Origin of the sequence: Halomonas llamarensis, from assembly GCF_023555005.1 — a bacterium.
Classification (GTDB): domain Bacteria; phylum Pseudomonadota; class Gammaproteobacteria; order Pseudomonadales; family Halomonadaceae; genus Vreelandella; species Vreelandella llamarensis.
The window spans coordinates 1-50004 of the sequence record NZ_JAMJPJ010000027.1 but is presented as its reverse complement, the minus strand read 5'-3'; the positions used below and the strand labels follow the sequence as shown (position 1 = coordinate 50004).

The window sequence follows — 50004 nt, the reverse complement described above, 5'->3', positions numbered from 1 at the left end:
AGCGGGGTTCAACAAACTGGAACTGGTCGTGAATAACGTGAAATTCCAGGATGGGGAGCCCTTAACAGATCAGTCAGATAGGACCGCCGCCTAAACGGTCATACACAAAATTTGACAATAACTCAAAGACACCACCCCTCAGAAGGTCGACCTTGGCGTAGGGGTCTACCGCGACGCTCAGGGCAAAACACCGATTATGCTTGCAGTTAAGAAAGCTGAGGCTCTGGTGCTCAAGAACAAAACCACTAAGTCCTACATCGGGTCTCACGGTGATCTTCGCTATAATGACGCCATACTCCCGCTAATACTCGGCGAGAATTCCCCCGTACTTAATGCCAATCGTGCAAGTGCCAGCCAGTCTCCCGGCGGTACTGGCGCTTTGCGCCTGGCAGCAGATTTCATCGCCGCTCAATTGCCGGGCAAGGATATCTGGGTCAGCGACCCGACCTGGCCCAACCACCTAGGCATCTTCCCAGCGGCAGGCATCACTCTGAGGAAGTATCCCTACGTGGATGCTGGCAACCGCCTGGACTTCGATGGCATGCTCGCTGCCTTAAAAAAGATTCCCAAAGGCGACGTAGTGGTGCTGCACGGCTGCTGCCACAACCCGACCGGTTTCGACCTGTCCCACGGACAGTGGAACCAAGTACTCGAAGTGGTTAAGGAGCGCAGCTTGCTGCCGCTGGTAGACTTTGCTTATCAAGGCTTCGGTGAGGGTCTCGATGAAGATGCCTATGGTGTTCGACTGCTGGCCGAGAGCCTCGACGAGGTGATAATCACCAGTTCTTGCTCTAAGAACTTCGGCATTTACTGCGAGCGCACCGGTTGTTTGATCATGGTAGCCAAGAATAGAGAGCAGATGGAGAACGTCCGTTCCCGGGTAGCCATCGTCGCCCGCGAGAACTACTCCAACCCGCCAGCCCATGGTGGTTCCATCATAGCCGAAATTTTACACTCCGGAGAGCTGGCCAGCATTTGGCGTAATGAGCTCAACGAAATGCGCGACCGCATTAACACTCTACGTCGCGAGTTTGTCGAGGCTCTCAAGCCCTATGATCTGGATCAGAAGTACGCCTGCGTGGCCGAACAGCGCGGCATGTTCTCATACACTGGACTTATGCCAGAACAAGTGGACCGCCTGCGTGATGAATTTGGCATCTACATGGTCCGTTCCGGGCGCGCCAATGTGGCTGGCTTCTCTCATGAGAACCTACCCTATATCGCAGGTGCCATCGCCGCAGTCAACTGAGCCTCATTTACCGATTCAGACGCACTTCGCCCGGGACATATGGCCCGGGTGACTTGCGCCCTGCTCACTCAACGCGACGAGATCTTCAGCCACCACATCCCATGCTTCCTCGGCTTCTAAATCATTGCGCTGTTGCAGGCCATATTCTGTGCGCCGGGGTATGAAAGCCGTTTTCATCCCCAATGCACGGGCAGCACGCAGGTCAGAATTATGCGCCGCACATAGCATCACCTCTTCAGGCGGCAGGCGCAGCAGGTGGCATGCCCCTAAATAGACTTCCGGATCAGGCTTGTAGTGCTGGAATAATTCGGCGGAAAACACCATATCCCACGGCAGTTCAGCATAACGGGCAACATCCACCATCAGTGAGATATTACCGTTGGTCAGCGTTGCGATGATGTATTGCTCTTTCAAGCGCTGAAGGCCACGTTGCACGTCCGGCCATGGCGTTAACCGATGCCAGAAGAGGTTAATGCGATCAATGGTCGCCTCGTCCAGCGCAATCCCATGTTGATTGAGTAGTTTGACCAGGCTTTCTCGATGCAGATCATCTAATACCGTCCAGGGGAGTTCGCCTTGACGTACCCTGTCCATTGAAGGCGCATAAAGCTGTCGCCATTGATCCGTCAGCGCTTCACAGGGCAGCTCAAGCCCCAACTCTTTCTCTAGCTCATTGAATTGATGAATCAAACTGGAACGCCAATCGACAATAGTGCCAAATACGTCAAACACGATGGCTTTCATTCACGTCTCCTTCCCGTTGGATAGTCATTAGCAACCCCAATATTGTCATGGCGATCAGCAGACACCAGCCGAAGCCAAAAAACCCCAGCCAGGCCATCAAGCAGCCGAGCATGAACATTGAATGTAGCGGTAGCCCAAGCCCCGCCCAGCGGCAAGCCCGCCTGACGAATGCCCATGGCAAAGCCGCGCTGGGATTTATCAAACCAAGCCGCTACCGATTTGCTGCCGCCAGGCTGAGCGGTACTGTAACCCGCCCCTACGATGACCAAAAAAAGCAGCATGGCCCAGTAACTCTCGGCCAGCACAGCAGCGCTAAGCGCGATGCCGACTACGAGAGTGCCTACCCCCACCACCAAACGCTCACTGAACCTGTCCAGCAACTCCCCGGCAACCAACAGCCCGGCCACAGGCACCAACTGAGCCGCCGAGACCAGCGCCCCAATCTGAAATGCAGAGAGCCCCATATCTGCCTGTATATACACACTTATGGCGCCGATGCCCTGAACGAAGAAACACGCCGCTGCTTGGGCAAGGGTGGCTATCAGCAAAATGATCCAGCGGTGGTTTTGAGCAGACGTCATCGGCAGCGTGGTTGCCATATGGAGACCTTTAGTATGTTGAGTTAGGGCCTGTTGACGTTTCACATTGGGAGCCATAAAAAACCGCACGCCAAAGCCACCATGCTTTCGTAGTTTCGCTTCAGTTTATCGTAGCGCGTCGCTATGGCGTGATACGATTTTAAACGGGCAAAGGCATTCTCGACGAGATGCCGATAGCGATATAAACCTCTATCCAGACTGGCATTTCCCTTTTTCGAGTTGCGCCTACGTGGAATCACGGCCTCCATGCCTTTCGCCTCAACCTGCTCACGGATACGCTCGCTGTCATAGCCCTTGTCAGCCACTAGCGCCTCCCCCGTCGGCAAGTCGTCAATCAATGCCTGGGCTTCTGTGCTGTCGTGTACCTCACCGCCCGTTATCCTGAAGGAATTGGGAAGGCCATAAGCGTCAACGGCCAGATGAATTTTGCTGGTGTTGCCTGCACGACTTTTGCCAATGGCTTCTGACTCTTCTGTGGCAGCCCCTGTACTGTCCTGGTGCGCCTTGACGTAAGAGCCATCAATGAATAGCCACTCGACATCCGGATCCTCGACCAGCATGTTGAAAACCGCCATCAGCTTTCCAGCCGATGACCAGGCGTTGAAGCGCTTGTAGACCGTATTCCAGGACCCAAACGCCTCTGGCAGGTCCCGCCACTGGCAGCCAGTGCGCATCCGGTAAAGGATGCCTTCCACAGTGATGCGCAGGTTGGCCTTGTCATAGATACCTTGTTGAAGCAGGATAGGTTTCAGCTTCGACCAGTGTTCATCCGTGAGCATTTGTCGGGGCATCGCAAGCTCGCAGTTTGTTGGCGTGAGAACCTCTATTCTGCGAGCTTGCCCCTATCCTGCCAAATCATCTTCGATCAAACGTCAACACGCCCTAGTACACCAACTACCTCGTAACATTAGCAAAGGGGTATCAAGATCGTTCTAAGCCAAGTGCATGGCAGGTAAGCATTGTTCTTACTTTAGCTAAAAATCATCCATAGGAAATAGCGTTAAGGCAACTTCCTGGGCTTACCTATCAATAGGCAAAAAGTGACGTTTTGCGAGAACGCGTTCTACCTCTTCCACGACCAAAAGATTCGTGAGGTCTGGTCGGTCATCGATAAGGCTGCGATCGAGGCTCAGCTTGGTTAAATTGCCTCTCAAACCAGGCAGGTTTCGCCATGGTCTGCCATAGTGAAAGCCACCAGTGACAACTCTCAAGGAGGAGAGAAGATGGCCCGTACTACCCGTAAAGAACCTATTAGCGAAGAGCAAGCTGAAGCCATCATCATTACGGGATGGCGTGTTATAGACGTTACCCCGCCCAGCGCTCCAAAAGAAATCACGCGTCATGATCACGAGCCCGATGCGATCGAGGTTGCGCGGCGCTTCGAGACCAAGCCACCCAATGAACCAGGGTCTGTTCCAGACGGCACTCAGGACGACGATGCCTCGCAGACGAACATGGGCAACGTTGACGAATAGCCCTTCCAGTCTTTATTGCACCAACCAGGCAGGGCGCTCGTGAAGCGCCCGACGCTCCACAAGTTGAAGTGATTCCGTCTCCAAACACATAGCCGTCAATGGCCATTGTGCGGGAGTGCATGTATGAGACTCTCACTGGATAACGCTTTCGTTGAAATAGCCAACACCCTCAGCTTAACGCAAGCGCTTCAACAACGGCTTTAACTCTTTCACGGGCCTCACCTTGCAGCGTATTCAGCGGCTGGGGCAGGCAGGGTTGGCTTACTCTACCGGTGATTTCGGCGATGGTGGCGGCGACCCGGAGGCTGCCGCCGTAGTCACGGTAAAGTGCCCATAGCGGCTCAAGCGCTTGAGAGCGGGCGGTCGCTTGCTCGGCATCCCCTGCCTGGGCGGCGCGGGTGAGCGCCAGCGCCATGTCCGGGTAGAGCCCCCCGATTACCGAGTACCAGGCATCGCACCCGGCGAGTAACCCTGTGGCGGCGGCCGGGTCGCCGCTGATGCCGATGGTCACGTCGCTGGGGATTAACGCGCGAAGCCCTGTAACGCGCGCTTTGGCAGCGGCCAGGTCGTTCTGCACCGGGGGGATTTTGATGGAGCGCACCTGGGGCAGTTGGGCGATGCGCCCGTGCAGTTCGTCGCTGAAGTTGAAGTGCGTGGTGCCGGGGTTGTCGTACACGCAGAGCGGCACGCTTAGCGAGCGGCAGACCGTCTCGTACAGGCTGAACACTTCGTCATCGGTGAGTTTTTGATACGAGACCGGCGCCAGCAGCACACCACTCGCGCCTGCTTGCTGGGCATTGTCAGCGTTGACGAGCACATCGCGGGTGCGCAGCGCGCCAATACCGGCGATGACGGGCACTTTGGCGGCGCTTTCCACACTTAGCTTGGCCACGCGGGCGCGCTCGTCACTGCTCAAGTAGGCGTAATTGCCGGATCAACGCGGCCCGTGCGGCGCTGGACCAGGGTGCGCCGCTCAATGAGGTGGCGTTGCGGTTTGGGTTTGCCGACCTTAGCCATTTCAGTCGCCGCTTTAAGCGCATTTACGGCATGACGCCCCATCAGTACCAGTGCGATATCGCGCGTTAACTCCCAACCTTCACGCATAGAGGTCTCACCATGTTAGCAATCGTCGCCTACGCCCTAGGCGCCATGTATTCGCCTGGGCCAGTGAATCTGCTTGGTTTGAACATTGGCATTAATGGCCAAGCCAAACAGTCGGTCGGGTTTTGCCTGGGCGTGGGAATGGCGATGCTTGTTTACTTGCTGGTGTTGGGCTGGGTGGGGGCTGCCTGGATCAGCGGTAGCGCCCTGATCGTGGTGAGTGCGCTGGGCTGTAGCTACATTGTGTACCTGGCCGTCAAAATTGCCCGCGCCAACGCTGATTTTGGCGAGCCTGACCATACACCGCGCCTGCTGAGCTTTCGCGATGGGCTGGTGATGCAACTGCTCAACCCAAAAGCCATTATCGCGACCCTGCCCATCGCCACCCTTCAGTTTCCGGCGGCGGGTATTCAGGGCGTCAGCTTGGCGGTGTGGGCGCTAGGGCTGTCCGCCATGGCGGCGGGCGCCCCCGGCAGCTATGTGGTCATCGGCAGTCTGGTGGGGGATCGCATTAAAAGCACGCGGGTCGTGAAAGGCTTCAACTGGCTGATGGCGGGGTTGCTGGTCGCCGTGGCGCTTTCGATTGGTGTTGAGCACGTCTGGGTGCCGCTTGTGTCCTAAACGCCTCGCATCACTACAGCGATGACATGATCCAACAGCTCATCACCTTATAGCCCCCATATTAGATTTTTTATTTAATAGCCATGGGCTTCCACTTCCCGCAGTGCCGTCACCGCTTTCCGTCTACCTACGACACGCCCTGACGCTTTCCGCCAGCTCGCTGACCAAGCCGTGCACCCGCTCAACGGCTTCATCAGGCGTGTTGGCGTGTTCGATGCAGTCGACTAGCGCGGAGCCAACCACGACGGCATCGCTGTAGCGGCCAATGGTGGCGGCCTGCTCGGCGGTGCGAATACCAAAGCCCACCGCAATAGGCAGGTCGGTATGTTCGCGCAGGTGGGCAACCGAGCTTTCCAGCCTTTCCGGCGTGGGGGCATTGCCGCCGGTCACGCCCGCTACGGAGACGTAGTAGATAAACCCGGAGGCATTCGCCAGCACCCTGGGCAAGCGCTTGGCGTCGGTGGTCGGGGTGGCCAGGCGGATAAAGTCGATACCGTGCTGAAACGCTGGCTGGTATAGCTCTTCGTCGTGTTCAGGGGGCAGGTCTACCACAATCAGGCCATCTACCCCGGCGCGGGCCGCATCAGCCAGAAAACGTTCAACGCCGTAGCAGTAAATGGGGTTGTAGTAGCCCATCAGCACAATCGGCGTGGTGCTGTCTTCTTCGCGGAAGCGGCGCACCATCTCCAGCGTTTTGGCCTGGGTTTGGCCGTTTTGCAGGGCGCGCTGCGCGGCTTTTTGAATGGCGGGACCATCGGCCATGGGGTCGCTGAACGGCATGCCGAGTTCGATGATATCCACCCCGGCCGCGGGAAGCCCGTGCAGCAGGCGGCGGGAGGTGTCGGCATCCGGGTCGCCCGCGGTCAGGTAGCTGACCAGCGCCGGGCGGTTTTGCTGCTTGAGGGCGCTAAAGCAGTGTTCAAGACGCGTGGATTTAGTCATTTTAGTCTCCTGATTCGCGCTCATTGGGATGTCTCGCCTAGATGATGGGCGACGCTCGTCATGTCCTTGTCGCCACGGCCGCTCAGGTTGATCACCATCAGGTGCTCGCGGGGAAGCTGGGGCGCGCGCTTGGCGACTTCGGCCAGGGCATGGGCGGTTTCCAGGGCGGGAATAATGCCTTCCTTGCGGCAGCACATCTGGAAGGCTTCCAGCGCTTCGTCATCGGTGGCGGAGACGTACTCAACCCGTTTCTGCTCATGCAACCAGGCGTGCTCGGGCCCGATGCCGGGGTAATCCAGCCCCGCAGAAATCGAGTGGGCGTCGGTAATCTGGCCGTCTTCGTCTTGCAGCAAGTAGGTGCGGTTGCCGTGCAAGACCCCAGGCGTGCCGCCGTTCAGGCTGGCGGCATGCAGGCCGCTTTTCACGCCCTTGCCGCCCGCTTCCACGCCGATCATTTGGACGTCCGGGTCATCTAGGAATGGGTAAAACAGCCCAATGGCGTTTGAGCCGCCGCCCACACAGGCCACCAGCGAATCCGGCAGTCGGCCCTGCTTTTCGAGCATCTGGGTGCGGGTTTCATGGCCGATGACGGCCTGGAAGTCGCGCACCATGGCCGGGTACGGATGCGGCCCGGCGACGGTGCCGATGATGTAGAAAGTGTCGTCGACATTGGTGACCCAGTCGCGCAGCGCTTCGTTCATGGCGTCCTTGAGGGTGCCGGTGCCGGAGGTAACGGGGACGATTTCCGCGCCGAGCAGCTTCATGCGGAACACGTTGGTCTGCTGGCGTTCGATATCGGTGGTACCCATGTAGATCACACAGGGCAGACCAAAACGCGCCGCCACCGTGGCGGTCGCCACACCGTGCATGCCCGCGCCGGTTTCGGCGATGATGCGCTTCTTGCCCATCTGCTTGGCCAGCAGCACCTGGCCGATGCAGTTATTGATCTTGTGCGCGCCGGTGTGGTTGAGCTCTTCACGCTTGAAGTAAATACTCGCCCCACCAAAGTGCTCGGTCAGCCGTTCGGCGAAGTAGAGCGGGCTTGGCCGCCCCACGTAGTCGCCCTGGAAGTAGGCCAGTTGGCGCTGGAATTCCGGGTCGTTTTTGGCGGTGGTGTATTCGTCTTGCAGCTCCAGAATCAGCGGCATCAGGGTTTCGGCGACAAAGCGGCCGCCGAAGCTGCCAAACAGCCCGTTGGCGTCGGGCAGGCTCTGGGATACGTCTATAGGTTGATTCATCACGACCTCGTCATGCGAGTTAAGTATGTGATGACGTTAAGGCAAGCGCGTGAAGATAAAAATCGATAAGATGTCAGCTATATGTGAGCTGGAGTCACGCATTTATGCAGAATAGCATGCCGCCACTTAGCGCATTGCGCGCCTTTGAAGCCACTGCCCGGTTAGGCAGTGTGACCGCCGCTGCCGAGGAGCTAAGCGTCACCCACGGTGCCGTCAGCCGCCAGTTGAAAAGCCTGGATGAGCATTTTGGCGTGGCCCTGTTTAGCAAAGCGGGCCGTGGCATTGTGCTTACCCCGCACGGCGAGAAACTACAAAGCGGCCTAAGCGAGGCGTTTAGCAAGCTGCGCGATAGTTGCGCCGCGCTCAAACGTGATGTGGAAGAAGCCCCTTTCACCCTCGCCTGCCCTGGCAGCCTGTTGGCCCGCTGGTTGATTCCCAGGTTGGACCGCCTGCACCGTGAACTGCCCGAACTCAAGCTGAAAGTGGTGGTGAGTGACACCGAGCAGCCCGGCAAACAAACGGACGCCAGCGCCACCCTGGCGTTTTCCGAGCCACCCTGGCCCGCGGATGTAGACGTCATTGAGCTTATCCCCGAGCAGATATGCGCGGTGGCCAGCCCACAACTGGCAGCGCAGCTTGATCCGGCTGATCCACAGACGCTGTTTTCTACCCAATTGCTGTACACCGCCTCCCGCCCCCAAGCGTGGCCGCAGTGGGCCAGTGCGCAAGGGCTTGAACAGGCACAACTGGAAGCGGCGCTAAGCGAAGGCCAGGGGTTCGAGCATCTTTACTACTTGATGGAAGCGGCGGTGGCGGGGTTGGGTGTCGCGATTGCGCCCACGCTGTTGGTGGAAGATGACCTGAAGAGCGGGCGGCTGGTGGCGCCCTGGGGCAGCATCGAAACATCCGCCCGGCTCTGTTTATGGTTACCTAACCAAACCAACAACCACCGTAGCGAGCCACTGGCAAAATGGCTTAAGAGCGAGCTTAAAACGGCATCATGAAAAACGTCGGGGCGTTACGGTCAAGCCCTTACGGGTGACCAACGGCTAAGTGTAAGTAGGTAAATGCATTTTGTTACGGCAGGGTCTAGGACCCTGCCGTCATGATTGGCCATCCGTGCTATTAAAGCCCTTGTGCTCCTCGGCGCAGCCAGTCATGTACAAAGGCAAGCTTGCGCATCGCGACATCGGACAACACGAAGGGGTAAAGGTCCGCCAGCCCCATCGAGCGGTTGACATGGTTGACGCCAGCCACCAGTGATGCCGCGATATGAATCAATCGCTCGGCATCCGGTTCGGCGTAGGCATCCCAGCCGTAGCTATACGGTAGCGCAGGCGAGGTCATGCCAGACGATACAAAGCTATCGGTGATATCCGTTAAGTGCAGCAGGTGCGACGCGGTTTCGGCAAAGTCTTCATGTGGGTGCGCAGAGGCATAGGTGGTTAAGAATCGCTGGCGCCAATCTGGCGGGGGGCCATCTTGGTAATGCCGCTGTAGCGCCGCCGGATAGTCCTCACGTTCATCGCCGAACATCTCACGAAAGGCATCTAAAAAGTCATCTCGCAGGCTCAATCGCCACCACAGCATGTGCGAAATTTCATGACGCATATGCCCAATCATGGTGCGATAAGGCTCTTCCAGCGCCTCGCGGCGAGTCGTGCTTAGCACCGGGTCGGCCTCGGCCACGCTGATGGTCACCACGCCGCCCACATGCCCCATGGGAACCGGCGTTGCCCCTTCGGCAAGCATATGAAACACCGGTGGAGCACCTGGGTCTTCAGGCCGAAACCAGTTCCAGCGGCCTAGGTTGTCGATGACCCAGCGTTTGGCGGCTTCTGTTTGCGTCCAGTTGGGAATGGCATTTGGAATCGAGGGATCGGGAGCCAACGCTGTCATGGCACAAGAGCGGCAAAAAGCGCCCTGCTTGGGTGCGATCCAGTTACACCCGATCACCTCACGGTTGGCACAGAAAGGTGGCATGGGCAAAAAAGCCCGCGCCTGGGGGTCGTAAGCAACCGGGATACCATCAGCGGTGACCAGGTTATCAAACCAGAGTGAACCGGAGCCGACAGGATTGGAAAAAACGCGCATGAGCTAGGTCCTCCAAGGGAGATATCATTTCAGTGTGGGTGAACCTGCCATGCAAAGTCTAGGAGTTTAGGCGGTGCTAAACTGATCACTCACCTCAGCAAGGTAAACATGTCAAAATGCTGGGAATATGTAATTAGGCCCTTGTTCGCCATCAACGGTAGCTGAAAATCATCATGGAACGTTAATGCTGCCGTGTTTACATCGATCTTTTCGACTTTTAGTAGCCAAAAAGTGAGGATAACCTTATGGGACACCATCACGGTCACCACCACATTGACCCTGCCTCCGGTGATCGACGCGTGACCATCTCCATCTGGGCCAACGGGTTATTGACCGTCGCCCAGATTATCGGCGGTATTTTAGCAGGGAGCCTCTCGCTCATCGCGGATGCGCTGCATAATTTTTCCGACATGGCCGCGCTTGTCATTGCGTTTGCGGCCCGCAAGATAGCGAGGCGACCGGCAGACGCCCAGATGACGTTTGGCTATGGCCGAATCGAGATAGTAGCGGCATTGGTTAACTACACTACCCTCATTCTCGTCGGTGTCTATCTGATTTATGAAGGTGCCATGCGGATGATTGAGCCACCCGAAATTCAGGGCTGGATGATCGTGATTATCGGCGGCGTTGCCCTTGCAGTCGATACCCTCACAGCGCTACTCACGTGGTCAATGCAAAAAAATAGCGTCAATATCCGCGCCCTGTTCCTGCACAACCTATCCGATGCATTTGCCTCTGTCGCGGTCATCATTGGCGGTTCGCTTATCCTTTTATACGACATGCGCTGGGTAGACCCTGCAATTACGATCGGCATCGCCGTCTATATTCTCTATCTCGCCTTTTCTGAGATTGGCGGCCCGATTCGTACACTGATGCTGGGCTCACCGCCCGATATTGACGGGCAAGCCGTCATTAACGCGATGCGTGACGCTGAAGGCGTTATAGAGGTGCATCACGTTCATTTATGGCAAATGCAAGAAAATGCCGTCGCGCTTGACTGCCACGTGGTTGTCGCGGAATCCGGCTGGCCGCAGCTTGAAACGATCAAGGCCGATATAAAAACGCGACTTAAAGAGAACTTCGGTATTTCCCACTCAAGTTTAGAATTCGAGCATATTGACCACGTTCACAAAGACGCCAGCCTCTATGGGCATGGATCGGTTTGGTGAGTATCAATGTAGTTTGGACAGTAGCGCCCGTTATACCCAACAGGCCTGCGAGGCATCGCTGCGGCGGCTGTGCTACCTTGAAGAAAATACAGCAGCAGCATCTATTATCCTGACTGCCGATGAGCAGCAACAGCTTGAAGCGGCCACCGAGCACCTTCCGGTGACCGGTGAACGCTACACACCGAAAGGCATGAAGGGTGTTAATACTTAAACGCTTGCGGCCCTCCTTGAGGAAGTATTACTGAATAATCTCGTCAATTGAGCGCTTGCCATCCAACAGCACGTACTCTGTATTGGTAACGCTAGTCTGCAGCGCGTAGTGCAATGCATAAGCGACATTGGCGCGGGAGATTTGATTGTCACCGGCCTCGTCGACTGAGCTGGCAAACTGTTGGCTGGCGGCGCCATCCGTCAAACGCCCTGGTTTGAGAATTACGTAGGGCACGCCGCTGCTGCGCAAGTGGGCATCGGCGGCGAATTTCGCGGCCATGTAGGGGCGCAGCTTTTCGGGTGCTTCCATGGGGTTTTCAGCTCGTATCGCGCTAATCATCAGGTAGCGGGAGATATCTTTCTGCTTGGCGATATCGGCGGCACGAATAGCCCCGTAAAGATCAATCAACAGGGTCTTGTCCGGCCCAGTGTGCGGTCCTGAGCCGGCGGTGAACACCACTTGGTCACAGCCTTCAAAGGCGTGTGAAAAGTCGTCCTCCAAATCGGCAATGACAGTATTGATGCCTCTTTCCCTAAACCATGGCACCTGCTCTTCGTTGCGAATCATTGCCTTGATCGGCGTGCCCGCCTGTTGCGCCAGCTCGCAAAACTGTTTGCCTATCTGTCCGTTCGCACCAATCACTAACGTTGTCATAACGCCTCCTAGTGAGTTGCCTGTATAGCCTAGATGCTGGCAAAAAGATGACATTCAACCCTCGCGCCTTACACGTCCATCTTATCTTCACGCTTTGCTTGTTCAGTTTGTTATCGGCCGCAGTGCTTTCCTTTCGGGCTGTCGGTCTTATAAATAGGGCCTCAGATCAGGCGTTGGCGTGGTGTGCTCACAGTGCAGTAATGCAGATACGCGTATATTATGCTGGCGTTCCAAGCGCTCCAATTCTGGCTTTGATAGTAGTCCATTGGTGACAATTACGGCTTTTTGCTGAACGGGTAAGGCGCTGGTTGAACGCCAATAGGCTACTAGGGTCTGATACTCTGGCCGCTGATGCCGCACATAGCCAAGCTGTGCAAAAGCCTTTGGTATGTCTCCGGCGCCTTTTAATTCTATCAGGACTGCTGTGCTACGGTTGTGGCTTTTCCAGAGGTAAAGGCCATCGCATTTAGGTAAGTTATCCTGCATGACACAACGATCTAACACGATAGCAAGCGCCTGCTCTCCCTGCTTAAGCGATAAATGAAGCCGTTTACCTTGTTCTCCCAGGGTCAACTGCCCTTGGCACAGTGCGTGGGTATTTCCCATGCGCTGGCAAGTACAGGCGTGATAGGGGTTAACTATCATCCCTGACGTTGCTCCCATTCAATATCACGCATTTTGTCATAGAGCAGATTGATCGCGTTGAAGTGCTGCAACAGTTGATCATCTAATAGACCGCTTTCACTATCGATTAATGAGCTCGCTTGCCCTGGAAATACAGCATAGGCAGCCACATCGCTGCTGGATAAAGGCATCAGCGCTTCGATTTCAGGATCAGTCATTGGCAAGTTTTTAACTTGCCACTTTTTAAGATGATTATTCAGCGCCTCGACAATAAAGGGGCTGTGAGTCGTCACAATAAATTGAGCATTTGGAAAGGTATACAGTAAATCCCCCAGCACGCGGCGCTGCCATTCAGGGTGAAGGTGTAAATCCACTTCATCAATCATAACGACCGCTTCTGATTCCAGCGGGTTATTTAGATGCGGATTGGCGAGCGCCGTTCTTGCGCTAAGGTCAATCACTAACCCCAATAATGTTTGGTAGCCGTCACTGAGCTGGGCAAGGTCTAACCATTCATCCCCTTGCCTCACCACAAAGCGCAGTGGGTTGAGCTCAATATGCGGCTCGGAAAGGTCAGGAAATAATGCGACGATGGCACGCCTTACTGCATCTAGTTCCGGTAGAGTAACATCAAAGCTTTTTTGCTGTTTCTGCAGCCTGTGTTCTTCGTTTTCTTTGTTATAAAACCAAACAAAAGCAGACTTGAAACGGGTGTTTGCCGTAAGCGCATCCGTTAATGCCTCAAAGCGCTCGTGAGATTTGGGAAATCCTTTGCGGCTTTGCGGCAAATCCAGCAGCGCCCTGCTAACGCCGTAATAGGCAAACACAGGCAAGGTAAAGGGTTCGCCATTGACCCAGCGCTCAATCACTTCCTTGTCTAGGTGTTGCTTTAATGCTTTAACACCTAAGCCTTGGGGTATCTGGCTTGCTGTTTTCTTACTGTTATCGCGGCGCTTAAGCCGGTCCCACATTAGACCCTGCTTTGTTTCCAAGGTGATACGAGTATAGGGAGCCAGTTGATTAAGCTGTTGATGAATATCTCCTTGCTTTTTAAACGTAATACCTGAAACGCTTGGCAAATACGTCAGCACTTCCCCTAGCCCAATCGCTACCGCATCAAGCAACGTGGTTTTTCCGCTACCATTCTCTCCCATCAATAACGTCAGACGTTCAGCTAGGGCAAGCGTTAAGGCAGGTTTGGAGCGAAAATTTTCCAGGGTAAGACGCTTTAGCTTCATTCAGAGCTTCTCATTTCTCAAGAGCCAGATAATAAGGATTAGTTTGGCATGATTGCATTATCAGGTCGAATGGTCGGCACTTGCATTTATTAGATTCATCCATTGATATGTCGCCCGTCGCTCATTTGGAATAATCTCTAAAAGCAGATAGGGTTATTAACCGAACATTCAATCAAGGAAAACACTTATGCAACATCTTCCGCTAGTGACCGCTGTATCGATGGGCCTTTTCGCTGGTGCTGCCACCACCCAGGCGATGGCAGACCCATCGCCTTTAGAGCAGCAACTAAAAGACCTGCAATCGTTTCAAGTCATCGCTCACCGCGGTGCCAGCGGCCACGCGCCGGAAAGCACCATGGCCGCCTATGAACTTGCTCACGAGTGGGGCGCCGATTACCTGGAACTGGACGTACAAATCACCGCCGACGGTGAGCTAGTGGTGTTCCACGATGACACCATTGATCGCACCAGCGACGGTAAAGGCGAAATCAACGATTACACTCTCGAAGAACTCAAAGCGCTAGATACCGGCACCTGGTTTAACGAGGAAAATCCCGACAGCGCCGACACGGCCTTTGAAGGCGCGCAGATACTTACGCTGGATGAGCTCTTCGATCACTTTGGCCACGATGCCCGTTACTACATTGAAACCAAGTCGCCCCAACTGAACCCTGGTCTGGAAGAAGCCTTGGTAGAGACGCTGGAAGAATACGATATGGTCGAGAGCGGCCGCGTGCTGGTGCAGTCCTTCGAGCAAGACAGTCTGTTGAAAGTGCAGGAATTAAATGACGACGTGCCGCTGATTCAGCTGGTGTGGTACTACCCCAGTGAAGAAGACGACTCGCACCTACTGGAGTGGACGAACGTTACCCCGGGGCCGAGTGAGATCACCGATGCGGACTTCCAAGCGGTTGCCGATTACGCGGCCGGTATCGGTACCAATGTCACTTACGATGGCGAAGACGTGAGTGATGCCGACTTTATCCGCCAAGCGCAGGAAAACGGCCTCCCGGTACACGTATATACCATCAATGAGCGCGAGGAAATGCAGCGCCTACTGGATTGGGGCGTTAACGGTATTTTCACCAACCACCCCGACCGCTTGCTGGAATTAGTGGAATAACTTCAGCCGCCTACCCCAAAGCTCATTGAGGTTGACCGATACACCGATATTGGGCGCTTATCGGTACCGTTGGCAGAAGGCATCGGTAATCGCCCATAAACCCGGCGTTAGGCGGTGTTTAACCTCGGTGTACAGGGTATCCGGCACGCCGTAAAACGCTTCAGCAATTCCCCCTGCGATACAGGCTTGGGTGTCGCTATCGCCACCGAGCGATACTGCATTGCGTAAGGCGTCTTCGTAAGAGTTCGCCTCTAAAAACGCGATAATGGCTTCCGGCACACTGCCCTGGCAGGAAACGTCAAAGCGATAGCGTGGGCGAATATCCGCTAGCGTGCGCGCAAGGTCGTAATCAAACCGCTGGGTAAGGGTCTCGCGAATGGTGGCTTTATCCGCGCCGGTTCGCGCCCAGAACACCGCAAGCGCCGTGGCTTGGGCGCCTTTTATCCCTTCAGGGTGATTATGGGTGATTTCAGCGGTGGCTTTGGCCTGGGCGAGCACGTCGGCTTCCGTGGCGTAGGCAAAGCCGACGGGGCTAACGCGCATGGCGGCTCCATTACCCCAGCTGTAATACGGCCCCGCGTTGGGACCAGTCAGCCATTGGATAAACGAACCGCCATACCCGGCGTTGGGGTACTGCCGCCCTATTTGCCGGACAGCTTCAGCATAGGGCGTATCATTAAGAATGGCACTAGCAACCGCCACGGTGAGCACGCTGTCATCGGTGAAGCACGAGCGTGGCGAAAACAGCGGAAAGTCTTTGGTTTTGATCGGCTGGTGCTCATACATCGAACCGACCATGTCACCTGTTATTGCACCAATCATCAGTTCCTCCGCTCGTCGGTACGCGGCGCGGCAGAACAGCATGCTCTGCCCGGCTGTTCACATCCAGCTAGGTAGCTGGCCGCTGAAAATCGTTAACTGAGATACTGGCAAGTTTTTCCAGAAAAAACACGAGCGATTCAGGATGGCGGAAGCGCTGACTAAAGGCTTCCTGACCTTCTGGCGAGTGTCGGGTAATACTGGCCTCATACTCATTACCTACTTTGCATATATTGGCGCGGTTCTCACGCCCGCCTTCTTGGTGGATAGCAGTGAGCGCAGTTTGCTGCTGGAGCATGGTGCGCAGCCGACTGGCGGCGCTTTGCTCTTCTTCCGTGGCCCATAACGGCTGATCACGGTTACCGTACTGGTAGAGCATCATAGCCAGTAATAGGGCAAAAATGCTGCTGATCAACATCCAAGTGAGGGCCACGTTCGATACTGGCACCAATATAATGGCTATCAGCTGTACACCGCTGGCCACCGCCAAGGCGATGGCCAGCGGACGCCACATACGCGGGCTCATGACACTACGCTGAAGACTTACCCCCCAAAGCCCCAGCGCAGCAAAAAAACCGATGACCAGATACACTGCCGCCAGCGGCGTACCGCCACCCATTAGCACCGCGACAATGCCGATTACCAGCAATAAGCTATAAAACGCTGCCAGAAGGCAGTAGGCACGCTTGAGGGTCATAGGGTTCTCCTGAATATCGCTGTTGTTATGTAAACGGCTTGTTATGCGAAGTATAGCCAATTCACTCAAGCATGCCCGTAGGCCTTAGGCTTGCGCTTAACGACGAAATGGCAGCAAGCGTGCCGGTGACATTTTGTTGATCCCAATAGCGTCGCGCACGTGCCAACGCAAAAGTAATACGCTTTTGCTTCTTTTAGCACGATACCAATAGGCGAGCTTTCCGGCACGACAGGTTGGCTCATTGCTAATGTCCTTTGGCTTAAATAGCACGGTCTTATAGGGCTAAGTAAGGCTAATCACGCGTTTTATTTCCAGCCTAGCAGTTAAGCATTAAGACAAACAAAACGCTGTCATAGCGATTGCCTATCATCTCTTTCTCAAAGCATGGAGGCGCTTAGCCTCCGTGAGGTTTCGGGTACGGTGTGATCGCACTATACTGGAGGGATTAACCACCATTACCGCGCTGGTCGCGCCAAGGGACCCCCATGACACTATCTTCTCAAGCCACGTACGGCCAAGAGGCGCTTGACCTGTTGGCCCCTCAATCCGGCGAGCGTATTTTGATGTTGGGCTGCGGCGATGGTGTACTGATCGAGCAATTAGCCAAGCGCGGGGTTGAGGTCGTGGGGGTCGATACCGCAAAAGAGCGGGTTGCCGTTGCACAAGAGCTCGTCGTGGATGCCCGCGTGATGGATGCCTATCAAATGACCTTCGATCATGATTTTGATGCGGTATTTAGTTACGGCTTTCTGCACTGGATGCTTGACCCGCAAGCGGTATTGGCCGGCGTCAAGCGGGCGCTAAAACCTAACGGGCGTTTTGTGGCCGAGTTTGGTGGACATGGCAATACGGCAGCGATCTGCACGGCACTGATCGCTGCGCTGCAGTTTCGTGGCATTAGCACTTATGGGCGCTACCCGTGGTATTTCCCCACGCCGGATGAGTATCGGCATGTATTGGAAACCGTAGGATTTAAGGTCAAGAGCATTGCACTAGAGCCTGCCCCGAAGATTTTGCCCCCGGGGATGGAACGTTGGCTGACGCAGTTTGCCAAGCCGTTTTTGCACGGCCTTGATGAAGATCTGCGCTTTACGATTATCGATAACGCACTCCTGACCTTGGGCTACACGCTACACGATGGCTATAACAACTGGACGGCGGATTACGTCTATCTCAGAGTTAGCGCATACCTTTAAAGTTTGTGACTAAAGCTCCCAAGTAAAGACGCCACCGCGGGCATTCCCCCGGTGGCAGGTTTTGTGGCATCTACCTCGTCGCTACGCGTTTTTCAGCGACTTCATATCGATAACAAAACGGTAGTGCACGTCGCCTTTTTTCATACGTTCAAACGCCTCATTGATGTTCTGCATATCAATCATTTCCACATCACAGGTGATGTTGTGCTCGGCGCAGAAATCTAAAAGCTCTTGCGTCTCGGCGATACCGCCAATCAGTGAACCGGCCAAGACACGGCGCTTAAAGATCAGATTGGCCCCTTGAACAGCCGGTTCGATGGGGTCCATTAACCCGACCATGATGTGGGTGCCATCGTATTTGAGCGTTGCAAGGTAAGGGTTGACATCGTGCTGTACCGGCACGGTATCGAGCATGAAATCGTAAGTTTCCGCCACCGCTTGCATTTGCGCCTCATCGGATGAGACCACGACGTGATCCGCCCCATGGCGCTTGGCTTCTTCGACTTTGGCGTCAGAACGGGTAAATACCGTAACTTCTGCACCGAGCGCTTTGGCCAATTTTACGCCCATGTGGCCAAGGCCGCCCATGCCGATAACGCCCACTTTATGGCCTTTTTTCACGCCATAGTGGCGAAGCGGCGAATACGTGGTGATACCAGCACAAAGGATCGGTGCGGCAGAAGGCAGATCAATGCCTTCCGGCATGGTAAGCACAAAGCGTTCGCTGACCACGATCGATTCCGCATAGCCGCCTTGGGTCATCGTGCCGTCTTGGCGATCATCGCTACCATAGGTCATGGTGAAACCGTTTAAGCAATATTGCTCGACATCATCCTGGCAGGCTGAGCAGGTGCGGCAAGAGTCGACCATACAGCCGACGCCAACGACATCGCCAGCCTTAAAGCGCGTGACATCATTACCTACGCTGGTCACTCGACCCACGATCTCATGACCGGGCACGATCGGGTAGCGCGTCAACCCCCAATCATTTTTGGCAAAGTGCAGATCGCTGTGGCATACGCCGCAGTAAAGAATCTCGATCGCGACATCATCGGGGCGCGGAGCGCGGCGATCAATCGTTAACGGTTCAAGCGGCTGATCGTCGGCGTAGGCTGCATAGGCGTTAGCTTGGCTCATCGAATAAAGCTCCTTTTTCAGTGATCCCCCTCAATAACGGGGATGGACACCCATTATTAACCTAATGAGCCTCGATAGCGATAAACGAAGCTACGAAACTTTTGCATTATCCTCCATATAATGGCTATAAAATAACAAAAATTGGGACAAAACCTGTCACAATTAACGTATCTACTGGAAGTTTAATGATGAGGCAACTATGTCGGGCGACGTCTTCAACCCTAGCATGTGTATAGATGGCGTGAACCGTACACTGGCGGAGTTGATTACCCCGCTAGTGGAACGACAAGGTATAACCCCTACCGCCCTTGGCGGTGTTACTCTGCTGAGCCTTGACCACCACCGGGCTCGAACGCCACTGCTTTACCAACCTAGCTTAATTATCATCGCCCAGGGGCGGAAGATAGGCTATTTGGGCGATAGGGAAATTTACTACGACCCCGGCCACTATTTGGTACAAACCTTGCCGATGCCGTTTGAGTGTGAAACCTATGGTTCCCCAGAAGCCCCTTTACTGGGAGTTTCCATACAATTAGAGCCAGCACTGCTAAGCGAAATGGTGACCACGATGGGGGATGCGCCCGGCGATCATCTCACTACGATACCCATGGCATCCGTTGCAATGAATAGCGGCATGCACGCTGCGGTGGGGCGACTCGTGAGCGCACTCCACCATCCGACTGAACGTGCTGCGATGGGTAAGGCACGCATTCGCGATGTCGTATTTGAGGCATTAAAAGGAGATCAAGGCCCAGCACTCAGAGCCCTGGTGCGAGGCCACGGTCACTATGCGCGTATTGTGCAGGTATTGTCGTCGCTGCATCGCCACTTCGCCAACGATTACAGCGTTGAGCAGCTAGCCCAGCAGGCCCACATGAGCTCTTCGACGTTTCATCAGCACTTTAAACAAATCACTCGCGCATCGCCGGCGCAATACATCAAGCAGCTGCGGCTGATTAAAGCGCAGCAATTGCTGCTACAAAATGATCATAACGTCAGCCAAGCGGCGCAAGCGGTAGGCTACCGCAACGTGCCGCAATTCAGTCGCGACTATAAGCGCTATTTTGGCGACACGCCGTTGCAGCATCGTCGTCAAGAACAGGCCATTCGATATTAAACCCCATCACACTCTGATATTGCCTACCAACAGAACCTGTCAAAAGCACCTGTAAACAGCACCTTTCAATAATACCTGTCAATAGCACCACCCATTAGTACCTATACTTAAGCGCCCGCTCACGCTCCTCAATATATAACATTTTATGTTGGCAGGTATCGGCGGGGAAACGGCCCAGGGCGACCGCCCGTTCGAAAAAACCGGCGGCAGGCAGATCATCACCTCGGCGGCTCACCACCAGCGCGGCGATCATCGGTCGCTCGGCGGCAACATCCTCCGCCATGAGCTGTTCAAGCGCCTGGGCAACGCGCTGAATAGTGCGCGGTGGCGCAAGCCCAAGCGCTTGGGCCACTTGCTGATAGGTCATGGGCAATGCATCATCCGGGCTCTTCGCCAATAGCGCGCGCACCTGGGTGGCAATATCCGGGATCGTGTCGCCTTGCGTCATTGTGGTTACGTTCTCATATAAAGAAAATAGGCATCAACGCACTCTGATATGGAACGGTTGCTTGACCGTCTAAGTGAGCGGCTAGAATAGCCAGTCAGTGTACCTGTTTGGCATGCGTAGTGGTTTCTTTGCAAAGGATGTGCTCGGCATCTAACGGCCCAATCGGTACATCGACGCTGAGCGGTATGTCACCGCTTAGCTGTAAGGCTTGGTAGCGAAGCGCACACACGCGTAAAAACGACGTGAAGTTGCCCAAATCGTGCCCGGCATCGATAGATTCATGATATAGCCGGGTAATCATTTGGGCGGTATTCATACCGTCACGCTGCGCAATCTCTTCCAGCAGACGCCAAAAGTAATTTTCCATGCGCACGCTAGTCACCATTCCATCAATACGCAGTGAATGCGTAGCGCTACGCCACAGTTCCGGGTCGGCTTGAATAAAGAGTTTACACATGGGCGTTATCTCTTGACGTTGACCTAGTAATGCCTACAAGAACTATTAGCTCGCAGCAATTACCAGCATAGCGGACATGATCGCGGTACGCCCAGCGAGTGCTGGGCGCGAGGGTCGTCATTAATGCGGAGGGAATTACTTCTCAAGCAGCACCATAAACTGCGCAAGCCAGGCAGGATGCGCCGGCCACGCAGGGGCGGTGACCAAGTTACCGTCGGTTACCGCATCGGTCACTTCCAAGTTGGCGAAGCGGCCCCCGGCAAGTTCTACCTCGGGCTGGCAGGCCGGATAAGCGGAGCACTGCTTGCCTTCCAGCACTTTTGCGGCGGCTAATAGCTGTGCGCCGTGACAGATCGCCGCCACGGGCTTGTTGGTCTCGAAAAAGTGCTGAACCAGGGTTAGCACTTCTTTGTTTAAGCGAAGATACTCAGGCGCACGGCCACCGGGCACCACCAACGCATCGTAATCCGCCGGGTTTATCTCGGCAAATATCGCGTTGAGGGCAAACCGATGCCCAGGTTTTTCAGTGTAAGTTTGGTCGCCCTCAAAATCATGGATCGCCGTCGCCACACTGTCGCCCGCCTGCTTATCAGGGCATACCGCGTCTACTTGGTGACCCACCGCCATCAGCGCCTGAAAAGGCACCATGGTTTCGTAATCTTCGGTGAAGTCGCCGGTAATCATTAAAATGCGCTTGCTGCTCATCTCGAGTCTCCTTGTTATTGTACCAACAACAATTGATTGCCCACGCTGACTGCGTGTGAACTAAGCGTAGCAAGTGCTAACAAAAGACGGGTAGTAGGCGATTACTACACCCGCCACGACATTTGCGTGGTGGCGGGTGCACTCGCCGACTAGCTAAGTCGCGGTGCGGCTTTTTGCTCCGGTAACGCCAGATGGCGCTGACCGGCGTCTTCGCCGACCGTAAAACGGCTTACCAGCAAGTTCATATCGCTGGCACGCTCGTCGAGGGTCTGACTCTCGGTGGAAGCTTCCTGCACCAGATGCGCGTTTTGGTGTGTGACCTGATCCAGTTGGGCGATCGCTTGGTTGATTTGCTCAATACCTGAGGACTGTTCGTGGGTCGCCTGGGCGATTTCCGTCACGTAACGCGTGACTTCGGTCAGACTGTCCACGATTTCTTGCAGATGCGTACTTGAAGCATTCACCAAGTGCTCACCTTCGCTCACTTTGGCTACGCTGTCGTCCACTAAGTGTCGAATTTGCTCGGCTTCTTCCGCACTCCTGCCTGCTAGTTTACGTACTTCCTGGGCAACCACAGCAAAACCACGGCCCTGCTCACCGGCTCGCGCGGCTTCCACCGATGCATTGAGCGCTAGCAAGTTGGTTTGGAAAGCAATGTCGTCAATGGCTTTAACAATGCTGGTAATTTTCACGCTGGCTTCGCGTATATCACCCATGGCTTGCGTGGTGCGTTGGGCTACATCCCCCGCTGAACGGGCACGCTGGTCAACGCTGCTACTCGCGCCTTTGGCATGGTCAGCGTAGTCGGCGGTTTGCTTCACAGTGGCGGTTATCTGCTCAAGGCTTGAGGCAGTTTCCGCCAGTGAAGACGCCTGCTGGTCGGTACGCTGGGAAAGGTTTTCGTTACCCGATGCAATTTGACGGCTGCTAGCGTCAATCGCCTCGGCGCTTTGACGAATTTGCGCTACCATGCCTTCAAAGGTATCCATCATTCGATTAAACGCCTGGGCGGTTTGACCGACTTCGTCATTACGCTGCAGGTCAATGCGCATCGATAAGTCGGCATTTTCGCCGCCGGCACCGCTGATACTTTCCATTTGTTGACGCATCGTCAGTAGCGGCCCTAATACCCGCACCATGGTGCGCCAGCCAAAGACCGCCAACAGCGCAACGACCACCAGTGTTACTACAATCAATAGCGTGCGGCCTGCATTTGCCAGCATTTCGGCCTGTTCAGCCGCGCCATCAGCCTGTGCAACGGCATACGCTTCTACATCGGTTAAAGCATCGCCCATTCGCGACATCGCCTGACTTACGTTTGCCAGTTCGCCCAGAACTTGAGCCTGGCGATCCAACTGCTGCTGGCGCAAGGTATAGACCGAGTTATCATCGGTGATCATTAACCCTTCCAGTTCAACGATGATATCGTCCAGCCCGTTAACCAGCGCTAACCGCTCGGTATCGGTGCTTCGCGAACGCGTAATCCCCGCCAGCGACTGACGCGCTAGGGCGTGTTGACGTTTGATCGAAGATGATTTGGCAGGATAGGGGCAAGCTCGCAGAATAGAGGTTCTCACGCCAACAAACTGCGAGCTTGCGATGCCCCGACAAATGCTCACGGATGAACACTGGTCGAAGCTGAAACCTATCCTGCTTCAACAAGGTATCTATGACAAGGCCAACCTGCGCATCACTGTGGAAGGCATCCTTTACCGGATGCGCACTGGCTGCCAGTGGCGGGACCTGCCAGAGGCGTTTGGGTCCTGGAATACGGTCTACAAGCGCTTCAACGCCTGGTCATCGGCTGGAAAGCTGATGGCGGTTTTCAACATGCTGGTCGAGGATCCGGATGTCGAGTGGCTATTCATTGATGGCTCTTACGTCAAGGCGCACCAGGACAGTACAGGGGCTGCCACAGAAGAGTCAGAAGCCATTGGCAAAAGTCGTGCAGGCAACACCAGCAAAATTCATCTGGCCGTTGACGCTTATGGCCTTCCCAATTCCTTCAGGATAACGGGCGGTGAGGTACACGACAGCACAGAAGCCCAGGCATTGATTGACGACTTGCCGACGGGGGAGGCGCTAGTGGCTGACAAGGGCTATGACAGCGAGCGTATCCGTGAGCAGGTTGAGGCGAAAGGCATGGAGGCCGTAATTCCACGTAGGCGCAACTCGAAAAAGGGAAATGCCAGTCTGGACAGAGGTTTATATCGCTATCGGCATCTCGTCGAGAATGCCTTTGCCCGTTTAAAATCGTATCGCGCCATAGCGACGCGCTACGATAAACTGAAGCGAAACTACGAAAGCATGGTGGCTTTGGCGTGCGGTTTTTTATGGCTCCCAATGTGAAACGTCAACAGGCCCTAAGCTAATTTGCTGGGAAATTTGGTTATGACGTAAGTTAACCAGCTGATCATCGCTTTCCACCTGCATTAGGCGACGACCCAGGTCGGCTAACATCGCCACCGCCGTGCGTACTTCACTGCTGAGCCGGGTGATATCCGCGTCATTACTAAACACGCTATCCAACAGCCCGGTCGGCAAGGTAGTCATGCCGTCTTCACGCCAGGCAGTGATTTGGTCTTCAAGCGCGCGTTGCTCGCGTACTTGAACCAGTGCCGTTCGCCCGGCGATATCCCCAGCACTGCGCATTACTTCGCTGATCAACGCTTGCATGTCAGCCAACCGCTCTGTCATGCGAGCCTGCAGCGCTAGCTCTTCCTGGCGAACGTTTTCCAAAGCAGTGTCGCTATCGAGTAGAGTTTGATAGTGCCCGTCCAGGGCCGACAGCTGGTCTGACTGGGTTTCAGCATCGTCTGACGCCAGCGCGTCGCGGGCCTTGGTAAAGCGCTCATTCAAGGTTTCACGGGGAATAACGTTGGTCAGCTCGGCGGTGCTTTCGGCCGCCAGTAAATCGGCATGCCGCTGGCCAAAGGCGCCCATCGTCGAGACCATTTCACGGCTGGCATTTTGCAGTGGCATCACGTCATTGGTGATATAGCGCTGGGAGTCGATCAAACGTTGATTGGTGATCCAACCCGTGACCGCCAGCACCACAGCACCAATAACCGCGGCCAGAAATAAGCCAATCAACATGGCACGTAAACTGAGTGTTTTTTTCATTAGCCTACTTCGCTTGTGTCAGGGGTAAATTACGCATCAGCAGTAGATGAACGCTTTAGCGCAGCAGTGTTGACCACCCGACTAACTCAAATTTTCCGTCGACGATGATCGTCGGCCAAACGCTGTCACTCGCCTGGTGATCGTTAGGCCCCAGGTGCAGCGGCTCTTCCAGGCCAATATCTACCTCACCCAGCCCTAGCAGGCCGTCGACAATGGCATCACGGTCGGGTGAATGACCGGCGGCTTTTACGCCTTCCACAAATAACCTAGCCGCCAGGTACCCTTCCAGTGAGACAAAGTCGGGCTGACTGCCGTCACCGTATGTCTGCAATGCTTGTCGATAGGATTCGACCGCCGGTAGGTCCGCATCCAAGGGCGGCACCACCTGGGTCACCATCACGCCCTCAGCCAGCTCACCCAGCTCGTTCAGCAGCGCTTGGCTGCCCACAAAGGAAACATTGAGGAACATCGCATCGGGCAGGTCGTTGCGGGCTTCACGAATAAAGTCAGCGGCGGGGCCGTAAGTGCCGACAATAATCACCGCTTTAGGTGTTTTAGCCGCTTGCAGGATGGTGGCTAACCCCTGGTGAATATTGCGGGTTCCCCGAGAAAAGCGGCCGTGGGCCAGATTATCAATACCGGTAAACCCTTGTGCCTCTAAGGCTTGTTTTGCCCCGTTGTAGCCCGCATCACCAAAGCTATCATTTTGGGTAAAAAAGGCGATTTCATCCGGCGCAACGCCAGCCTCCATCAGGCCATTAACCATTGCGGCGGTTTCTTGCACATAGCTTGCGCGATAGTTGATGACATATCGATCAGGGGGAGATTGGCGCAACACCCCTGCGCCGGTGAAGGCACCGTATAACAGGGTTTCCGCTTCGTTGTGGATCGGTATGGTAACCGTAGCGGTGGGCGTACCCACGTTACCAATCGCGGCTAGGATGTCATCGTTATTGACCACTTCGCGGGTATGGCGGGCGGCACTTAGAGGACTGTACTGGTCGTCAAACGCGGTGAGGGATAATGTTTCACCATTCACTCCGCCCGCTGCATTGACCTCGGCAAAATAGCTATCAATGCCTTTTTTCATGCCTTGTCCGAGAGAAGCTGCCGCCCCGCTGTCTGGGGCTACAATGGCAAAATTCAACTCTGCCTGGGCGGCCGGAACCCACACCATACTCGCCAGTAACGCTATCCAAAATCGTCGCATTGTCCCTCCTTAATTTGTTTGCCAGATTTGTTGCCAAGCACCGCTTATGTAAGCGCTTTTTTTAGAAACGGCACCGCAGAGATACGAAAACGCCACGCTGTTTTTCAGCGTGGCTGATCGTATGACGGTACTATCGACCGCCAGCTACAAAAATAAAGTAAAAATATTCTTAATTAATAAATATGAATATTACCGAGGTATGTCGTCTATCGGTTGGGAAACGGACGGAAGATTTAAGCGGGGAGCTGTTATGCTAAGCACTGAACGCGGCTTTCGCGACTCCCCTTTCACATCTAAGAGGTTGACGATACCAGTGACTTCATTGCTTTCTACTCGTCCACTGTCACCGTGCATACAGATATGCCACATCGATCAGGCTGCGAAAACCTGCGAAGGCTGCGGGCGCACGTTAGACGAGATTGCTGGCTGGGGCCATATGACCGAGACCGAAAAGGCCCCGGTCTGGGCACGATTAGAAGCGCAGGGCTACTGGCCACCCAGTGGAAGGAAGGCGTGACGGTCGCTTAGGATGTGATGAAGATTGCCGCAGTAGACCAGCGGGTCATCGCAATTGATGACGATATCGGATTTCGCCAGCACGTAGCTGCGCCCGGTGATGTTATTTTCCACCACCTGGTAATCCCCTTCTGTATGGGTGCCGGTAAAAGTGCCGATAAAGCCGGTTTCGCGTAGCGAGACGGTTTCCAACTTGTCGCCAAGCTGCAGCCGCCCTTCATAATTCATCAAGGCCAGCCGTGCCGAGGTACCGGTGCCGGTGGTGCTGCGGCAGATAACACCGGGGTGAACGTAGGTGGTGGAGCGCGAACGCACGTAGCCTTCGGCGATGCGCGTTTCTGGCCCCATAAAGTGCAGAAACGGCAACGGCCCGACATCACCCAAGGTGTAGTGGGAAAACCCGCGTTCGGCTTTGATCGCCTCGACAATTTTGTGCGCGCAGTCGGCCAGCGCGCGCTCCTCCTCGCAGACCAGCTTGAAGCCTAACGCCTCGGCCTCGACCAGCGCATAAAAGCCGCCACTGTAGGCGATGGAATAGGTGACTTCGCCAATATCGGGTACGTTGATGGTAGCGCGGTACGTATCAATGTAGCTGGGCAGCCCTTCGCAGGTCACCGCCTCCACTACGCCGTTTTTTACCGTCGCTTCGATATTCACCAGCCCAGCCGGTGCTTCGAGCTTAAAGTGCTGCACACCCTCTTGTTTCGCCACGATGCCACTTTCCAGCACGGCGGTGGCGGTACATAACGTGTTGGAGCCGGAGTAAATGGGATAGCCCATGACTTCCATAATGATGTAGCCCGCGACCGCCTCGGGATGGGTGGCGGGCACCAGCAAATCCACCGACATTTCCGCAATGCCGTAAGGCTCGTTCAGCAGCAGCTCGCGCAGGCCATCGGCGTCGTCGCGCAGGTACTCCATTTGCTCGCGAACCGTCGCGCCCGGCAGCAAATCGATACCGCCGGTGACAATCCGGCTCACGTCGCCGCCCGCGTGGGTATCCAACAGTTGGATGATATGTGTGGTATTCATGCGCGGCTCACTGACTCGTTAGAGGTATTAAGGGCAAACGGTGCGCCGCCGGTTGCCTTAAGCACACGGTCCACGAACGTTGGCAAATCGTCGCGATCAATCACCGCCTCAGCGCCAAGCTCAAGCAGCGCATCGCCCGGCCCGGGCGTTGGCACGAGCACGTCGTCGCGGTACTCAAGTTTTTCAATGCCACCGTGCCCGGTCAGTACCATAGCGGCCATGCGAGTGGGCAGGTTAGCGGTGTTATCTACCATGGCTGACTCCTTTTCAAGGCGTTATTTGTCGTTCACAGAGCGCGAAGAATTCGCACTATTGCGATCCCAGGGGCATAGAAGTCGTAAGATTGCGCGGTGTCTAAGAAGGTCACTAGCGAATAGCATCCAGGGCATGTTGTTGGAGTTGATTCAAGGGAATAGCGTCCAATGCTTTTTCGTGAGTAGCGGATAAAATGACCGGCGGTGCCAGACCAACAACGGCAGCTTCTTTCCAGCGACTGGCACACAAACACCACCGGTCGCCAGGTTTAAGGCCCGGAAATCCAAATTCCGGGTGGGGGGTCACCAAGTCATTGCCCTGAGCAGAGGAGAACGCCAGAAACTCCTCGGTCACCATAGCGCATACGGCATGGACCCCATGATCATTAGGGCCTACCCGGCAAAAACCATCGCGGTAAAATCCGGTAACAGGGTCATGGCAGCAAGGGGTTAACGGCTCACCCAACACATTACGATCTCGTGACATCTTATCGGCTCCTTACAAGCAATGGTTCGGACAATTTCATGACGCAATAGCGCCGTAGTGGAACATTATTGGCATCTTGTCTCGCCCTTCCAGGATTTCGCGGTTAAAACGTACGCAGTCATCACGACAGGAAACGTGAACGGCAGCGGCCTGTATGGTGCCCGTGTCGTTACGAATCAATGCATCTCAGGATAATCCGTTAATGATTGACGGGCAGCAGGCGCTTGATGAACGGCTTCAAACGCGTCTTGAAGATCCCTGACGATATGCTCAAAGGCTGGTCTTGCATAGAAAAAACCTTGCTGTAAATGGATACCTGCGTCCATCAGCCAGCGCGCTTCCGTGACGGTTTCGACACCTTCGGCAATTAGTGTCATACCAAGACAACGCCCCAGGTATACCAGCGCTGTTAAAAGCGATTGGCGCCGGCGATCGTGGTCACAGTTCATGACCAGTTCGCGATCAATCTTGAGTTTGTTAGGCGATAACGTGGTCAGTAGGTCCAGATTGGCATAGCCACTGCCGAAATCATCCAGCGCGACGGTGAAGCCCATCTCTTTATAAGTATCGACAATATTTTTGATGTGTTGGCGATCACGCACCTTCTCGGTTTCTGTGATCTCAAAAATCAGTTGATCCATTGGCCAACCCACACGCTCAGACACATCCAGCGTTGCCTTGATACATGCTTCAGGTTCATAAACCGCATTGGGTAAAAAGTTAATGGACAACGGCCGGTCCATCCCCAGCTGACTGGCGAGCTCGATGGCTTTGACGCGACAGGCCTGATCAAAGCGATAAAGCAACTCATCGGTTACTTGGTTAAGAATAAAAAAGGCGGATTCATCATTCATGCCCCGTACCAGTGCTTCATAGGCATAGATGTCTTGACGGACAACGTCGACAATCGGCTGAAAAGCCATCGAGAATTCAAACGGTGTGCCGCCACTGCAATACGCGCACTGTCCATCAGTACCACCGCAATTCTGCATGATTCGTTCCTTATTGGATGGACTGGCGTCTTTGTCTTGGTCACGCCGTCAGAGCGGCCGTTTTACGCACAGAAAATCCAGCCGTGAGAAAATTCAGCCACTCGGCGTGCATCTTTATTCTTGCGCTGCGATTTTCACTTGCGCTTTGCCCGCGTGTTTGGCTTCTTACATGGTCACGTCAGCGCGCTTTAACCGGCATCTCACTGACTCGTTAGAGGTATTAAGGGCAAACGGGGCGCCGTGGGTATCCCACTGGCTGTCCGGGACGATCACGATTTTACCCAGGTAGTTGCTGTCGCGATTGACGAAGTAACGTTCGGCGGCGTGCAGCTCGGAAAGTTTGAATGCCGCGTGCAGTACCGGTTTAAGATCACCGCGGCGAATCCACGCCATCAGCTGGTCGGCCTCTTCGCGGGTACCGTGGGAAACGCCGAAAATCTGCACCTGATAGAGGTAAATTCGTGTCCACATCATCTCGCTGACGTTGCCGCCGCTGGCCCCGGCAATCGATAGGCGCGGGTAGGTGGTGCGCGCTTTCATATCCTGGATCATGGTGTCGATAAACAGATGCGTCATCTCACCGCCGACCAAGTCCATCACCGCGTCAATCGGCGCGCCGCCGGTTGCCTTAAGCACACGGTCCACGAACGTTGGCAAATCGCCGCGATCAATCACCGCCTCAGCGCCAAGCTCAAGCAGCGCATCGGCTTTATCGGGCTGACTCACCGCGTAAGGAATAGCCCCGACCACACGGCATAGCTGAATCAACGCCGTGCCTACGCCGCCGCTAGCACCACTCACCAGTACGCGCTCGCCGCTGCTCACCTTGGCGGCAGTCATCATATGGTAGGCGGTCTGGTAGGAGCACATGCCCATGGCGGCAAGTTCGGCGTCGCTGAGTTCAGGACTGGGAATGGCATAAAACTGATCCGCTGGCAGCGCAACGTACTCGGCAAAGCCGCCATCCGCGCCGTGGCCGTAGTAATCCGGTGTTAGGTTAATATCGCGGCGTGCATCCGCGTAGAGATTGAAATCCAACAGGCCGCGCTCGCCTAAGTGCGAGGGGGTAACGCCCTCGCCCAAGGCGACCACATGCCCGGCGATATCCGCCCCTTGAATGCGCGGAAACGTCAGCGTCGGCTCGCCGCCCATGGCAAACGAGGTTACATCCTGTTTATCTTTGGTCGGGTAAAGCCCTTCGCGCGCCTTTCGATCGGTGTTGTTCTTAGCGGTGGCGGTCACTTGCACCAGCACCTCGCCCGGCCCTGGCGTTGGGACGGGCACGTCGTCGTGGTACTCGAGTTTTTCAATGCCACCGTGCCCGGTCAGTACCATAGCGGCCATGCGAGTGGGCAGGTTAGCGGTGTTATCTGCCATGGCTGACTCCTCTTCGTTGTCGATAATCAGATCACGACGATAACAAACTTTCGCGGCATCGCCATGGGGCTAACAAGAGGCGCCGCGCGGTACGTTAAGGAGATTGGCGCAAAGCGTGGCACCTGCCTCATGTTTACTCTTGCTGTGCGATTTTCACTTGCGCTTTGCCCGCGTGTTTGGCGTCGTACATGGTCACGTCAGCGCGCTTTAACAGCTCTTGCGCCGTTTCTTCGCACACTGGCCTGTAGATTGCCACGCCGATGCTGGTACTGACATAAAGCGACAATTCTCCCACCCGGATCGGCGCTTCAATAGTATGAATCAGCTTTTCGCCAAGCCCCTGCATGGCGTCGGGTGACATCCCTTCTAATACCATCACAAACTCATCACCCGCCCAGCGCGCGACATAGTCGGTTTCGCGCACGCTGTGGCGCAAGCGTTTCCCAATTTCACGCAGCAGTTCATCGCCCACGGCGTGGCCGTACTCATCATTCACGGCCTTAAACCCATCCAGGTCTAAAAACAACACTGCGAGCGGCTGTTTAAGCCGCCGCGCTCTGGCCATCGCATCGAACAACCGCTCGTCTAGCGCACGGCGATTGGGTAGCAGAGTGAGCGCATCTTCCCGCGCCTCTCGGTCGCGCAGCTGCTCTAGCTGACGGCGCTCGGCAATGTCGTGGACAAAGAGGCTATAGCGATGTTTGCCCTCAACGCATAGCGACTTGACGCGCACTTCAACCGGCATCTCACGACCATCACGGCGACAAGTATTAACTTCGATGGTCGTCGTGTCGTCGTATTCAGGTACACCATGAGGAAAAATCAACGCTTGCAGTAGTTGGCCTAGCGCCTCTTGGCGCGTCCAGCCAAACATCGCCGCCGCCGCACGGTTCCAATCCAGCACACGGTGATTGTCATCCACGCTGATATAGGCGTCATACGCCGCTTCAATCACTAGATTCAGCTCGCGGGTGCGTCGCTCGATCTGTTCTTCGAGGCTTTTGTGAAGTGCGTCGAGTTCGCGTTGTGATGCTGCGCGGCGCTGCTGCTCGCGAGTCAAATGCTCACGCAGGCAAATCTCATCATTCAAGATGGCGGTCAAGTCTTTCAGTGCGGAGAGCTCGTCCTCGTGTAAGTAACGCGGCTGCGTATCCATGGCACAAAGCGAACCGATCGCATAGTCTTCCGACGTAAGCAGTGGTATGCCAGCGTAAAAGCGTATGCCGTTGTCACAGTCAACCAACGGATTGGCACTAAAGCGTGGGTCTTGGCGGGCATCCTCTACCACCAATGGGGCGCCCTCGGCGATGGTGTGCGAACAAAACGCGACGCTTCGCGGTGTTTCGCGGGTGGTAAAGCCCACGCGCGACTTGATCCACTGACGGTCGGCATCGATCAACGTCACGATCGCTGTCGGAATGTCAAGCAGCCGGGTAACCAGCCGCGTGACCCGGTCGAACACCGGGTCATCGGGGGTATCCAGCAACTTAAGCTGGTGTAGCGCAGCCAAACGCTGGGCTTCATTTTTAGGTACGGGGTAATCAAGCATAGAAGCGACGAACACGCTGTTATTTTCTGCCAGCATAACGCGTTAGACGCCTCACTTCTGCCGTTAGGCTGACTTTCTGTCAACGCGCGCCCGATTCACTGTTGCCATTAATACGCTAACGAATGTAGAAGCGACCAATGCGCCTAAAAATGGCGGCAGCGTGGGAATGCTATTGGGGAAGCTCGCCGCCATCAGCCCGGCGCTTAAACTGCCTTGCGCCACCCAGCCAGGGAGAATAGCGCCGAGCATACCGGCAACGCCACCGGCCACCGCCGCCAGCGGGGTCATCCGCCGCCATAACCCGAGCAGTACAGGGATCACGATCGCTGCGCAAAGCAGGTCTGCAATCAAAAATAAACGCAGCACAGAGAGCCCCTGCAGGGCAACCACGACGACTGGCACCATCAGCGCAACCGTGCCCCAGCGCGCCGCCGCCAGCGACCATCGGCTTTGGCGGCTATTGCCCGCCGCTAGCGATGCAATGCCGTTTTGCAGCGTATCGACACTGGAGGCCACCAGCGTCACCGCCAGTATCAGCGCCGGTAGCGCCAGCCAGCCCGGCGCCTCGCTTAATAGCGCAAAAAAGGGAATCGGCGGCTCACCCAGGGCGACACCGCTCATCGCCGCGAGCATTCCCAGGCTGCCAATCAGCATCACCACCAGCACCGTTGCGCCGCCACCCAGCCAGGCGCCACGCCCCAGGCTTTGGTTATTTTCAGCAGCCCATACTCGTTGCCAGTAGCCTTGGTGAAACAAGTTTGCCGCGGTCACCGCAATCACCAGAGTCAGCGCCACGCTCAAGGCACTCCCTAGCGGAGCGCTTGGCATTGAGGCGGTTTGCGGCAGCGTAGGCAGTGCCGTGAGCGCGACGCCACCCACAATCAGCAATAGCGCGATTAACAACCACGCTTGCCAACGGTCGGTGGCAAGGCTTGCCCGCAGGCCGCCCACGGCGGTGTAAGCCAACGTTGTCAGCGCCACGCCCAAGATCACTAGCGCCGGCGGCACATCGGATAAAAGCGAGGTAATCGCCCCAATAGCGGTTAACTCGGCGGCGAGAAAACACGCCATATAGGCCACTGACACCAGTGACACCCAGCGCCGCACGCCGCGCCCGTAACAGGCCTCGGCAAACTCGGCAATGCTGCGCCCTTGCGGCAACGCCTGGCGGATTTTGGGGCCATAAAGGCCAAGCACAATAAATGGCAGCGCCGAGCCAATCGCGTAACCGGCGAGCGCTACCGGACCCACAAAAGCGCCGATTTCCGGCGGCGCAAACAAAATCCACGCGCCCATTCCCGAGGCCAAAAACGAAAGCCCCAGCGTGCCCGCCGATTGGGAGTTACGCGCGGTGACGTAATCATCCAGCAGGCCGTCAGCGCGGCGCGCGCGCAGACCAAGATAAGCAAAGCAGAAAAGTGCCGCGGCCAATGCCGCAGTGGTTAGGTAAGGCATGTCGCACTTCCTCCGCCGGTACGAACCGGATCAGGTTCCAGGGTCAGCACGAGTGTGTGCGTTCTCAGCCCAAGTGGGCTCCCCTGGCGACAGTGAATTAAGTTGTGTGACGGAATTATCCGTACTGAGTATGGTTACGCAATTGGCGCAGACAGTAAAGCCATTGCCACCGCGTTACGTCTCCCGTGGCACACGCCCCATCAGGTAAAACTCTTTGTTGGGCGGCGTACCGGTAAGGGTGACGAGTCGATTCGATAGGCCGAAAAACGCCGTAATGGCGCCAATATCCCAGATATCTTCGCGGGTAAAACCGACATGGGTGAGCCGCTCTTCCCACGCATCGGTCAACTCGCCGACCTCCACGCCACAGTACATGGCAAAGTCGAGCATCACGCGATGGCGTTCGCTAATCGGCGCGGTACGGTGGTTCACCGCTACCTGATCGGCAAGCTCAGGGTTTTTACTGTAAATACGCACCAGCGCACCGTGTGCGACGACGCAATAAAGGCAACGATTGCGCGCGCTGGTCGCCACCACAATCATCTCTTTTTCTGCCTTGGTTAAGGTGTCCGACTCACGCTCCATTAACGCATCGTGATAGGCAAAAAAGGCGCGAAACTCTGCCGGGCGATGCGCCAGCATCAAAAACACATTGGGCACAAAACCGGCTTTTTCCTGCACGGCCAGTATGGTGTCACGAACATCGTCAGGCAACGCTTCAAGCGATTCTGGGACACTAAACCGGCTAATCGATGACGTCATAAAAACTCCGTTTATTGTTGTGGAATTCACATAGCGTATTTGCGGGTGCCGTTTACGTAAAAAAGCTAAGACAAACGCATAATTCAGTGGTTTGGCTCTTTTAATCTGCCGCTAGGCTCGCCATACTGAAACGAGTCTTGCATTGGTCATATATCGACTCTGATCAGCTATAAAGGCGCTACGCTGCGCCACCGTGAGTTTATAGGGAAGCCTCATGCGCTATACCGAAGCGAAGGAACATACCCCCGGGCGTCTTCACGAGCTATTTGCCGACCCCTACCACGCATTTGATAACGATAGCCACGAGCGACAGCTGCATATTCGTGTGATGCTCTATCTGCTGGCCGTTCGCCCGATGCAGCGCGAGCTTCTCACGCTACGCGTGATTCACGGCTGGGAGAACGGCGGCTGCGAGCCCGTCGATCTTAAATTCGTGGAATACCCGCTCAGCGACATAACCGATTTACATCGCGCGGCAGATGAATTTACTGAAGCGATGAAAAACAACACGGCATTTCCCGAACAACAGGGCTCGCTTCTGGCCAAGCCTTTGAGTGACGCTATCGCTGATGCCGAGGCCGACGGTCAACCGCTGGACGATGAAACTAAAGCCCGGCCGGCACGCTGGCCCTCCTTTGAGGGCGGCCTTGCGCTTTATACCCTGTTTAAAATGTATCACCGCCTCGTATACGGTGAGGATGACGCTTACCGCAGTAGTCAGTGCCGCACGTCCCAAGGCATGCGCGAAATTCACGAGTTTCACTTAGAAGATGGGGAATTCGCGTTCTTGATTCCGCCAGGGCGCCACTTCACCACAGAAAAAACGCTCCTGATATTGCACGAAAGCCAGCTCGAACCGTTTAAGCGCTTACTCATAGCAAGTACGCCACTGTTTGAGACTGTTTAAGCCTGTACAGCATATTTCTCCGTCCATGCAACAAAGCCCCGCACGCGGGGCTTTGCTGTTTCTCACACTTATGGCCTGTTGCTCAATGCGATTAGCCTAGTGAAATCGTGCTGTTAATGCCGCTAGAGACGTTCTCCGGCTCAAACCAGCGCGCGGTAACCGTTTTGGTTTGCGTCCAAAAGGCAATCGCTTGCTTGCCATTAGGGCCGAGATCGCCAAGCTTGGAGGCGCGCGAACCGGTAAAGCTGAAGTAAGCGACCGGCACGGGAATCGGCACGTTGATGCCAATCTGGCCCACATCGATATCGGTCTCGAAACGGCGCGCCACCCAACCCGAGTTGGTGAAGATTGAGGTGCCGTTGCCGTTGGGGTTGGCATTGATGAACTCAATCGCGTCATCCAACGTTTCCACGCTAACCACGCACAGTACCGGGCCGAAAACTTCTTCGCGGTAAATCGTCATATCAGCGTTAACGTCGGCAAAGAGAGTTGGCCCAACGAAGTTGCCTTCGGGGTAGCCATCGACCGTACAACCGCGGCCATCCACCATTAACTTGGCGCCCTCTTTTTCTCCCGCGGTAATCAACCGCTCGACACGTTCTTTAGCCTGCGGCGAGACCAGCGGGCCAAGGTCAGCATCACGCTCGGTGCCAGGGCCAACTTTCATGCCGCGCGCGCCCTCGACGATATCATTCAGCCACTCGCGCGCATCGCCTACAAGGACCACAACGGAATTGGCCATGCAGCGCTGCCCGGCGGCACCAAAGGCTGACCCTAGCAGGTTGTTGATGGCCTGACTGCGGTTGGCATCCGGCATCACAACACAGTGGTTTTTGGCCCCCATCATCGATTGCATGCGCTTACCCGCTGCGGCGGCGCGGTTATACAGTAGCGAGCCCACATGGGTGGAGCCGATAAACGACAGCGCTTTGATGTCTTGATGGTCGGCGATCTGGTTCGCTACATCCGGTCCGCCGTGGACTACGTTCAGCACGCCCGCCGGGACACCGGCTTCGTGGGCCAGCTCGACCAAACGCATGGTGGAACTTGGATCTTGCTCGGAGGGCTTGAGCACGAAGGTGTTACCGGTGGCAATGGCCAGCGGGAACATAAAACACGGCAGCATGATCGGGAAGTTAAACGCGGTGATACCTGCCCCAACGCCCAGCGGCTGGTGCATGCTATAAACGTCGACTTCATTGGCGGCGTTTTCTGCAAGCTCACCAAGCTGCAGCGAGGTAATGGAACAAGCATGCTCAACCACTTCCAGCCCGCGGCCCACTTCGCCTTCCGCGTCTGGCAGGGTTTTACCGTGCTCTTCGGTAATGAGTGCGGCAAGCTCGGCGGTATTATCGCGGATCAGCGCTTGTAGCTTTAGCATAATGCGCATGCGCTTACCCAGTGGCACTTTTCGCCACGCTTTAAACGCTTCTTTGCCGCTTGCCACCGCGCGCTCAACTTCCTCAGCGGTGCAAAACGGTACCCGCGCCACGACTTCTTGTGTCGCTGGGTTGACCACATCATGCCAATCTTGGCTTTGCGAGATTTCCGGCTTGCCATCAATGTACATGGGGATTTCGCGAACGGACATGCAGTTTCTCCTGTTGTCTTTATGTTTGTTAAATCTACGTTTGTTAGGAATCTATGCTTGTTATAGATAAAAGGATATAGCAGTAAGTTGACGTAAGCGTCAACGACCATTACGCGAGTAAACAAGATTCTCAGGGTGGGGTCAATGCTCCTTCTGCCGTGCGCTGAATTTAGCCACACCCGCCCGACCGCAGTGGAAACGTTGATGGCACCCGCTTAACCTAACGACGTAGAGGCCGGACCGGCTGAAAAGATACGCAAGGAGCTTTGGATGAGTGATCAGATTTCATGGGTCATCGTACCCATCGACGGGTCCAAAGAGGCCAACGCCGCCACGCGCCACGCCGCATTGCTTGCGAGCCTTCACCACGCCACCTTGCAGCTTGTTAACGTATTGCCCTTACACCCCGCTGAATTGAGCGATTTACCCGCTAACCGCGAGGGTGAAGTGGACTTTGACCGTGAGCAGCAAGACGCCAAAGCGGATGTCGCTTTTGCCGAGGCCCGCCGCGCGCTCAAAGATCTTCCCTTTGCCTCGGAACTGAGAGTAGAAGAGATACGCTTGCGTGGCACAAACTTTGTTCGTCAGCCCGAGCGTGCCATTGTCGAACATGCACGCCAGCATAAAACGTCCCAGTTGGTGATGGGAGCCCGACATTTAGGCGAAATTGGCAAGTGGGTAAAAGGCAGTGTCAGCAACGCTGTGGTTCACCGCGCTAAAGGCCCCGTAACCGTTTTGCACGCCGACGCTGAGATTACCAAGACGGCCTATATTGGGCGAATTCTCCTCCCCACAGACGGTTCTGCAGAGAGCGACCTCGCCGCACGCCTAGCAGGCGATTTAGCCCGCAGCGGCAATATCCCGGTCGAGATTATTTACTGTCAGCCCTCTGGTGAGCTGCCACCGCTAGATAGCGGCGAGCCTGAAGCGGAACGGGTATTAACCAACACCCGCCAAGCACTAGGAGACGTACCGATGGGCATCCACGATACCGTCTTGCATGCCGAACGCTACGACGAAGCCATCGCCGACCACGCACAAAAGTGCGACGACAGTCCGGTGATTGTGATGGGACGACGCGGCCTGGGCCACTGGCGGGAGTCGCTACTGGGCAGTGTGAGCCAAAAAGTGATTGAGCTCGCTCCCTGCCCGGTCACCGTGGTGGTGTAGTCTAAGGTCTAGGTGGCTGAGACTTCGTAGGCTGCTTTTAGGCGGTAGAACTCAGCGACAATCGCCTCCATCGCCTCAGCGTCGTAATCACAAAGGCCACTAACCACGAGCTTCTTCGAGCCCCATCCAACTGCTTCGCCGTTAGATTGGATGGAAAACTCCAGCAGTACATCGGCGCGTTTGCCCAACACCTCAAGCGAGGAGCGCGTCAGCGAAAGGCCGGGTGACAAACCTTCGAGCCGCTCCAAAGTAAACCCCATGCTATCGTAGATGACCAACGGGCGCTTGGGGTTGAACATGACCCCCTGCTCCTCCATCAGCGGCTTTAAGTAGTGTGGGAAGTTTTTGCCGGAAAACGCCACATAGCAGCGCACAAACGCATCAACGGCGGCCACTTCGTGGGTAGTGGCGCCGCCACGAGTCGCTTGTAAATAGCACTTACCGTCTTCGTCGCTGACGTGAATCGAACCGTCATCCGCTTCATGAAAGCGCAGGGGCGTGTCCGCGCCCACCATACTCAAAAAGCGGAAATCCATCGTTTGCGATAGCCCAAAGCGTTCGAGCACGAGCGCAAACAGCAGATCGCCGGGCACGCAAAAACGTCGTGCATCCGAATTATGAATGGGGTTGTAGTCACCGGCAACGCCCTTGGCGAAGCGACTGGCCTGCTCAGCGGAGATCACCACGTACTCTCCGTGCTGCGCGTAAAAATCCTTGAACATGGCGTTTGCTGCCTGCCTAGCGTTAAAGTTAATTGTCCATCATAAACAACGCCGCGCATCATGCCATAAAACCGCGTTTAACAGGAGCCGTCTTTTAGAGCGCCCGTATGCCAACGACAACGTCAGAAAAAAAAGCCGCCCCACTCTCTTCCAAAAGGCGGTGGCCACGATGGCTAGCGATAACACTAGCGCTTACCCTCGGTTTGGTAACGCTATGGTTGGCGGGCAGCTACTGGCTGCTCAACAGTCAATGGCTGCCTAAACGCATTTCGCAAATAGAGGGCGTGGAGGTGCGCTGGGACCAAGGCAGCAGCCATTACCCCGGCCGCTGGGAGGTCGAAGGGCTGAAGCTGAGTCGAGATAATGACACGCTGGCGCTTTCCGTCGAAGCTGACCGCGCCACGCTCGAACTCTCACTACTGGCGCTGCTGCGCGGCGAGCTGCACATTGCTACCTTAGAAGCGAACGGTATTCGCAAGCTGCGTCTGGGTGATATTAACCTACAGGGCGACGGACGCCTCAGCGTCAGCCAAACCACCCTCAGCCGCGACACTCTGGCTGTTCCCCATGCTGAGCTGAACTTAACCCACGGGCACGTTCGGCGTGAAAGCGATGGCGCCATTTTGGCACGGGATATTCACCTTAACGCCAACGCCTCGCTGGACCCAGTAACGCCGACGACCGCCGACGGCACTCTAACCCCCGACCTTGCGGCGGCGCTCTCCGCCGATACCGAGTTAAGCGCCCACGCCGATGCCTGGGACGTTTTTATGCCCTACATCAAGGCGCTGCCTTGGCTTGCCGTCAACGGTCGCGGCGAGCTTGAGGGCACCATCACACTCACGCATGGCCAACTCGAGGCTGGCAGCCAACTCACCTTGAACGCACCGGCGCTGACGCTCAATGTCGACGAGGCAGCCCTAAGCACCCCCGCTGATGCCGCTGATACCGCCGAGGCAACGCCTTGGGAACACCGCCCCGCGGTTCACACCGCCCGTGGTGACGGCACTATCACCCTAGCGGTTACCGACGACATGCCGAACACGCTCTCCTTGAGCGCGCGGCTCAACGGCGTCACGATCCATCAACGCTTGGCCGAGACGCCGTATGCCACCGATACCCAACTGCAACTCACCACCTCGCTAGAGAACCGCCGTCTTGACCGTTTGGAAGCGCCCGAAGAGGTCACGTTGCATTGGCAAGACGCCACGCTGCCCGATATCGCGGTGTTGCAGCCCTATGTGGCTCCGTTCTTACCCGAGCCGTCACCGCTACGGTTGGTGAGCGGGCAGGCCCAAAGCCACGGTCAGTTAACGCTGACACCGACATCGTTAAGCGGTGAGGTGGCGCTTGCGGGAAACCGCTGGGTCACCGATTGGCAGGCGGGCGAGCGCATCCACCGCTTAACCAGCGACATGCAGCTTGATCTCGCCATCCGCGATGCGGCACTCGATGCTAGCCACCTGGACCTGAGCAGTAGCCAACTGCGCTGGCAAGTAGCCGATGCCAACCGAAAGGAGCGCCTCACGAGCACCCTGACGCTGCACAAAGGACGCTTTCAGCGCGAGAATGACGAGCCGCGAGGGCAATTTTCGCTATCGGGCCGCGTCGAACGCCTAGGTTTTCTCAATGCCTTTTTACCCGCCGCTCATGGGCTGGCGATAAGCGGTGAAGGGCAACTTTTTGCTCAGGGTGGCTTTCACGGCCGCCAACTCACCGTGCCGACACGCCTCCGAGTGGATGCCAACCCGCTAAGCGTCAATTTTTTAGACTACCAAGCCCGTGGGCGCGGTGAACTCACCGCTCAGCTGGATAGCCGCGAGCAAGCGCAGCTAACGCTTGAGATTCCCCGCTTTTCACTTAAACGCCAAGACGATGAGCGCCCTCATGTAGAAGGGCGCCACCTCGCCCTTACCACCCGCACGGATACCTTTAGCGCTGCCATGGAGGACCCGCAACCGGAGCATTTTACTACCCGAGTTAGCTTGCCGATTATCGACGTGCCAGACATTACCCGTTACAACGCTTACTTCCCTGACGGGGTTGGCATTGCGCTTTTAGATGGCCAGGCTAGCCTCGAAAGCGAGCTGATACTGCGCGGGTTACACGGCCAAGGAGCGGCCTGCTAGCGCGGCTATTTCTTGCCCGCGCCAGAGACAACGACTGGCTTGGACGAATGCTAAGTGTGCGTGAAATGACAGGCAACGCACAGCTGCGCTTGAACGGCGACCAACTCACGCTGAGCGATCTAACGCTGAGCGGCGGGCCGCTTTTGATGCTCGCCGACCTAACACTAGCGGATCAACGTGCCAACGGTGCGCTTTATGCTCGCTTAGGGCGCTTGGGGCTAGGCGTCGCGCTAGATGACAACGAAGCTACGTTGCAGGTGCTCCAACCACGGCGCTGGTTCGACCGCTGGCGGCAACAGCAGTTACAATAGCGCTTACAAAACATCAGCGTTTTTTGCGCTCGCGCCGAATCATACGTACCCGTTCCCGGGCTTTCCACGCGGCAGAAAGCGAAGGGTCTTCGTCGCTGCCCGCTTTGGGTTTGGGGGGTAGGGTTACCCAGGCAAACACCGGCAACGAAAGGTGCCAGTAAATCGCCGCCAGCCGCAGCGCCAGGGTAGTCAACAGCGCGGCGGTGATCGTTAACATTAGCGGCGCTTCCAGGCTATGCAGTACGACGTAAACGGTCCCGCCGGCGATGGCCGCCGTGGCGTAAACCTCCTCGCGCAGCACCATGGGCACGCGCTGAGCCAACACATCCCGAATCATGCCACCCGCTACGCCCGTCATCATGCCCATCAACACTGCGACCACGCCCGCGTGGCCGAGAAACAGCGCTTTGTGTGTGCCAATTACCATAAAAAGAGCGAGCCCAAAGGCATCCGCCATGGGAAGAAAGCCGCGCGAAAGGCGATGAATGTAGTGAAACCCCATCAACGAAACACCCACCGTGGCTAAAATCACCCACAGGTAGGTTGGGTCCGTCACCCAAAACACCGGGTGCACGCCCAACACCAAATCGCGCACCGTGCCGCCGCCAATGCCCGTCACGGCTGCCAGCACCAGCATCCCAAATGGGTCCATCCGCTTGCGACAGGCCAGAACCACGCCGGATAGCGCAAACACAATTACCCCGATCATATCCAGCCAATATACGACTTCTGGCAAGCGTTTCTCCTTTTATTTTATGTCGCCGTTAGCTTATATCACCGCCGTTGACGAACCGACCGCTGTCCCATGGTCTTCCAGGTCCAGCGGTTGGATTCTTGCCCGTCGTGTTTAACGCTGGTCGTTTTTGTCAGACTCTGACTCTGTTTCTTCAGCGACTGAATCTTCTTCCTCAACGACAGGGTCGGGGTCCAAATCTAGAGGCTCGCCGTCTTCGTCCACCAACTGATTATCATAGGCTGCCTGAAGGCCAGTTTCCTCCGGTTCAGGCTCTTCCCATGGAGCTGACGTTTCTTCCGTTTCAGTTTCTGTCCAATCAGCCCAGTAATCAATGTGTCCAGGATACGCTGGCGACACAATCGCGGTGACAATGCCGATTGTCGCAAAGATGGAAAACGCATCCGCATAGCCAACGCTTTCCACCAGCACACCAATCACCGGGGACCCTACCGCCTGCCCCAGTGCGATGGCGACAAAGGGCAACACCGGCCCGACCGATAACCGACCCGGCAAGAGACGGATACCGGTCATTAGGTACAGCCCGCTCAGGCTCATATAGGCAAGACCAAACACCAACGCAGAAAACATCGCCAATACCAACCGGTCTGGGCTTGCGGCTAACAGCACCAGACTTGACGACAGTAGCATCAGCATCAAGGCCTGCGTGATAGGGGGATTATTACGGTCAGCCAGGTCACTCACAACGGCACCGCCTAAACCGGCAAGACCAACGGCAAACCATAACCAACCGGTCTGATTCGCTGGCAATGCGCCCAATGTCACCGCTAGGTCTGGGGCAAATACCCAATACGCCGCCGACACAAAGCCCATGGCAAAAGCGAACAACGAGAGGCGGATCAGGCGCGACCTCTGCGACCGAGTGATAGGCGCCGGCGGTGCTGCATTCGAGGGAATGACTCGCGATACCGAGGGGATAAAAAACCAGGCAGCAATAGCACCCAAGCCTGCTAACACGGCAAACATGCTATAGGTTAATCGCCAAGCATCCGCTAAAAAAACAACCGTGGGCACCGCGACGATGACACCAACGCTAGTGCCTGCATTCAGAATCGAGCTGACGCGCCCATGCATGGAGCGACTAACTAACGCCTGCATGGCCGCCGTTAAGGCCGGCATCATAAAACCGGTGCAGACACCGCAGACAAAAACGCCAGCACCCAGCATGTAGACATCTGCAGATTGGCTGATCACCCCCAGGCCACCCGCACCGGCAACACTTGAAAGCACGGCAAGGTTGCGAGCCCCAAGGCGGTCAGCCGCCATCGGCGCCACCAGAGACGCCATAACAAAGCTGATAAAGGGCAGCGCCCCAATAATACCGACTAGGTTCGCTGATAGCCCCAACTCCGCACTGATAGAGGGCACAAAAAGGCCAAACGCAAAGCGGGCCAGACCGTAACTGATGGCCACCAGCGCTGCACCGAATAAAGCAAACCCCATGTTCGACAGCGCTCTCATACCCGGGTACTCCTTGCGGTGATGGTAATATCACATTCTCTCAGCGACATCCGTTATGAGCAATGCGAGGAACTCAAGGGTCGCCGCTTGAGTGGCTTACCTTTCACTTTTACGCTTACTCGCTGGCAAAGTAACGCGTCTCTGGCAAAGTAACGCGAATCTTACGCGGTGGTATCACGTTGAAACGGGTAGACCGAGCCAAGCTTGAGTCGCTGCGTTAACTCATCGAGTGCCCTAAGCGACTCTTCCGCCAGCTGCGGATCAGCGAGATCATCAGGGGCAAGTCGGTCGCGATAGTGGCGATTCACCCAAGCGGTGAGATCATCGTATAGACCATCGGTGAGCAGCACGCGGCCGGTGAGTGCTTCGCGTTCATCGCCTGTTAGTACCACCCGCAGGCGCAGGCAGGCGGGGCCGCCGCCGTTGCGCATGCTCTGCTTGACGTCTTTGACGATCACTTCGCTGATGGGGTTATTGCCCGCCAGCAGGTAGTCTTGGATAGTGCGCCAGACCGCTTCGCGCTCTTGGCATTCGCCGGGTACCACAAGCGTCATAGTGCCATCCGGGTTGGAGAGTAGCTGCGAGTTAAATAAATACGACGCTACCGCCTCTTCCATACTCACCGCTTCCAATGGCACGCGCACCGGAATCAAGGGCGTACTCATTTTAGCGCGCAGCTCATCCAGCGTGCGCGCTTCATCTAAAAACGCCATCTCGTGGTAAAGCAACACGGGGCCGTTACCCACGGCAATCACGTCATTGTGGAACACGCCTGCATCAATAGCATCCGGGTGTTGCTGAGCAAACACGGTTTGCGCATCAGACAGCCCGTGCTGGCGAGCCACGGCTTGGCTGGCTTCCAGCGTTTGCCTTGCCGGGAACCGTGTTGGCTCCCGCTCGCCGCCAAACGCTTGGCGGCCATACACAAATAGGTACACGCCCAGCTCACCGTGCTCACCACACAGGCGAGTGTGGTTGGCCGCGCCCTCGTCGGAAAACGCCGGCGTGGCCGGTAGTACTGGGTGGTGGGCGAAATGCCGTTCATCGCGAAAAATGGCCTGCAGCACACGGCCAGTGGTGGTCGGTTCCAAATAACGATGGAAACTCGATTGCAGGTTCGCAGGGGTGAAGTGCACTCGCCCATCCGGCGCATCGACGCTGGGCGTAATAGTGCCTGCGTTAGCGGTCCACATGCTGGACGCCGAGCAGACGGCTCGCAGTAATTGCGGGGCCTCGGCGGCGGCGCGGGCCAACACCTCACCGTTACCTCCACTAAAGCCTAAATCGCGCAGCGCGCCGACATCAGGGCGTTGTTGGGGTGGCAGCACGCCCTGCGGATACCCCGCCTCCATCAACGACTTCATTTTCAAAAGCCCCTGCAAGGCACCCTCTTTGGGGTTGGCAACCAGGCCACTGTGGCTCATAGAAGCCACATTGCCGTGGGCTAGGCCCGAGTAATTATGGGTGGGCCCCACCAGCCCATCGAAATTCACTTCCTGGACAGTCATAAACTCACTCCCGGCGGCAGCGTATCGGGCATCTCCAACGTTTCCGCTTCCATGGACGCCACCGGATAGGCGCAATAATCCGCCGCGTAGTAGGCGCTGGGGCGGTGATTACCGCTATCGCCCACACCGCCGAAGGGTGCATCGCCCGACGCGCCGGTGGTCTGGCGATTCCAGTTCACAATGCCCGCGCGAATACGCAGCAAAAAGTCATCCCAATCGGCTGTGTCGCCGCCAATCAACCCGGCGGAAAGCCCATAACGCGTGTTGTTGGCAAGCGCTAAGGCCTCGTCCCAATCGCGGTAGCGGTGGATTTTCAGTAGCGGGCCGAAGTGCTCCTCATCGGGCACGTCTAAACCAGTCACGTCAATCAATGCGGGACTTAGCAGGCTGGTATTGTCTTTCAAGCGCTGCATGCGGTTGATCACCGTACCGCCCATCGCTTCCAGCGACTCTTGAGCCTTGAGCAGACCACCGGCGGCGGCCACGCTGACCAGGCCTGAATAAAACGGCGCCGGGTCTTCTTCGAACGGCTCGGCCACGTGTAGCTTGGCGATAGCGTCAGACAGCGCGTCGATCAGCCTGTCTCCGGCGTCGCCCTGGGGCACCATTAAGCGCCGCGCACAGGTGCAGCGCTGGCCGCCGGAAAGAAACGCCGACTGCAGGATAGCCAGCACCGTGGCCCGCTCATCGGGGACATCTTTCACCACCAGCGGGTTGTTGCCGCCCAGTTCCAGGGCAAGGATTTTATCCGGCTGCCCGGCAAACTGCTGGTGTAGCATGCCGCCTACTTTAGCGCTGCCGGTAAACAGCAACCCATCGATACCGGCATTGCCCGCCAGCGCTTGCCCGACCGCCACGCCACCCTGCACAAGGTTAATCACCCCGGCAGGTAGCCCGGCCTCACGCCAGCACTGCAGCGTAATATCGGCGGTGAGTGGGGTTTGGTCGCTGGGTTTGAAAACCACCGTATTACCCGCCAATAGCGCGGGCACGATATGGCCGTTGGGTAGATGCCCAGGGAAGTTATACGGGCCGAATACTGCCATCACGCCGTGAGGGCGATGGCGCAACACGGCTTTGGCGCCTCCAACGTCTTTTTCCCGCTCGCCGGTGCGTTCATGGTAAGCCTTAAGCGAAAGCGCCACCTTGCCGATCATCGCACCCACTTCGGTGCGCGCCTCCCAAAGCGGCTTGCCGGTTTCACTGGCAATCGCCACAGCCAAATCCTCACGGCGTTTTTTTAACACCTCGACGAAGCGCTCCACTTGCGCTTGGCGTTCGGCAAAGGGCGTGCGCGCCCAGTCGGGAAAAGCGCCGCGCGCGGCATCCACCGCTCCAGCCACTTGCTCACTTGACGCCGCGCCCCCCTGCCAGAGCCGCGCGCCGGATACGGGGTCGTGCTTGGTAAACGCCTCTGCCGCACCCGTTACCCAGGCGCCGTTGATCAGTTGCTGCTGTAATGCATGCATAAAATTCTCCTGTAAACGTCACCTAGGTTTCAAGTAGCCGCAGGGTATCGCCGGTGGCAACGCCCAGGCGCTTCGCTTCTTGTTCGCTAAGCATAATGGTGTCGTCATTGTGCGGGGCGCGCCCTATCCAGCTAGCGGTAAAGGCGAGCATATCCGTCGTTGTCGCCAACCAACGGCTGACACTCTCCTGTACTGCATTTTGAGAGACCTCCACCGTATAAAGTCGTGAGTTACGAATCGCGCGCACGTCATCAATGTAGGCTTCCACTGTAGGACCACCGTCAAAAATATCGACATACCCTTCCCAGCGTAGCCCCTCTTTTTTGAGCATTTCTAGCGCTGGGCGCGTATGGCGGTGAACCTGGCCGATGCAAGCGCGGGCCTCTTCGGACATAAACGTGGTGTAGATGGGAAACTTGGGCATTAACTCGCCGATAAAGCTCTTCTGCCCCAAGCCGGTTAAGCGGTCGGCTTCGTTGAAATCCATGGGGAAAAAGTGTTTGCCCAGGCTATCCCAGAACGGACTTTTATTGTCGTCGTCGAACACGCCGCGCATTTCCGCCAGGACTTTATCCGGAAACTGGTCGCGAAACTGGGCGATAAAAAGCCAGCGGGCTTTCGATAGCAGCGCGCCGTTGCGCAAATGCTTGTTGGCTTCGCCGCGGTACTCCGCGCGCAAAAACAGCGAGCACACCTCGGCATCGCCGGTGTGATCAGAGCTTAAAAACAGCGTATCGATAGTGCGGTGCAAATCCAGCTGTGTAGAGGAGTGCGCAAGCGTGCCCAGGCGGTAATTGTAAAACGGCACTTCGCGCCCTACCTGGCCTTCAATCGCGCAGCAGCCCGCCAAGTCGCCGTTTTCTTCGTCTTCCAGCACGAAAAAATACAGCCGGTCGTCCTTAGGGGTGCGTTCCTCAAACGCGCGGGCGGCGGTTTCAATCTTGCTTGCCAGAAACTCGCGGTTATTCGGCAGCGACGTAAAGCCTACGCCGGTCTCTTGTGCCAGCACCTGCAGCTCATCTACATCGTCGCGAGCAATGGGTCGAAGACGCATTACACCTCTCCTTCATTGAACACAGCACCTTCATCGGACTCAGCGACGGCGCTTGGCAAGGTTAACGGCGTTGCCAGCACTGCGCAGCCTTCTTCTACCCCGAGCTGTTCGGCGTAAAAAGGCGGTAGCATCAGCTGACCGGTGGGCGAAAGCGCGTAGCGCGCGACAAGGCAGCGAAACTCATCACCCCGCTTTTGGTTGGCAATCATTGCCAGTTCCGCATCTGGGAGCGCGTGTTCGGGGTGTATCAGCACCGGATGCCAGGCAGCATGGCGAAACGTGGCCAGACGCTCGCGCTCGGCTCTGACAATCGGCCCGGCATCGAAAATATCCACGTGGCGCGAACGCGAGAAGCCTTCCGCTAGCATTTCTGCTAACGCTACTTTGTGCGCCGGGTGTTCACGGCCAATGGCCGCGCGTGCTTCACACGTCAACAGGGGTAAATACAGCGGAAACTGCGGCATGACCTCGGCGATAAAGCTTTTCGAGCGCACCCCGGCAATGTGATTCATTTCTTGGAAACTGCGAACGAAAAAGTGCCGTCCGACGCTCTCCCAAAAAGGCGATTGCACCTGGGCATCGAGATACCCAGGGAACGCCACGGCCAGAATGCGTGAGAAACGTTCAGGATACTGAGCCGTAAACATCAGCCGCGCTCGACGCAATAGACTTTCTGCGTAGGTGCCTTTGTAGCGTGGGTCAAGCGAGAACGCACACAGCAGCGTCGCCTCAGACACCTCGTGAGATAACGAAAGTGTTTTCACTTCTCGGCGTACGTTTAGCTGCTGGGAGGCGTGGATCAGCGTCTCCTGACGGTAAGTGTAATAGGCCTCGGCACCGCCCGCCTGGGCGCGGATGGTTGCCGTGCCTAGTACTTCAGTAGCACCATCACCAATCGCAATATGCTCCAACACAAAGGTGTAGTGCTCATTGCTAGGTGCATCCACCTCATTGATAAAAGCGTCTTGTGAGCGCGCAATACGTTCAAGCAACCGTTCACGGCTGGCGGGCAAGTTAGTCAGCCGTGGGGTGGCGTTTTCCGCTAGTCGCGCTAAGGCGTCGATATCGCGCGTCTCGACGGGTCGGACGATCAACATCCTCGGCTCCTCATGTCTGTTTTTTTCACTCCTGGGCGACCAAACGAGCAACCGCGCGATCAAGCCGTTCCATACCCTCGTGAATATCCGCTTCAGGTATCACTAGCGAAGGCGCCATACGCAGCACGTTAGGGCCGGCAACTAGCGCCATTAGCCCCTCTTCAATCGCCAGTGGCAAGATATCTTTAGCGCGCCCCTCGTAGGCATCCGCCATCTGCGCGCCGATTAAAAGTCCCATCCCACGGATGTCTTTAAACACGCCGTGTTTGCGGTTGATGGCGTCTAAGTGCTGGCGAAATAGGTCGTGACGCTTTTTCACGCCCTCTAGCACCTCGGGAGTGTCGATAAACTCCACCGCCGCCAACGCGACCGCCGACGCCAACGCGTTGCCGCCGTAAGTCGAGCCGTGAGTGCCTACCACCAGCGACTTGGCCATGTCGTCAGTGGCGAGCATCGCGCCGACCGGAAAACCGCCGCCGAGCGATTTAGCACTGGTGAGAATATCCGGGGTAATGCCGTAGTTTTTATACGCGTAGAGCTCGCCACTGCGGCCCACGCCGGTTTGTACTTCATCAAAGATCAGCAGCGCGTTGTGTTCGTCACACAGGTCACGTAGGCCCTGTAAAAACTCGGGTTTAGCGGGCACGATGCCGCCTTCGCCCTGCATCGGTTCGACCATAATCGCGCAGGTATCGTCACCCACGAGCTGGCGTACGCTCTCTAGGTCGTTGAATTCTGCATGTAGAATTCCGCCCGGCACCGGGCCAAAGCCTTGGGAGTATTTGGGTTGGCCACCCACACTCACGGTAAAGAAGGTGCGGCCATGAAAGGACTGATAAAACGAGATAATTTTATCTTTGTACTCGCCGTGGTGCTCTACCGCGTAGCGGCGGGCGAGCTTGAGCGCGGCCTCATTGGCCTCACCGCCGGAAGAGCAGAGAAATACTTTATCAGCAAAAGTGCGCTCGACCAGCGCCTTGGCAAGCATCAGTGCTGGCTCGTTGGTAAACACATTGGAGAGATGCCACAACTTCTCGCCCTGCTCTTTAAGCGCGTTGACCAGCACCGGATGGCAGTGACCTAAAGAATTGACCGCGATCCCCCCCGCGAAGTCGATATATTCGTTCTCCTGCTGATCCCACAAACGGCTGCCTTCGCCACGTACCGGAATCACCTGCTGCGGGGCGTAATTGGGCGCCATATAGTGATCGAAATCCTGACGGCTCGGGGTATGGCTCATCGAACGCTACCTCCACTAGGTATAAGAAAGAAAAAAGGATAACAAGTTTACTAGGGCCTGTTGACGTTTCACATTGGGAGCCATAAAAAACCGCACGCCAAAGCCACCATGCTTTCGTAGTTTCGCTTCAGTTTATCGTAGCGCGTCGCTATGGCGCGATACGATTTTAAACGGGC

General features: G+C 56.2%; 50 protein-coding genes, 4 pseudogenes and 1 riboswitch. Of the genes and pseudogenes, 17 read left to right on the top strand and 37 right to left on the bottom strand.

Annotated features, from left to right (window positions below):
* Positions 1-124: 124 nt before the first annotated feature.
* Positions 125-1249 (top strand): annotated as a pseudogene (locus tag M8006_RS13985) (amino acid aminotransferase); the annotation flags it as partial.
* A 15-nt stretch (positions 1250-1264) separates the two neighbouring features.
* Here the strand turns inward: M8006_RS13985 and M8006_RS13980 are convergent.
* Genes M8006_RS13980 through M8006_RS13970 form a run of 3 tightly spaced genes read right to left on the bottom strand, consistent with a single transcriptional unit; the run spans position 1265 to position 3383 of the window.
* Positions 1265-1993 (bottom strand): haloacid dehalogenase type II, encoded by a 729-nt coding sequence (locus M8006_RS13980; RefSeq protein ID WP_250083230.1) that lies wholly within the window; start codon positions 1991-1993, stop codon positions 1265-1267.
* On the bottom strand, positions 1990-2592 hold the full coding sequence (locus M8006_RS13975; RefSeq protein WP_250083229.1) for an MFS transporter: 603 nt from the start codon (positions 2590-2592) through the stop codon (positions 1990-1992). Before M8006_RS13975 ends, M8006_RS13980 begins: the two co-directional genes overlap by 4 nt.
* A 41-nt stretch (positions 2593-2633) precedes the next feature.
* Entirely contained in the window at positions 2634-3383 is a 750-nt protein-coding gene (locus M8006_RS13970; protein WP_250083228.1) for an IS5 family transposase, read from the bottom strand.
* A 222-nt stretch (positions 3384-3605) separates the two neighbouring features.
* On the opposite strand from M8006_RS13970, the gene M8006_RS13965 reads away from it, so the two are divergent.
* Both M8006_RS13965 and M8006_RS13960 read left to right on the top strand, forming a co-directional pair.
* A complete protein-coding gene (locus tag M8006_RS13965; protein WP_284047064.1) occupies positions 3606-3734 on the top strand; it encodes an ester cyclase in 129 nt (42 codons plus the stop codon).
* An 81-nt stretch (positions 3735-3815) separates the two neighbouring features.
* Positions 3816-4067, top strand: a complete 252-nt coding sequence (locus M8006_RS13960; protein ID WP_250083225.1) for a hypothetical protein — start codon at positions 3816-3818, stop codon at positions 4065-4067.
* A gap of 169 nt (positions 4068-4236) precedes the next feature.
* On the opposite strand, the pseudogene M8006_RS13955 reads toward M8006_RS13960, so the two are convergent.
* A pseudogene (locus M8006_RS13955) lies at positions 4237-5001 on the bottom strand (dihydrodipicolinate synthase family protein); the annotation flags it as partial.
* On the opposite strand from M8006_RS13955, the pseudogene M8006_RS13950 reads away from it, so the two are divergent.
* Together M8006_RS13950 and M8006_RS13945 are read left to right on the top strand one after the other, a co-directional pair.
* Positions 4992-5153, top strand: a pseudogene (locus M8006_RS13950) (helix-turn-helix domain-containing protein); the annotation flags it as partial. The pseudogenes M8006_RS13955 and M8006_RS13950 overlap by 10 nt on opposite strands.
* Before the next feature lie 30 nt (positions 5154-5183).
* Complete coding sequence (locus M8006_RS13945; RefSeq protein ID WP_250083224.1) at positions 5184-5789, top strand: LysE family translocator; 606 nt, start codon at positions 5184-5186, stop codon at positions 5787-5789.
* Positions 5790-5912: 123 nt separating this feature from the next.
* Here M8006_RS13945 and trpA read toward each other — a convergent pair whose 3' ends face one another.
* Complete coding sequence (gene trpA / locus M8006_RS13940; protein ID WP_250083222.1) at positions 5913-6731, bottom strand: tryptophan synthase subunit alpha; 819 nt, start codon at positions 6729-6731, stop codon at positions 5913-5915.
* A 20-nt stretch (positions 6732-6751) separates the two neighbouring features.
* Entirely contained in the window at positions 6752-7969 is a 1218-nt protein-coding gene (gene trpB / locus M8006_RS13935) for a tryptophan synthase subunit beta (RefSeq protein ID WP_250083221.1), read from the bottom strand.
* Between the two features lie 104 nt (positions 7970-8073).
* On the opposite strand from trpB, the gene M8006_RS13930 reads away from it, so the two are divergent.
* A complete protein-coding gene (locus M8006_RS13930) occupies positions 8074-8973 on the top strand; it encodes a LysR family transcriptional regulator (RefSeq protein ID WP_250083220.1) in 900 nt (299 codons plus the stop codon).
* A 121-nt stretch (positions 8974-9094) separates the two neighbouring features.
* Here M8006_RS13930 and M8006_RS13925 read toward each other — a convergent pair whose 3' ends face one another.
* The gene (locus tag M8006_RS13925; protein ID WP_250083219.1) at positions 9095-10063 is read right to left on the bottom strand and encodes a zinc-binding metallopeptidase family protein; all 969 of its coding nucleotides are present in this window, start codon (positions 10061-10063) and stop codon (positions 9095-9097) included.
* Between the two features lie 245 nt (positions 10064-10308).
* On the opposite strand from M8006_RS13925, the gene M8006_RS13920 reads away from it, so the two are divergent.
* Both M8006_RS13920 and M8006_RS13915 read left to right on the top strand, forming a co-directional pair.
* Positions 10309-11232 (top strand): cation diffusion facilitator family transporter, encoded by a 924-nt coding sequence (locus M8006_RS13920; RefSeq protein ID WP_250083218.1) that lies wholly within the window; start codon positions 10309-10311, stop codon positions 11230-11232.
* Positions 11210-11443: a hypothetical protein gene (locus M8006_RS13915; RefSeq protein ID WP_250083217.1), complete on the top strand. Its 234-nt coding sequence runs from the start codon at positions 11210-11212 to the stop codon at positions 11441-11443. The genes M8006_RS13920 and M8006_RS13915 overlap by 23 nt, the downstream gene beginning before the upstream one ends.
* A 27-nt stretch (positions 11444-11470) precedes the next feature.
* Here the strand turns inward: M8006_RS13915 and M8006_RS13910 are convergent, their stop codons facing one another.
* The 3 genes from M8006_RS13910 to M8006_RS13900 form a co-directional block, all read right to left on the bottom strand.
* The gene (locus M8006_RS13910) at positions 11471-12097 is read right to left on the bottom strand and encodes an SDR family oxidoreductase (protein ID WP_250083215.1); all 627 of its coding nucleotides are present in this window, start codon (positions 12095-12097) and stop codon (positions 11471-11473) included.
* Between the two features lie 147 nt (positions 12098-12244).
* A complete protein-coding gene (locus M8006_RS13905) occupies positions 12245-12742 on the bottom strand; it encodes a hypothetical protein (RefSeq protein ID WP_250083214.1) in 498 nt (165 codons plus the stop codon).
* Positions 12739-13959 carry an AAA family ATPase gene (locus tag M8006_RS13900; protein WP_250083213.1) on the bottom strand — a complete coding sequence of 407 codons (1221 nt, stop codon included), beginning with the start codon at positions 13957-13959 and terminating at the stop codon, positions 12739-12741. Before M8006_RS13900 ends, M8006_RS13905 begins: the two co-directional genes overlap by 4 nt.
* Positions 13960-14146: 187 nt before the next feature.
* Between M8006_RS13900 and M8006_RS13895 the strand changes: the two genes are divergently transcribed.
* The gene (locus tag M8006_RS13895; RefSeq protein ID WP_250083212.1) at positions 14147-15082 is read left to right on the top strand and encodes a glycerophosphodiester phosphodiesterase; all 936 of its coding nucleotides are present in this window, start codon (positions 14147-14149) and stop codon (positions 15080-15082) included.
* Between the two features lie 57 nt (positions 15083-15139).
* On the opposite strand, the gene M8006_RS13890 is transcribed toward M8006_RS13895, so the two are convergent.
* Together M8006_RS13890 and M8006_RS13885 are read right to left on the bottom strand one after the other, a co-directional pair.
* Positions 15140-15946: an ADP-ribosylglycohydrolase family protein gene (locus tag M8006_RS13890; protein ID WP_488592960.1), complete on the bottom strand. Its 807-nt coding sequence runs from the start codon at positions 15944-15946 to the stop codon at positions 15140-15142.
* Positions 15947-15971: 25 nt separating this feature from the next.
* Entirely contained in the window at positions 15972-16598 is a 627-nt protein-coding gene (locus M8006_RS13885) for a hypothetical protein (protein WP_250083209.1), read from the bottom strand.
* A 485-nt stretch (positions 16599-17083) separates the two neighbouring features.
* Here M8006_RS13885 and M8006_RS13880 point away from each other — a divergent pair, with 485 nt between their 5' ends.
* Complete coding sequence (locus M8006_RS13880) at positions 17084-17794, top strand: class I SAM-dependent methyltransferase (protein WP_250083208.1); 711 nt, start codon at positions 17084-17086, stop codon at positions 17792-17794.
* 81 nt (positions 17795-17875) lie between these two features.
* Here the strand turns inward: M8006_RS13880 and M8006_RS13875 are convergent, their stop codons facing one another.
* Positions 17876-18931, bottom strand: coding sequence for an NAD(P)-dependent alcohol dehydrogenase (locus M8006_RS13875; RefSeq protein WP_250083207.1), 1056 nt, complete (start codon positions 18929-18931; stop codon positions 17876-17878).
* A gap of 199 nt (positions 18932-19130) precedes the next feature.
* Here M8006_RS13875 and M8006_RS13870 point away from each other — a divergent pair, with 199 nt between their 5' ends.
* The gene (locus tag M8006_RS13870) at positions 19131-20048 is read left to right on the top strand and encodes an AraC family transcriptional regulator (RefSeq protein ID WP_250083206.1); all 918 of its coding nucleotides are present in this window, start codon (positions 19131-19133) and stop codon (positions 20046-20048) included.
* A 94-nt stretch (positions 20049-20142) separates the two neighbouring features.
* Here M8006_RS13870 and M8006_RS13865 read toward each other — a convergent pair whose 3' ends face one another.
* The 4 genes from M8006_RS13865 to M8006_RS13850 form a co-directional block, all read right to left on the bottom strand.
* Positions 20143-20496, bottom strand: a complete 354-nt coding sequence (locus M8006_RS13865; RefSeq protein WP_250083204.1) for a hypothetical protein — start codon at positions 20494-20496, stop codon at positions 20143-20145.
* 94 nt (positions 20497-20590) lie between these two features.
* Positions 20591-20953 (bottom strand): ribbon-helix-helix domain-containing protein, encoded by a 363-nt coding sequence (locus tag M8006_RS13860; protein WP_250083203.1) that lies wholly within the window; start codon positions 20951-20953, stop codon positions 20591-20593.
* Between the two features lie 135 nt (positions 20954-21088).
* Positions 21089-21658, bottom strand: a complete 570-nt coding sequence (locus M8006_RS13855; RefSeq protein WP_250083202.1) for a DJ-1/PfpI family protein — start codon at positions 21656-21658, stop codon at positions 21089-21091.
* A gap of 149 nt (positions 21659-21807) precedes the next feature.
* Positions 21808-23235, bottom strand: a complete 1428-nt coding sequence (locus M8006_RS13850) for a methyl-accepting chemotaxis protein (RefSeq protein WP_250083200.1) — start codon at positions 23233-23235, stop codon at positions 21808-21810.
* Positions 23236-23257: 22 nt separating this feature from the next.
* Between M8006_RS13850 and M8006_RS13845 the strand changes: the two genes are divergently transcribed.
* Positions 23258-24007 carry an IS5 family transposase gene (locus M8006_RS13845; protein ID WP_250080573.1) on the top strand — a complete coding sequence of 250 codons (750 nt, stop codon included), beginning with the start codon at positions 23258-23260 and terminating at the stop codon, positions 24005-24007.
* On the opposite strand, the gene M8006_RS13840 is transcribed toward M8006_RS13845, so the two are convergent.
* Together M8006_RS13840 and M8006_RS13835 are read right to left on the bottom strand one after the other, a co-directional pair.
* Positions 23990-24781: a hypothetical protein gene (locus tag M8006_RS13840; RefSeq protein WP_250083198.1), complete on the bottom strand. Its 792-nt coding sequence runs from the start codon at positions 24779-24781 to the stop codon at positions 23990-23992. The two genes, M8006_RS13845 and M8006_RS13840, sit on opposite strands and share 18 nt — an antisense overlap.
* Positions 24782-24836: 55 nt before the next feature.
* Complete coding sequence (locus M8006_RS13835) at positions 24837-25991, bottom strand: ABC transporter substrate-binding protein (protein WP_250083197.1); 1155 nt, start codon at positions 25989-25991, stop codon at positions 24837-24839.
* A gap of 121 nt (positions 25992-26112) precedes the next feature.
* On the opposite strand from M8006_RS13835, the gene M8006_RS13830 reads away from it, so the two are divergent.
* Positions 26113-26508: a DUF1289 domain-containing protein gene (locus M8006_RS13830; protein ID WP_347709770.1), complete on the top strand. Its 396-nt coding sequence runs from the start codon at positions 26113-26115 to the stop codon at positions 26506-26508.
* On the opposite strand, the gene M8006_RS13825 is transcribed toward M8006_RS13830, so the two are convergent.
* From M8006_RS13825 to M8006_RS13790, 8 genes are all read right to left on the bottom strand, one after another.
* Positions 26478-27539: a proline racemase family protein gene (locus M8006_RS13825; protein WP_250083196.1), complete on the bottom strand. Its 1062-nt coding sequence runs from the start codon at positions 27537-27539 to the stop codon at positions 26478-26480. The genes M8006_RS13830 and M8006_RS13825 overlap by 31 nt on opposite strands.
* Positions 27536-27793 (bottom strand): hypothetical protein, encoded by a 258-nt coding sequence (locus M8006_RS13820; protein WP_250083195.1) that lies wholly within the window; start codon positions 27791-27793, stop codon positions 27536-27538. The genes M8006_RS13825 and M8006_RS13820 overlap by 4 nt, the downstream gene beginning before the upstream one ends.
* Before the next feature lie 112 nt (positions 27794-27905).
* Positions 27906-28280 carry a DUF2237 family protein gene (locus tag M8006_RS13815; RefSeq protein ID WP_250083194.1) on the bottom strand — a complete coding sequence of 125 codons (375 nt, stop codon included), beginning with the start codon at positions 28278-28280 and terminating at the stop codon, positions 27906-27908.
* Between the two features lie 176 nt (positions 28281-28456).
* The gene (locus tag M8006_RS13810) at positions 28457-29272 is read right to left on the bottom strand and encodes an EAL domain-containing protein (protein ID WP_250083192.1); all 816 of its coding nucleotides are present in this window, start codon (positions 29270-29272) and stop codon (positions 28457-28459) included.
* A gap of 165 nt (positions 29273-29437) precedes the next feature.
* Positions 29438-30649: a zinc-binding dehydrogenase gene (locus M8006_RS13805; RefSeq protein WP_250083188.1), complete on the bottom strand. Its 1212-nt coding sequence runs from the start codon at positions 30647-30649 to the stop codon at positions 29438-29440.
* A gap of 133 nt (positions 30650-30782) precedes the next feature.
* On the bottom strand, positions 30783-32234 hold the full coding sequence (locus M8006_RS13800) for a sensor domain-containing diguanylate cyclase (protein WP_250083186.1): 1452 nt from the start codon (positions 32232-32234) through the stop codon (positions 30783-30785).
* A 27-nt stretch (positions 32235-32261) separates the two neighbouring features.
* Entirely contained in the window at positions 32262-33653 is a 1392-nt protein-coding gene (locus M8006_RS13795; protein WP_250083184.1) for an SLC5/6 family protein, read from the bottom strand.
* Positions 33643-33748, bottom strand: a riboswitch (TPP riboswitch). It overlaps the preceding gene by 11 nt.
* 79 nt (positions 33749-33827) lie before the next feature.
* Positions 33828-34415, bottom strand: a complete 588-nt coding sequence (locus M8006_RS13790; protein WP_250083182.1) for a peroxidase-related enzyme — start codon at positions 34413-34415, stop codon at positions 33828-33830.
* A gap of 214 nt (positions 34416-34629) precedes the next feature.
* Between M8006_RS13790 and M8006_RS13785 the strand changes: the two genes are divergently transcribed.
* The gene (locus tag M8006_RS13785) at positions 34630-35322 is read left to right on the top strand and encodes a hypothetical protein (RefSeq protein WP_250083180.1); all 693 of its coding nucleotides are present in this window, start codon (positions 34630-34632) and stop codon (positions 35320-35322) included.
* 91 nt (positions 35323-35413) lie between these two features.
* Here M8006_RS13785 and M8006_RS13780 read toward each other — a convergent pair whose 3' ends face one another.
* Positions 35414-36913, bottom strand: coding sequence for a CoA-acylating methylmalonate-semialdehyde dehydrogenase (locus tag M8006_RS13780; RefSeq protein ID WP_250083178.1), 1500 nt, complete (start codon positions 36911-36913; stop codon positions 35414-35416).
* 270 nt (positions 36914-37183) lie between these two features.
* On the opposite strand from M8006_RS13780, the gene M8006_RS13775 reads away from it, so the two are divergent.
* Positions 37184-38083 carry a universal stress protein gene (locus tag M8006_RS13775; RefSeq protein WP_250083176.1) on the top strand — a complete coding sequence of 300 codons (900 nt, stop codon included), beginning with the start codon at positions 37184-37186 and terminating at the stop codon, positions 38081-38083.
* A gap of 8 nt (positions 38084-38091) precedes the next feature.
* On the opposite strand, the gene M8006_RS13770 is transcribed toward M8006_RS13775, so the two are convergent.
* Positions 38092-38805 (bottom strand): DUF3581 family protein, encoded by a 714-nt coding sequence (locus M8006_RS13770; RefSeq protein WP_250083174.1) that lies wholly within the window; start codon positions 38803-38805, stop codon positions 38092-38094.
* A 107-nt stretch (positions 38806-38912) separates the two neighbouring features.
* On the opposite strand from M8006_RS13770, the gene M8006_RS13765 reads away from it, so the two are divergent.
* Complete coding sequence (locus tag M8006_RS13765; protein ID WP_250083171.1) at positions 38913-40934, top strand: translocation/assembly module TamB domain-containing protein; 2022 nt, start codon at positions 38913-38915, stop codon at positions 40932-40934.
* 65 nt (positions 40935-40999) lie between these two features.
* Entirely contained in the window at positions 41000-41245 is a 246-nt protein-coding gene (locus M8006_RS13760) for a hypothetical protein (RefSeq protein ID WP_250083170.1), read from the top strand.
* A gap of 13 nt (positions 41246-41258) precedes the next feature.
* Here the strand turns inward: M8006_RS13760 and M8006_RS13755 are convergent, their stop codons facing one another.
* The 8 genes and pseudogenes from M8006_RS13755 to M8006_RS13720 all read right to left on the bottom strand — a co-directional run.
* Positions 41259-41981, bottom strand: coding sequence for a trimeric intracellular cation channel family protein (locus M8006_RS13755; RefSeq protein WP_250083168.1), 723 nt, complete (start codon positions 41979-41981; stop codon positions 41259-41261).
* Positions 41982-42092: 111 nt separating this feature from the next.
* Positions 42093-43460: an MFS transporter gene (locus M8006_RS13750; RefSeq protein ID WP_250083166.1), complete on the bottom strand. Its 1368-nt coding sequence runs from the start codon at positions 43458-43460 to the stop codon at positions 42093-42095.
* Between the two features lie 161 nt (positions 43461-43621).
* A complete protein-coding gene (gene astB / locus M8006_RS13745) occupies positions 43622-44968 on the bottom strand; it encodes an N-succinylarginine dihydrolase (protein WP_250083164.1) in 1347 nt (448 codons plus the stop codon).
* On the bottom strand, positions 44965-46437 hold the full coding sequence (astD, locus tag M8006_RS13740) for a succinylglutamate-semialdehyde dehydrogenase (protein WP_250083162.1): 1473 nt from the start codon (positions 46435-46437) through the stop codon (positions 44965-44967). The genes astB and astD overlap by 4 nt, the downstream gene beginning before the upstream one ends.
* A 22-nt stretch (positions 46438-46459) precedes the next feature.
* Complete coding sequence (gene astA / locus M8006_RS13735; RefSeq protein ID WP_250083161.1) at positions 46460-47491, bottom strand: arginine N-succinyltransferase; 1032 nt, start codon at positions 47489-47491, stop codon at positions 46460-46462.
* On the bottom strand, positions 47491-48588 hold the full coding sequence (locus M8006_RS13730; RefSeq protein WP_250083159.1) for an arginine N-succinyltransferase: 1098 nt from the start codon (positions 48586-48588) through the stop codon (positions 47491-47493). The genes astA and M8006_RS13730 overlap by 1 nt, the downstream gene beginning before the upstream one ends.
* Before the next feature lie 25 nt (positions 48589-48613).
* Positions 48614-49828: an aspartate aminotransferase family protein gene (locus M8006_RS13725; protein ID WP_250083157.1), complete on the bottom strand. Its 1215-nt coding sequence runs from the start codon at positions 49826-49828 to the stop codon at positions 48614-48616.
* Positions 49829-49896: 68 nt separating this feature from the next.
* Positions 49897-50004, bottom strand: a pseudogene (locus M8006_RS13720) (IS5/IS1182 family transposase); the annotation flags it as partial.

Excerpts from the sequence above, each read along its gene's own strand:
- M8006_RS13830 (WP_347709770.1), top strand. The coding sequence starts at position 26,113 with ATGACGGTACTATCGACCGCCAGCTACAAAAATAAAGTAAAAATATTC.
- M8006_RS13775 (WP_250083176.1), top strand. The coding sequence starts at position 37,184 with ATGAGTGATCAGATTTCATGGGTCATCGTACCCATCGACGGGTCCAAA.
- M8006_RS13770 (WP_250083174.1), bottom strand. The coding sequence starts at position 38,805 with ATGTTCAAGGATTTTTACGCGCAGCACGGAGAGTACGTGGTGATCTCC.
- M8006_RS13925 (WP_250083219.1), bottom strand. The coding sequence starts at position 10,063 with ATGCGCGTTTTTTCCAATCCTGTCGGCTCCGGTTCACTCTGGTTTGAT.
- trpB (WP_250083221.1), bottom strand. The coding sequence starts at position 7,969 with ATGAATCAACCTATAGACGTATCCCAGAGCCTGCCCGACGCCAACGGG.
- M8006_RS13980 (WP_250083230.1), bottom strand. The coding sequence starts at position 1,993 with ATGAAAGCCATCGTGTTTGACGTATTTGGCACTATTGTCGATTGGCGT.
- M8006_RS13930 (WP_250083220.1), top strand. The coding sequence starts at position 8,074 with ATGCAGAATAGCATGCCGCCACTTAGCGCATTGCGCGCCTTTGAAGCC.
- M8006_RS13760 (WP_250083170.1), top strand. The coding sequence starts at position 41,000 with ATGACAGGCAACGCACAGCTGCGCTTGAACGGCGACCAACTCACGCTG.
- astB (WP_250083164.1), bottom strand. The coding sequence starts at position 44,968 with ATGACTGTCCAGGAAGTGAATTTCGATGGGCTGGTGGGGCCCACCCAT.
- M8006_RS13750 (WP_250083166.1), bottom strand. The coding sequence starts at position 43,460 with ATGAGAGCGCTGTCGAACATGGGGTTTGCTTTATTCGGTGCAGCGCTG.
- M8006_RS13915 (WP_250083217.1), top strand. The coding sequence starts at position 11,210 with ATGGGCATGGATCGGTTTGGTGAGTATCAATGTAGTTTGGACAGTAGC.
- M8006_RS13835 (WP_250083197.1), bottom strand. The coding sequence starts at position 25,991 with ATGCGACGATTTTGGATAGCGTTACTGGCGAGTATGGTGTGGGTTCCG.
- M8006_RS13815 (WP_250083194.1), bottom strand. The coding sequence starts at position 28,280 with ATGTCACGAGATCGTAATGTGTTGGGTGAGCCGTTAACCCCTTGCTGC.
- M8006_RS13730 (WP_250083159.1), bottom strand. The coding sequence starts at position 48,588 with ATGTTGATCGTCCGACCCGTCGAGACGCGCGATATCGACGCCTTAGCG.
- trpA (WP_250083222.1), bottom strand. The coding sequence starts at position 6,731 with ATGACTAAATCCACGCGTCTTGAACACTGCTTTAGCGCCCTCAAGCAG.
- M8006_RS13960 (WP_250083225.1), top strand. The coding sequence starts at position 3,816 with ATGGCCCGTACTACCCGTAAAGAACCTATTAGCGAAGAGCAAGCTGAA.
- M8006_RS13845 (WP_250080573.1), top strand. The coding sequence starts at position 23,258 with ATGCCCCGACAAATGCTCACGGATGAACACTGGTCGAAGCTGAAACCT.
- astD (WP_250083162.1), bottom strand. The coding sequence starts at position 46,437 with ATGCATGCATTACAGCAGCAACTGATCAACGGCGCCTGGGTAACGGGT.
- M8006_RS13785 (WP_250083180.1), top strand. The coding sequence starts at position 34,630 with ATGCGCTATACCGAAGCGAAGGAACATACCCCCGGGCGTCTTCACGAG.
- M8006_RS13885 (WP_250083209.1), bottom strand. The coding sequence starts at position 16,598 with ATGACCCTCAAGCGTGCCTACTGCCTTCTGGCAGCGTTTTATAGCTTA.
- M8006_RS13880 (WP_250083208.1), top strand. The coding sequence starts at position 17,084 with ATGACACTATCTTCTCAAGCCACGTACGGCCAAGAGGCGCTTGACCTG.
- M8006_RS13920 (WP_250083218.1), top strand. The coding sequence starts at position 10,309 with ATGGGACACCATCACGGTCACCACCACATTGACCCTGCCTCCGGTGAT.
- M8006_RS13725 (WP_250083157.1), bottom strand. The coding sequence starts at position 49,828 with ATGAGCCATACCCCGAGCCGTCAGGATTTCGATCACTATATGGCGCCC.
- M8006_RS13780 (WP_250083178.1), bottom strand. The coding sequence starts at position 36,913 with ATGTCCGTTCGCGAAATCCCCATGTACATTGATGGCAAGCCGGAAATC.
- M8006_RS13860 (WP_250083203.1), bottom strand. The coding sequence starts at position 20,953 with ATGTGTAAACTCTTTATTCAAGCCGACCCGGAACTGTGGCGTAGCGCT.
- M8006_RS13765 (WP_250083171.1), top strand. The coding sequence starts at position 38,913 with ATGCCAACGACAACGTCAGAAAAAAAAGCCGCCCCACTCTCTTCCAAA.
- M8006_RS13970 (WP_250083228.1), bottom strand. The coding sequence starts at position 3,383 with ATGCCCCGACAAATGCTCACGGATGAACACTGGTCGAAGCTGAAACCT.
- M8006_RS13895 (WP_250083212.1), top strand. The coding sequence starts at position 14,147 with ATGCAACATCTTCCGCTAGTGACCGCTGTATCGATGGGCCTTTTCGCT.
- M8006_RS13810 (WP_250083192.1), bottom strand. The coding sequence starts at position 29,272 with ATGCAGAATTGCGGTGGTACTGATGGACAGTGCGCGTATTGCAGTGGC.
- M8006_RS13825 (WP_250083196.1), bottom strand. The coding sequence starts at position 27,539 with ATGAATACCACACATATCATCCAACTGTTGGATACCCACGCGGGCGGC.
- M8006_RS13870 (WP_250083206.1), top strand. The coding sequence starts at position 19,131 with ATGTCGGGCGACGTCTTCAACCCTAGCATGTGTATAGATGGCGTGAAC.
- M8006_RS13875 (WP_250083207.1), bottom strand. The coding sequence starts at position 18,931 with ATGAGCCAAGCTAACGCCTATGCAGCCTACGCCGACGATCAGCCGCTT.
- M8006_RS13945 (WP_250083224.1), top strand. The coding sequence starts at position 5,184 with ATGTTAGCAATCGTCGCCTACGCCCTAGGCGCCATGTATTCGCCTGGG.
- M8006_RS13910 (WP_250083215.1), bottom strand. The coding sequence starts at position 12,097 with ATGACAACGTTAGTGATTGGTGCGAACGGACAGATAGGCAAACAGTTT.
- astA (WP_250083161.1), bottom strand. The coding sequence starts at position 47,491 with ATGCGTCTTCGACCCATTGCTCGCGACGATGTAGATGAGCTGCAGGTG.
- M8006_RS13900 (WP_250083213.1), bottom strand. The coding sequence starts at position 13,959 with ATGAAGCTAAAGCGTCTTACCCTGGAAAATTTTCGCTCCAAACCTGCC.
- M8006_RS13855 (WP_250083202.1), bottom strand. The coding sequence starts at position 21,658 with ATGAGCAGCAAGCGCATTTTAATGATTACCGGCGACTTCACCGAAGAT.
- M8006_RS13805 (WP_250083188.1), bottom strand. The coding sequence starts at position 30,649 with ATGGCAGATAACACCGCTAACCTGCCCACTCGCATGGCCGCTATGGTA.
- M8006_RS13800 (WP_250083186.1), bottom strand. The coding sequence starts at position 32,234 with ATGCTGGCAGAAAATAACAGCGTGTTCGTCGCTTCTATGCTTGATTAC.
- M8006_RS13905 (WP_250083214.1), bottom strand. The coding sequence starts at position 12,742 with ATGATAGTTAACCCCTATCACGCCTGTACTTGCCAGCGCATGGGAAAT.
- M8006_RS13820 (WP_250083195.1), bottom strand. The coding sequence starts at position 27,793 with ATGGTAGATAACACCGCTAACCTGCCCACTCGCATGGCCGCTATGGTA.
- M8006_RS13975 (WP_250083229.1), bottom strand. The coding sequence starts at position 2,592 with ATGGCAACCACGCTGCCGATGACGTCTGCTCAAAACCACCGCTGGATC.
- M8006_RS13840 (WP_250083198.1), bottom strand. The coding sequence starts at position 24,781 with ATGAAAAAAACACTCAGTTTACGTGCCATGTTGATTGGCTTATTTCTG.
- M8006_RS13865 (WP_250083204.1), bottom strand. The coding sequence starts at position 20,496 with ATGACGCAAGGCGACACGATCCCGGATATTGCCACCCAGGTGCGCGCG.
- M8006_RS13795 (WP_250083184.1), bottom strand. The coding sequence starts at position 33,653 with ATGCCTTACCTAACCACTGCGGCATTGGCCGCGGCACTTTTCTGCTTT.
- M8006_RS13790 (WP_250083182.1), bottom strand. The coding sequence starts at position 34,415 with ATGACGTCATCGATTAGCCGGTTTAGTGTCCCAGAATCGCTTGAAGCG.
- M8006_RS13890 (WP_488592960.1), bottom strand. The coding sequence starts at position 15,946 with ATGCTGTTCTGCCGCGCCGCGTACCGACGAGCGGAGGAACTGATGATT.